58 protein-coding genes and 1 riboswitch (1 of these 59 running past the window's edge) are annotated in these 55,052 nt (G+C 68.7%); of the genes, 16 read left to right on the top strand and 42 right to left on the bottom strand.

All coding sequences use genetic code 11. The features are described 5' to 3' along the window. Positions 1 to 123: 123 nt before the first annotated feature. The 14 genes from ACRDPN_RS15435 to ACRDPN_RS15500 form a co-directional block, all read right to left on the bottom strand. Positions 124 to 849: a cell division protein FtsQ/DivIB gene (locus ACRDPN_RS15435; RefSeq protein ID WP_431449567.1), complete on the bottom strand. Its 726-nt coding sequence runs from the start codon at positions 847 to 849 to the stop codon at positions 124 to 126. Further along, positions 846 to 2,246, bottom strand: a complete 1,401-nt coding sequence (gene murC / locus ACRDPN_RS15440) for a UDP-N-acetylmuramate--L-alanine ligase (RefSeq protein ID WP_431449568.1) — start codon at positions 2,244 to 2,246, stop codon at positions 846 to 848. Before murC ends, ACRDPN_RS15435 begins: the two co-directional genes overlap by 4 nt. After that, a complete protein-coding gene (murG, locus tag ACRDPN_RS15445; protein ID WP_431449569.1) occupies positions 2,243 to 3,337 on the bottom strand; it encodes an undecaprenyldiphospho-muramoylpentapeptide beta-N-acetylglucosaminyltransferase in 1,095 nt (364 codons plus the stop codon). The genes murC and murG overlap by 4 nt, the downstream gene beginning before the upstream one ends. A 201-nt stretch (positions 3,338 to 3,538) precedes the next feature. Beyond that, the gene (ftsW, locus tag ACRDPN_RS15450) at positions 3,539 to 4,768 is read right to left on the bottom strand and encodes a putative lipid II flippase FtsW (RefSeq protein ID WP_431449570.1); all 1,230 of its coding nucleotides are present in this window, start codon (positions 4,766 to 4,768) and stop codon (positions 3,539 to 3,541) included. 13 nt (positions 4,769 to 4,781) lie between these two features. After that, positions 4,782 to 6,218 (bottom strand): UDP-N-acetylmuramoyl-L-alanine--D-glutamate ligase, encoded by a 1,437-nt coding sequence (gene murD, locus ACRDPN_RS15455; protein ID WP_431449571.1) that lies wholly within the window; start codon positions 6,216 to 6,218, stop codon positions 4,782 to 4,784. Between the two features lie 8 nt (positions 6,219 to 6,226). Then, positions 6,227 to 7,312: a phospho-N-acetylmuramoyl-pentapeptide-transferase gene (gene mraY / locus ACRDPN_RS15460; RefSeq protein WP_431449572.1), complete on the bottom strand. Its 1,086-nt coding sequence runs from the start codon at positions 7,310 to 7,312 to the stop codon at positions 6,227 to 6,229. Between the two features lie 60 nt (positions 7,313 to 7,372). Beyond that, positions 7,373 to 8,719, bottom strand: a complete 1,347-nt coding sequence (locus ACRDPN_RS15465; protein WP_431449573.1) for a UDP-N-acetylmuramoyl-tripeptide--D-alanyl-D-alanine ligase — start codon at positions 8,717 to 8,719, stop codon at positions 7,373 to 7,375. Continuing rightward, positions 8,716 to 10,227, bottom strand: coding sequence for a UDP-N-acetylmuramoyl-L-alanyl-D-glutamate--2,6-diaminopimelate ligase (locus ACRDPN_RS15470; RefSeq protein WP_431449574.1), 1,512 nt, complete (start codon positions 10,225 to 10,227; stop codon positions 8,716 to 8,718). Before ACRDPN_RS15470 ends, ACRDPN_RS15465 begins: the two co-directional genes overlap by 4 nt. 28 nt (positions 10,228 to 10,255) lie before the next feature. After that, the gene (locus ACRDPN_RS15475) at positions 10,256 to 12,004 is read right to left on the bottom strand and encodes a peptidoglycan D,D-transpeptidase FtsI family protein (protein WP_431449575.1); all 1,749 of its coding nucleotides are present in this window, start codon (positions 12,002 to 12,004) and stop codon (positions 10,256 to 10,258) included. After that, positions 12,001 to 12,426, bottom strand: a complete 426-nt coding sequence (locus ACRDPN_RS15480) for a hypothetical protein (protein WP_431449576.1) — start codon at positions 12,424 to 12,426, stop codon at positions 12,001 to 12,003. Before ACRDPN_RS15480 ends, ACRDPN_RS15475 begins: the two co-directional genes overlap by 4 nt. Then, a complete protein-coding gene (rsmH, locus tag ACRDPN_RS15485; RefSeq protein WP_431449577.1) occupies positions 12,423 to 13,394 on the bottom strand; it encodes a 16S rRNA (cytosine(1402)-N(4))-methyltransferase RsmH in 972 nt (323 codons plus the stop codon). Before rsmH ends, ACRDPN_RS15480 begins: the two co-directional genes overlap by 4 nt. A gap of 247 nt (positions 13,395 to 13,641) precedes the next feature. Continuing rightward, positions 13,642 to 14,091, bottom strand: a complete 450-nt coding sequence (mraZ, locus tag ACRDPN_RS15490) for a division/cell wall cluster transcriptional repressor MraZ (RefSeq protein ID WP_431449578.1) — start codon at positions 14,089 to 14,091, stop codon at positions 13,642 to 13,644. Positions 14,092 to 14,346: 255 nt separating this feature from the next. Then, the gene (locus ACRDPN_RS15495) at positions 14,347 to 14,727 is read right to left on the bottom strand and encodes a DUF3040 domain-containing protein (protein WP_431449579.1); all 381 of its coding nucleotides are present in this window, start codon (positions 14,725 to 14,727) and stop codon (positions 14,347 to 14,349) included. Beyond that, on the bottom strand, positions 14,714 to 15,502 hold the full coding sequence (locus ACRDPN_RS15500) for a class I SAM-dependent methyltransferase (RefSeq protein ID WP_431449580.1): 789 nt from the start codon (positions 15,500 to 15,502) through the stop codon (positions 14,714 to 14,716). The genes ACRDPN_RS15495 and ACRDPN_RS15500 overlap by 14 nt, the downstream gene beginning before the upstream one ends. 188 nt (positions 15,503 to 15,690) lie before the next feature. Between ACRDPN_RS15500 and ACRDPN_RS15505 the strand changes: the two genes are divergently transcribed. Continuing rightward, a complete protein-coding gene (locus tag ACRDPN_RS15505) occupies positions 15,691 to 16,962 on the top strand; it encodes a phytoene desaturase family protein (RefSeq protein WP_431449581.1) in 1,272 nt (423 codons plus the stop codon). Here the strand turns inward: ACRDPN_RS15505 and metF are convergent. Next, entirely contained in the window at positions 16,959 to 17,858 is a 900-nt protein-coding gene (gene metF, locus ACRDPN_RS15510; protein WP_431449582.1) for a methylenetetrahydrofolate reductase [NAD(P)H], read from the bottom strand. The two genes, ACRDPN_RS15505 and metF, sit on opposite strands and share 4 nt — an antisense overlap. Before the next feature lie 23 nt (positions 17,859 to 17,881). On the opposite strand from metF, the gene ACRDPN_RS15515 reads away from it, so the two are divergent. Continuing rightward, positions 17,882 to 18,922: a polyprenyl synthetase family protein gene (locus ACRDPN_RS15515; protein ID WP_431449583.1), complete on the top strand. Its 1,041-nt coding sequence runs from the start codon at positions 17,882 to 17,884 to the stop codon at positions 18,920 to 18,922. Here the strand turns inward: ACRDPN_RS15515 and ACRDPN_RS15520 are convergent. After that, a complete protein-coding gene (locus ACRDPN_RS15520; RefSeq protein ID WP_431449637.1) occupies positions 18,869 to 19,102 on the bottom strand; it encodes a hypothetical protein in 234 nt (77 codons plus the stop codon). The genes ACRDPN_RS15515 and ACRDPN_RS15520 overlap by 54 nt on opposite strands. A gap of 373 nt (positions 19,103 to 19,475) precedes the next feature. Here ACRDPN_RS15520 and pknB point away from each other — a divergent pair, with 373 nt between their 5' ends. Continuing rightward, positions 19,476 to 21,533 (top strand): Stk1 family PASTA domain-containing Ser/Thr kinase, encoded by a 2,058-nt coding sequence (gene pknB, locus ACRDPN_RS15525; RefSeq protein WP_431449638.1) that lies wholly within the window; start codon positions 19,476 to 19,478, stop codon positions 21,531 to 21,533. Positions 21,534 to 21,560: 27 nt separating this feature from the next. Next, positions 21,561 to 22,091, top strand: a complete 531-nt coding sequence (locus tag ACRDPN_RS15530; RefSeq protein ID WP_431449584.1) for a carboxymuconolactone decarboxylase family protein — start codon at positions 21,561 to 21,563, stop codon at positions 22,089 to 22,091. 9 nt (positions 22,092 to 22,100) lie between these two features. Here the strand turns inward: ACRDPN_RS15530 and ACRDPN_RS15535 are convergent, their stop codons facing one another. Genes ACRDPN_RS15535 through ACRDPN_RS15545 form a run of 3 tightly spaced genes read right to left on the bottom strand, consistent with a single transcriptional unit; the run spans position 22,101 to position 25,264 of the window. Beyond that, entirely contained in the window at positions 22,101 to 23,402 is a 1,302-nt protein-coding gene (locus ACRDPN_RS15535; protein WP_431449639.1) for a class II 3-deoxy-7-phosphoheptulonate synthase, read from the bottom strand. A gap of 55 nt (positions 23,403 to 23,457) precedes the next feature. Beyond that, a complete protein-coding gene (locus ACRDPN_RS15540) occupies positions 23,458 to 24,483 on the bottom strand; it encodes a 6-phosphofructokinase (protein WP_431449585.1) in 1,026 nt (341 codons plus the stop codon). A 28-nt stretch (positions 24,484 to 24,511) separates the two neighbouring features. Further along, the gene (locus ACRDPN_RS15545; RefSeq protein ID WP_431449586.1) at positions 24,512 to 25,264 is read right to left on the bottom strand and encodes a lysophospholipid acyltransferase family protein; all 753 of its coding nucleotides are present in this window, start codon (positions 25,262 to 25,264) and stop codon (positions 24,512 to 24,514) included. Between the two features lie 79 nt (positions 25,265 to 25,343). Between ACRDPN_RS15545 and ACRDPN_RS15550 the strand changes: the two genes are divergently transcribed. Further along, on the top strand, positions 25,344 to 26,114 hold the full coding sequence (locus tag ACRDPN_RS15550; protein WP_431449587.1) for an alpha/beta hydrolase: 771 nt from the start codon (positions 25,344 to 25,346) through the stop codon (positions 26,112 to 26,114). Beyond that, positions 26,107 to 26,538 (top strand): hypothetical protein, encoded by a 432-nt coding sequence (locus ACRDPN_RS15555; protein ID WP_431449588.1) that lies wholly within the window; start codon positions 26,107 to 26,109, stop codon positions 26,536 to 26,538. Before ACRDPN_RS15550 ends, ACRDPN_RS15555 begins: the two co-directional genes overlap by 8 nt. Positions 26,539 to 26,549: 11 nt before the next feature. Here ACRDPN_RS15555 and ACRDPN_RS15560 read toward each other — a convergent pair whose 3' ends face one another. The 4 genes from ACRDPN_RS15560 to ACRDPN_RS15575 are packed head-to-tail and all read right to left on the bottom strand — an operon-like array spanning position 26,550 to position 29,236. Further along, a complete protein-coding gene (locus ACRDPN_RS15560; protein ID WP_431449589.1) occupies positions 26,550 to 27,515 on the bottom strand; it encodes an ROK family glucokinase in 966 nt (321 codons plus the stop codon). 5 nt (positions 27,516 to 27,520) lie between these two features. Beyond that, positions 27,521 to 28,513 (bottom strand): ROK family glucokinase, encoded by a 993-nt coding sequence (locus ACRDPN_RS15565; RefSeq protein ID WP_431449590.1) that lies wholly within the window; start codon positions 28,511 to 28,513, stop codon positions 27,521 to 27,523. Next, positions 28,510 to 28,803 (bottom strand): hypothetical protein, encoded by a 294-nt coding sequence (locus ACRDPN_RS15570; protein ID WP_431449591.1) that lies wholly within the window; start codon positions 28,801 to 28,803, stop codon positions 28,510 to 28,512. Before ACRDPN_RS15570 ends, ACRDPN_RS15565 begins: the two co-directional genes overlap by 4 nt. Next, on the bottom strand, positions 28,796 to 29,236 hold the full coding sequence (locus ACRDPN_RS15575; protein ID WP_431449592.1) for an SRPBCC family protein: 441 nt from the start codon (positions 29,234 to 29,236) through the stop codon (positions 28,796 to 28,798). Before ACRDPN_RS15575 ends, ACRDPN_RS15570 begins: the two co-directional genes overlap by 8 nt. 121 nt (positions 29,237 to 29,357) lie before the next feature. On the opposite strand from ACRDPN_RS15575, the gene ACRDPN_RS15580 reads away from it, so the two are divergent. Then, entirely contained in the window at positions 29,358 to 31,100 is a 1,743-nt protein-coding gene (locus ACRDPN_RS15580) for an AMP-dependent synthetase/ligase (protein ID WP_431449593.1), read from the top strand. Here the strand turns inward: ACRDPN_RS15580 and ACRDPN_RS15585 are convergent. The 3 genes from ACRDPN_RS15585 to ACRDPN_RS15595 all read right to left on the bottom strand — a co-directional run bounded on the left by ACRDPN_RS15585 (position 31,067) and on the right by ACRDPN_RS15595 (position 33,751). Next, positions 31,067 to 32,332 carry a hypothetical protein gene (locus ACRDPN_RS15585; protein WP_431449594.1) on the bottom strand — a complete coding sequence of 422 codons (1,266 nt, stop codon included), beginning with the start codon at positions 32,330 to 32,332 and terminating at the stop codon, positions 31,067 to 31,069. The two genes, ACRDPN_RS15580 and ACRDPN_RS15585, sit on opposite strands and share 34 nt — an antisense overlap. Next, a complete protein-coding gene (locus ACRDPN_RS15590) occupies positions 32,325 to 33,236 on the bottom strand; it encodes an NlpC/P60 family protein (protein WP_431449595.1) in 912 nt (303 codons plus the stop codon). Before ACRDPN_RS15590 ends, ACRDPN_RS15585 begins: the two co-directional genes overlap by 8 nt. 61 nt (positions 33,237 to 33,297) lie before the next feature. Continuing rightward, positions 33,298 to 33,448: riboswitch (cyclic di-AMP (ydaO/yuaA leader) on the bottom strand. A gap of 75 nt (positions 33,449 to 33,523) precedes the next feature. Next, complete coding sequence (locus ACRDPN_RS15595; protein WP_431449596.1) at positions 33,524 to 33,751, bottom strand: hypothetical protein; 228 nt, start codon at positions 33,749 to 33,751, stop codon at positions 33,524 to 33,526. A 120-nt stretch (positions 33,752 to 33,871) separates the two neighbouring features. Between ACRDPN_RS15595 and ACRDPN_RS15600 the strand changes: the two genes are divergently transcribed. Continuing rightward, on the top strand, positions 33,872 to 35,575 hold the full coding sequence (locus tag ACRDPN_RS15600) for a DEDD exonuclease domain-containing protein (protein ID WP_431449597.1): 1,704 nt from the start codon (positions 33,872 to 33,874) through the stop codon (positions 35,573 to 35,575). Beyond that, positions 35,572 to 35,847, top strand: coding sequence for an Lrp/AsnC family transcriptional regulator (locus ACRDPN_RS15605; protein ID WP_431449598.1), 276 nt, complete (start codon positions 35,572 to 35,574; stop codon positions 35,845 to 35,847). The genes ACRDPN_RS15600 and ACRDPN_RS15605 overlap by 4 nt, the downstream gene beginning before the upstream one ends. A 26-nt stretch (positions 35,848 to 35,873) precedes the next feature. On the opposite strand, the gene trpD is transcribed toward ACRDPN_RS15605, so the two are convergent. Together trpD and ACRDPN_RS15615 are read right to left on the bottom strand one after the other, a co-directional pair. After that, complete coding sequence (gene trpD / locus ACRDPN_RS15610; protein WP_431449599.1) at positions 35,874 to 36,911, bottom strand: anthranilate phosphoribosyltransferase; 1,038 nt, start codon at positions 36,909 to 36,911, stop codon at positions 35,874 to 35,876. Between the two features lie 8 nt (positions 36,912 to 36,919). After that, positions 36,920 to 37,324 carry a hypothetical protein gene (locus tag ACRDPN_RS15615; protein ID WP_431449600.1) on the bottom strand — a complete coding sequence of 135 codons (405 nt, stop codon included), beginning with the start codon at positions 37,322 to 37,324 and terminating at the stop codon, positions 36,920 to 36,922. A gap of 24 nt (positions 37,325 to 37,348) precedes the next feature. Here ACRDPN_RS15615 and ctaE point away from each other — a divergent pair, with 24 nt between their 5' ends. The 4 genes from ctaE to qcrB all read left to right on the top strand — a co-directional run bounded on the left by ctaE (position 37,349) and on the right by qcrB (position 41,635). Further along, positions 37,349 to 37,987 (top strand): aa3-type cytochrome oxidase subunit III, encoded by a 639-nt coding sequence (gene ctaE / locus ACRDPN_RS15620; protein ID WP_431449601.1) that lies wholly within the window; start codon positions 37,349 to 37,351, stop codon positions 37,985 to 37,987. Between the two features lie 72 nt (positions 37,988 to 38,059). Continuing rightward, positions 38,060 to 38,887 carry a cytochrome bc1 complex diheme cytochrome c subunit gene (gene qcrC / locus ACRDPN_RS15625; RefSeq protein WP_431449602.1) on the top strand — a complete coding sequence of 276 codons (828 nt, stop codon included), beginning with the start codon at positions 38,060 to 38,062 and terminating at the stop codon, positions 38,885 to 38,887. Then, the gene (gene qcrA / locus ACRDPN_RS15630; RefSeq protein WP_431449603.1) at positions 38,884 to 39,933 is read left to right on the top strand and encodes a cytochrome bc1 complex Rieske iron-sulfur subunit; all 1,050 of its coding nucleotides are present in this window, start codon (positions 38,884 to 38,886) and stop codon (positions 39,931 to 39,933) included. Before qcrC ends, qcrA begins: the two co-directional genes overlap by 4 nt. After that, positions 39,926 to 41,635 (top strand): cytochrome bc1 complex cytochrome b subunit, encoded by a 1,710-nt coding sequence (qcrB, locus tag ACRDPN_RS15635; RefSeq protein WP_431449604.1) that lies wholly within the window; start codon positions 39,926 to 39,928, stop codon positions 41,633 to 41,635. Before qcrA ends, qcrB begins: the two co-directional genes overlap by 8 nt. Before the next feature lie 9 nt (positions 41,636 to 41,644). Here qcrB and ACRDPN_RS15640 read toward each other — a convergent pair whose 3' ends face one another. The 11 genes from ACRDPN_RS15640 to ACRDPN_RS15690 all read right to left on the bottom strand — a co-directional run bounded on the left by ACRDPN_RS15640 (position 41,645) and on the right by ACRDPN_RS15690 (position 51,992). Then, complete coding sequence (locus tag ACRDPN_RS15640) at positions 41,645 to 42,802, bottom strand: Ig-like domain-containing protein (RefSeq protein WP_431449605.1); 1,158 nt, start codon at positions 42,800 to 42,802, stop codon at positions 41,645 to 41,647. A gap of 62 nt (positions 42,803 to 42,864) precedes the next feature. Next, positions 42,865 to 43,260, bottom strand: a complete 396-nt coding sequence (locus ACRDPN_RS15645) for a cytochrome c oxidase subunit 4 (RefSeq protein ID WP_431449606.1) — start codon at positions 43,258 to 43,260, stop codon at positions 42,865 to 42,867. A gap of 3 nt (positions 43,261 to 43,263) precedes the next feature. After that, a complete protein-coding gene (gene ctaD / locus ACRDPN_RS15650) occupies positions 43,264 to 45,006 on the bottom strand; it encodes an aa3-type cytochrome oxidase subunit I (protein ID WP_431449607.1) in 1,743 nt (580 codons plus the stop codon). Further along, entirely contained in the window at positions 45,006 to 45,821 is an 816-nt protein-coding gene (gene ctaC / locus ACRDPN_RS15655; protein WP_431449608.1) for an aa3-type cytochrome oxidase subunit II, read from the bottom strand. The genes ctaD and ctaC overlap by 1 nt, the downstream gene beginning before the upstream one ends. Before the next feature lie 80 nt (positions 45,822 to 45,901). After that, entirely contained in the window at positions 45,902 to 46,873 is a 972-nt protein-coding gene (locus ACRDPN_RS15660) for a carbohydrate kinase family protein (protein ID WP_431449609.1), read from the bottom strand. Between the two features lie 128 nt (positions 46,874 to 47,001). Continuing rightward, the gene (locus ACRDPN_RS15665) at positions 47,002 to 47,370 is read right to left on the bottom strand and encodes a HesB/IscA family protein (RefSeq protein WP_431449610.1); all 369 of its coding nucleotides are present in this window, start codon (positions 47,368 to 47,370) and stop codon (positions 47,002 to 47,004) included. A 100-nt stretch (positions 47,371 to 47,470) separates the two neighbouring features. Beyond that, complete coding sequence (locus ACRDPN_RS15670; protein WP_431449611.1) at positions 47,471 to 48,580, bottom strand: glycerate kinase family protein; 1,110 nt, start codon at positions 48,578 to 48,580, stop codon at positions 47,471 to 47,473. Beyond that, a complete protein-coding gene (locus ACRDPN_RS15675) occupies positions 48,577 to 49,851 on the bottom strand; it encodes an aminotransferase class I/II-fold pyridoxal phosphate-dependent enzyme (protein WP_431449612.1) in 1,275 nt (424 codons plus the stop codon). The genes ACRDPN_RS15670 and ACRDPN_RS15675 overlap by 4 nt, the downstream gene beginning before the upstream one ends. A 10-nt stretch (positions 49,852 to 49,861) precedes the next feature. Continuing rightward, a complete protein-coding gene (gene pspAB / locus ACRDPN_RS15680; protein WP_431449613.1) occupies positions 49,862 to 50,440 on the bottom strand; it encodes a PspA-associated protein PspAB in 579 nt (192 codons plus the stop codon). Between the two features lie 3 nt (positions 50,441 to 50,443). Beyond that, complete coding sequence (gene htpX / locus ACRDPN_RS15685) at positions 50,444 to 51,292, bottom strand: zinc metalloprotease HtpX (RefSeq protein WP_431449614.1); 849 nt, start codon at positions 51,290 to 51,292, stop codon at positions 50,444 to 50,446. 19 nt (positions 51,293 to 51,311) lie between these two features. Continuing rightward, positions 51,312 to 51,992 carry a PspA/IM30 family protein gene (locus tag ACRDPN_RS15690; RefSeq protein ID WP_431449615.1) on the bottom strand — a complete coding sequence of 227 codons (681 nt, stop codon included), beginning with the start codon at positions 51,990 to 51,992 and terminating at the stop codon, positions 51,312 to 51,314. Between the two features lie 52 nt (positions 51,993 to 52,044). Here ACRDPN_RS15690 and ACRDPN_RS15695 point away from each other — a divergent pair, with 52 nt between their 5' ends. From ACRDPN_RS15695 to ACRDPN_RS15705, 3 genes are all read left to right on the top strand, one after another. Further along, the gene (locus ACRDPN_RS15695; RefSeq protein ID WP_431449616.1) at positions 52,045 to 52,344 is read left to right on the top strand and encodes a hypothetical protein; all 300 of its coding nucleotides are present in this window, start codon (positions 52,045 to 52,047) and stop codon (positions 52,342 to 52,344) included. Between the two features lie 123 nt (positions 52,345 to 52,467). Beyond that, the gene (locus ACRDPN_RS15700; RefSeq protein WP_431449617.1) at positions 52,468 to 52,650 is read left to right on the top strand and encodes a hypothetical protein; all 183 of its coding nucleotides are present in this window, start codon (positions 52,468 to 52,470) and stop codon (positions 52,648 to 52,650) included. Between the two features lie 28 nt (positions 52,651 to 52,678). Further along, on the top strand, positions 52,679 to 53,227 hold the full coding sequence (locus ACRDPN_RS15705; RefSeq protein WP_431449618.1) for a DUF3043 domain-containing protein: 549 nt from the start codon (positions 52,679 to 52,681) through the stop codon (positions 53,225 to 53,227). An 11-nt stretch (positions 53,228 to 53,238) separates the two neighbouring features. On the opposite strand, the gene ACRDPN_RS15710 is transcribed toward ACRDPN_RS15705, so the two are convergent. The 3 genes in view from ACRDPN_RS15710 to ACRDPN_RS15720 are tightly spaced (each overlapping or abutting the next) and all read right to left on the bottom strand, a layout consistent with a single transcriptional unit that may run on beyond the window. Further along, a complete protein-coding gene (locus tag ACRDPN_RS15710) occupies positions 53,239 to 53,436 on the bottom strand; it encodes a hypothetical protein (protein WP_431449619.1) in 198 nt (65 codons plus the stop codon). Then, positions 53,433 to 54,515 (bottom strand): amidohydrolase family protein, encoded by a 1,083-nt coding sequence (locus ACRDPN_RS15715; RefSeq protein ID WP_431449620.1) that lies wholly within the window; start codon positions 54,513 to 54,515, stop codon positions 53,433 to 53,435. Before ACRDPN_RS15715 ends, ACRDPN_RS15710 begins: the two co-directional genes overlap by 4 nt. Continuing rightward, positions 54,515 to 55,052, bottom strand: the final stretch of a protein-coding gene (locus ACRDPN_RS15720; protein ID WP_431449621.1) for an alpha/beta fold hydrolase. The gene runs 794 nt beyond the window's last position; the window shows 538 of its 1,332 coding nt (coding positions 795-1,332); its start codon lies beyond the right edge, outside the window — the gene reads right to left on this strand; its stop codon occupies positions 54,515 to 54,517. Before ACRDPN_RS15720 ends, ACRDPN_RS15715 begins: the two co-directional genes overlap by 1 nt.

The raw sequence follows: 55,052 nt of genomic DNA on the forward strand, positions 1-55,052 counted from the left end.
ACCACGACCGAGGACACCGGAGAACCGGCGAACACAGCGCCGGGAGACACCCACGTCCAGCACACCCAGTCACACAACGGCCGACCGAGGTCACCGCTCAGCACGGCTCACGAAACATCGAGGCTAGCGCCGTGTGGTCGGCTGCTCGGGGGCGCTGACGTCGTAGTCGGTCGCCTTGATCTTCAGCAACGAACGCACGACCTGAAGCTTCTGCTCGCCCTTGGCCGCACTCCCCCACGTGACCGTGCGGTTCTTGCCGAGAACCAGCTGCACCGAGTCCTTGGAGCTCACCCGCACGTACTGCACCTGCTTCAGCAGTCCGGGATCGCCGGTGCGCAGCACGTCGATGACTGCCGTGCTGCTCTCGAGGGACTGCTGTCGCTTGCGCGCGCTGATCGTCTCGACCCGCACCTCGACGAGGTTCTTGGGCTCCGAGCGCACCGTGCGGAAGTCGACGCCGTAACGGTCGAGCATGCGGATGGATATCCCCGACATCACCCAGGCGACCGGCTTGCGCTCCACGACCTCGATCCGGATCGTGCTCGGCCAACGCCGGGAGACGTCGACCCGGTCGATGCGCGCCATGGCCGCCACCTTCGACTCGATCGCGACCGTGTCGACGCGAGCCAGTGGACGACCGAGCCTGACGGCGGCCTGCGAACGGATGTCCGTCGGCTTGAGCGTCGTGGTGCCCTCGACCTGGACCCGGTCGACGGCGAGCGCGCTGGAGAACCAGATCACCCAGACCAGTCCCCCGACGACACCGACACCGAGGAGCACCAGGAAGACGCGGCGCACCCGACGCCATTTCTCGGACCGGCGGCGCTCGGCGAACCGCTGCTCGCTCATCGCCCCACCAACGCGGCGAGGACTCGCGGGCCCACGGTGGTGATGTCGCCGGCGCCGAGGGTCAGCAGCAGGTCGCCCGGACGCAGCTCGGTAACCAACACCTCGGCCAGATCCTTGACCGGTCCTCCGGTGGTGGCCTTCGGGCCGTCGACCGCGTCGACCACGAGTCGCGACGTGACTGCCGGGTCGGGATCCTCGCGGGCGAGGTAGAGATCGGCCACGACCACCCGGTCCGCGGCCGAGAGCTCTCGGCCCATCGCGGCACCGAACAGCCGGGTGCGGCTGACGAGATGCGGCTGGTAGGCGACGACCAGCCGGCCGTCGCCGGCGAGCGCGCGGGCGGCTGCAAGGTCGGCCCGGATCTCGGTCGGGTGGTGCGCGTAGGAGTCGTAGACACGCACCCCCGCGGCATCGCCGAGGTGCTCCATGCGGCGTTGCGCACCGGCGTAGGTCGAGAGGCCGTCGGCCAGCGCCTCGGGGTCATGGCCGAGCACGAGCCCGGTGGCGAGCGCGAGAAGGGCGTCCTGGGCGTAGTGGGCGCCCGGCACGGCGAGGGTGACGTCGACCAGGGGCCGACCGTCGCGCAGGACCGAGAACGTCGTGCCGTCCTGCTCCACGCGCACGTCGGTGGCCCGGATCGCGGCGTCCTCGGCGAGACCCGTGGTGACGACCTGCAGTCCGAGCTCCTCGGCCACGTCGATCAGCCCGCGGGCGCCTGTGTCGTCGACGCCCAGTACGACGAATCTCCCGATGGTGCGCATGAAGTCGGCGAAGGCCCGGGCGTAGGCCTCCTCGGTGCCCCAGACGTCGAGATGGTCGGCGTCGACGTTGGTGACGAGCGCTCCCTCGGGTTCGTAGACGAGGAAGGCGCCATCGCTCTCGTCGGCCTCGGCGACGAGCACGTCACCGGCGCCGATGCGCGCGTTGGTGCCCAGCCCGGCGACCTCAGCGCCGATCGCGAACGACGGCTCGGCCCCGGCCGCGACCAAGGCGCACGTGAGCATCGCCGTGGTGGTGGTCTTGCCGTGGGTGCCGGCGACGGCGACCGTGCGCCGCCCCTCCATCACGGAGCGGAGCCCGGCCGAGCGCGGCCACACCCGTAGGCCGCGACGCAGCGCCTCGACGATCTCGGGATTGTCCTCCCGTACGGCCGTGGACGCGATGACCGTGTCGACGTTCGCGAGCTGCTCTGCCGCGTGGCCGACGAAGCACGTGATACCTTCGCCCCGCAGCGCCTCCAGCACCGGGGAGTCGATGGCGTCGCTGCCACTGACCTCGACGCCCTGCTGCGACATGAGCCGGGCGATCGCGGACAGGCCGGCACCACCGATGCCGATGAGATGGACGCGTCCGAGCCGGTCGACCGGGGGGATCTGGTCCGGGATCGGGATCTTCATCTGCCCCGCGGCGGAGAGCCGCCATTGACCGCGTCCACGACCATGTCGGCGAGGCGGACGTCGGCGTCACGAGGCACGAGATCGGAGGCGGCCGCCGACATCGTGGCCAGTCTCGCCGGATCAGTGACCAGCGGCGCGAGGACCCGGTCGATCCACGTGGGTGTCAGGGCATCGTCGTCGATGAGCAGCGCTCCCCCGGCCCGGACGACCGGATGTGCGTTGTGGGCCTGCTCGCCGTTGCCGATCGGGAGCGGCACGAAGGCGGCCGGCAGACCCACCGCAGCGACCTCGGTGACCGTGTTCGCCCCGGCACGACACACGATCAGGTCGGCGGCGGCGTACGCGAGGTCGATGCGGTCGATGAACCGCTCCACGACATACGGAGGATCACCGGGGCGACTGTCGATCACGACCTCCTCGGGGCGTCCGGCCGCATGCAGGACCTGGACGCCGGCATCGGCGAGGTCGTGAGCCGAGGCGGCCATCGCCAGGTTGATGCGTCGGGCCCCCTGTGACCCACCGGTGACGAGGAGGGTCGGCCGGTCCGGCTCGAGACCGAAGTACTGCCGCGCCTCGTCGCGAACGGCAGCGCGGTCGAGACTGGAGATCTGCCGGCGGATGGGCAGGCCGAGGTAGGTGGCGTGCGGGAGGTCGGTGCCGGGAAAGCTGGTGGCGACGTGCTCGGTGAACCGCGCCCCCAGCTTGTTGGCGATGCCGGGGATCGCGTTTCCCTCGTGCACCACGATGGGCACGTGCCGGCGCCTGGCCACGAGGTAGGCGGGTACCGAGACGTAGCCTCCGAAGCCGACCACGACGTCAGGCTGGACCCGGTCGAAGACGTCGCCGGCGGCACGAGCGGCCTTGGCCAGCTTGACCGGCAACTGGGCCAGTGCCTTGCCGGGTCGGCGTGGAAGCGGCACGGGCGGCACCAGCTCGAGGGGGAACCCGGCCTCCGGCACCAAGGTGACCTCGAGACCCCGTGGCGTGCCGAGACAGGTGATCTCGACGTCCCGCTCACGCAGGACCGTGGCGGTGGCGAGCATCGGCGACGTGTGACCCGCGGTGCCTCCGCCGGCAAGGAGGGCGCGCATCAGGGTGTGTCTCCCCATCCGCGCGGGAAGCGAGCGCGGCATCCGCGCCCGATCCGGCGGTAAGGCTTGGGGGTCCCCCCACGAGCGAAGCGAGTAGGGGGCGGAGGGAAGCGCACCGGGTAGTGCGGAGACCGACGAGAACGCCGCCGGTCGGGATGCGGGGTCGCGATTCGCGTCGCGCGGATGGGGAGACGCACCCTGCTAGCGCTTCCTGGCCGCGGCGCGCCGCTGGCGGCGGGTCTTGCCGGCCTCGAGGGCTCGACGGGCTCCGGGCTCGGTGGTGGCGCAGTTGAGCAGGATGCCGCACGACACGAGCGTGACGAGCAGGCTCGACCCGCCGTACGACAGCAACGGCAGCGGGATGCCGATCACGGGAAGCAGACCCAGAACCATGCCGATGTTGATGATCGCCTGGGACATGATCCAGATGACGATGCCCGCGGCGGTGTGGCGCACGAAGGCATCGCCCGAACGGGTGGCGGTGCGGATACCGGCGACGGCGAACAGGGCGAACAGCACGAGCACGACGATGCTGCCGACGAGTCCGAGCTCCTCACCGATGACGGCCAGGATGAAGTCGGTGTGCGCCTCGGGCAGGGCCCCCCACTTCTGCCGGCTGCCGCCCAGACCCACGCCCCAGAACCCGCCGCGGGCGAACCCCATCATGCCGTGGATGGACTGGTAGCCGGCCCTGTCGGGATCGGCCAACGGGTTGAGGAAGCTCAGCATGCGAGTGACGCGTTCCTGCTCGATGGCCACGAAGAACACGCACACCACCGCGAACGCCGCCACTACCGCTCCCATGGGCTTTCCGGGCAGACCGACGACCCAGAGCATGCCGACGATGACGGCGAACAGGACCAGCGCGGTGCCGAGGTCGCGCTGGCCGACCACGAGTGCCGCGACCCCGCACGAGACCGGCACCATCGGGATGATGATCGACTTCACCGAGCCCAACCGCCGCTGGCGACGCGCGTAGAGGTCGGCGATCCACAGCACGATCGCCAGCTTCGCGAACTCGGAGGGCTGCAGCTGGAGCGAGCCGGGAAGCGGGAGCCAGTTGCGGTTGCCGTTGATCTCCATGCCGACGCCGGGAATGAAGGTGGCGGCGATCAGCAGCACCGAGACGATGAGGAACGGCCGGATCAGCTTGCGCAACAACGACAGCGGCATCCGGGCGGCGATGACCGCTCCGATCACGCCGGCCACGGCGAACAACCCCTGCCGTTCGATGACGGCGAAGGAGTTGTCGAAGCGGTGATAGGCGTACACGGAACTGGCGCTCAGGACCATGATCAGGCCGAGACCGAGCAGCAGCCCGGACGTGCCGAGCACGAGCTGGTAGGACGCGAGCGGACGATCGAGGGTGCGGCGGGTGGCCTCGACGATCGCCGGGCGGCCGGGTGGCCGACGGGAGGCTGTGGTGCTCATTCCGCGCCGCCCTTCAGGATCGTTCGTCGAGGCGTCGGACCGCCTCGGCGAAGGCGTCACCGCGAGCTTCGTAGTCGCGGAACTGGTCCATGGACGCGCATCCCGGGGCCAGCAGCACAGTGTCCCCCGGCCGTGCCATCTGCGTCGCGGAACCCACGACACGATCCATGAGGTCATCTTCGCCGGTCAGGACCTCGACGATCGGCACATCCGGCGCGTGTCGCCTCAACGCCTCGGCCACGACTGCGCGGTCGGTGCCGATGAGCACGGCACCATGCAACCGGTCGCGGGCCGACTCCACGAGCTCGTCGAACCTCGCGCCCTTGGCCAGTCCGCCGGCGATCCAGACGGCCGAGTCGACCCCATGAAGGGAGGCGAGGGCGGCATGCGGGTTGGTGGCCTTGGAGTCGTCGACGTAGCGCACCCCGCCGATCTCGGCGACCACGGTGATGCGGTGCGGGCCGGCTCGGAACGACCGCAGCCCGTCGCGGACGGCGCGCGGGCTCACCCCGTGCGCCCGGGCAAGTGCGGCCGCAGCGAGGGCGTTCGCCACGACGTGGGGCGCCGGGCGGTGCAGGTCCGCAACCGAACCGAGCTCGGCGGCACTCTTCTGCTGGTCGTCCACGAACGCGCGGTCGGCGAGCACGTCGTCGACGAGCCCGAGCATGCCGGGAGCCGGGAGCTCGAGAGTGAAACCGACCGCGCGAGCACCCTCGGCGACGTCGGCCTCGCGCACCAGCTGCTCCGTCCGGGGGTCCTGTACGTTGTAGACGCAGGCTCGCCGGACGTTCTGGTAGATGCGGCCCTTGGCGGCGGCGTAGGCCTCGGTCGAGCCGTGCCAGTCGAGGTGGTCCGGGGCGACGTTGAGCACGGCAGCCGACTCCGCCGCCAGCGACGAGCTCCAGTGGAGCTGGTAGCTCGACAGCTCGACCGCGAGGATGTCGGCACCGTCGGGATCCATCACCGCCTCGATCACCGGCGTGCCGACGTTGCCGACCGCGAGGGACCGCAGGCCCTCGGCCGACAGCATCGCGTCGAGCATCTGCACGGTCGTGGTCTTGCCGTTCGTACCGGTGACGCACAGCCACGGCGCCGGGTCGTCACCGCGCAGGCGCCACGCCAGCTCGACCTCGCCCCATACCGGCACGCCGCGCCGGGCGGCCTCGACGAGCAGCGGTGCGGTCGGTGGCCAACCGGGCGATGTGACGACGAGATCGACCGGCTCGGGCAGCACCTCCGTCGAGCCGGGACCGAGCCGGAGGTCCGCCCCGAGGAACTCGAGCAGCTGCGCCTTGTCGGTGTCGTCGGGGACTCTCTCGTCCACGACCGTGACATCCGCACCGAGGTGGACCAGCGCGTCGGCGGCCGCGAAACCGCTCACGCCGAACCCGCAGACAACGGCCCGCACGCCCTCCCAGGACGACTCCCGTCCGAGCGCAGCCAAGTTCATCGGGGTGGTCATACGCCGCCGGTGACCCACTCCCAGTAGAAGATGCCGAGCGCGGTGATGACGCACAGCCCTCCGATGATCCAGAACCGGACCACGATGGTGATCTCGTCCCAGCCGACCAGCTCGAAGTGGTGTTGTAACGGCGCCATCCGGAAGATGCGCTTGCCGTTGGAGAACTTGAAGTAAGCCACCTGGAGGATGACCGAGGCCGTGATGGCGACGAACAGGCCGCCGACGACGATGAGCAGCAGCTCGGTGCGGGTCATCAGGGCGAACCCGGCCATGGCGCCGCCCAGGCTGAGCGACCCGGTGTCGCCCATGAAGATCTTGGCCGGCGACGCGTTCCACCACAGGAAGCCGAAGCACGCTCCGGTGAGCGCGGACGCCACCACGGCAAGGTCGAGTGGGTCGCGGACCTCGTAGCACTTCGGACCGGGGTTGTATAGGCAGTTCTGATTGTTCTGCCAGATGTTGATGAACACATAGGCGCCGAAGACCATCGTGGCGGCTCCGGTGGCGAGGCCGTCAAGCCCGTCGGTGAGGTTGACCCCGTTCGACGTGCCTGCGATGAGGACCAGCACCCACACCATGAGAAGGACGGTAGGCAGCTCCCAGCCCTCGAAGTCGCGGGTGAAGGAGATGGCGTGGGTGATGACGGTGCGGCCGGAGTCGTCCCCCCACATGATCGCCGTGATCGCGAACGCCAGACCGACGACGACCTGCCCGATGAACTTCGTCTTGCTGCGCAGGCCGAGGCTGCGTTGCTTGGAGATCTTGATGTAGTCGTCGAGGAAGCCGATCGCGCCGAGTCCGCAGAACAGGAACAGCAGCAGGATCGCGGACGCGCTGGGGGGATCGCTCCCGTAAGACGTGAACCCGGTGGCCAGCTTGGCCAGCGCGTAGGCCACCAGGACCGAGACGATGATCACGAGGCCACCCATCGTCGGTGTGCCGCGCTTGGTGTGATGGGCCGTGGGACCGTCGTCCCGAATGAGCTGGCCGTACCCCCGCCGCACCAGCACCCTGATCGCGAAGCGTGTGCCGATCAGCGTGCCGAGAAGCGCGAATGCGCCCGCGATCAGGATGGCCAACATCGAGCTGCGGATCCTTTCCTCGGTCCGGACGGGGCTGGGAAGCCTTGGTCGAGTATGCCGTCAGCGGTCGAGCAACGCCTCAGTGACCCGTTCGAGCCGGACGCTTCTCGATGCTTTCACAAGGACGACGTCGGTCGGAGTCAGCCACGCAGAGAGGACGCGCACCGCCTCGTCGACGTCCGCGACCGCCGTGCCTCGCTCCCCTGCGCCCTCGGCGATGCCTGCCGCACCTGCACCGACTGCGACGACGCGGTCGACCCCCAGCTCGGCCGCGAGCCGCCCCACGTCGACGTGCGCGTCGAGACTGCCGCCGCCGAGCTCGAGCATCTCGCCGAGGACGGCGACGCGTCGTCCCTCGCCGAGCCCGGCCAGTGCGTGCAGGGCTGCGGCCATCGAGTCCGGGTTGGCGTTGTAGCTGTCGTCGACCACCACCAGCCCGTCCGGACGCACGTGCCGCTCCATCCGCATGGGACTCGCGGAGTCGAGGTCGGCCAGGGGCAAGGTGGAGTCGACGAGCCCGAGCGCGTGCACGGTGCACAGTGCGGCAGCGAGATTGGCCGCCTGGTGCTCGCCGAGCAGCGGCACGTGGAACGTGTCCACCTCGTCGTTCCAGGCCAGCGTGACGTCCGGCTCCCCGCTCGGCGTCATGGCGACGTCGACGATCTCGACGTCCTCCATGCGCCTCGCCTGTCGACCGAACCAGACCACCCGACCTGGAGTCCGCTCGGCCATCGGCACGACCATGGCGTCGTCAGCGTTCAGGACGGCGGTGCCTCCCGGCCGGAGCGCCTCGACCAGCTCGCCCTTGGCCGTCGCGATGTTCTCGACCGAGCCGAACTCGCCGAGGTGGGCGCGGCCGACGTTGAGCACGATCGCGATGTCGGGTGGAGCGATCTCGCACAGCCGGGCGATGTGGCCGATGCCGCGAGCGCCCATCTCGACGACGAGGAAGCGGGTCGACTCGTCCATCCGCAGGAGGGTGAGCGGCACACCGAGCTCGTTGTTGAGGTTGCCGGCGGTCGCGACGGTCGGAGCCGCGTTCATCAGCAGCTGCGCCAGCATGTCCTTGACGCCCGTCTTGCCCTGCGAGCCGGTGATCGCGATGACGGTCGGACCGACCTGGTCGAGGACGTGGCGCGCAAGCAGTCCGAGCGCGACGGTGACGTCGTCGACCACGACGGCCGGCGCGTCGTCCACCTGGCGTGAGGTGAGAGCAGCGGCGGCCCCGGCCGCGATCGCCGGCCCGACGTAGTCGTGACCGTCGACCTGCTCTCCTGCCAGCGCGACGAACAGGCCGCCGGGCTCGACGGCACGCGAGTCGAGCGACGCCGGCGCCGTGACGTGCGCATCACCATGAGCCTGCCCGCCCACGACGGCCGCGATCTCGGCGAGCGACATCGCGATCATGTGCGCGCCTCGATGAGCTCGCGGAGCACGGTGCGGTCGTCAAAGGGGTGCACCACGCCGTCGACCTCCTGGCCCTGCTCGTGTCCCTTGCCCGCAACGACCACGGTGTCGCCCCGGTGGGCGACCGCCACCGCGTGGGCGATGGCGTCGTGGCGGCCGGCCACCTCGATGACGACGCCCGGCCCGGCGGACGCACCCGAGATCAGGTCGGCGCGGATGGCGGCCGGGTTCTCGCTGCGCGGGTTGTCGTCGGTGACGACCACGAGGTCGGCGTGCAGCGCCGCAGCCTCACCCATGATCGGACGCTTGCCGTGGTCGCGGTCGCCCCCGGCGCCGATCACGATGATCAACCGTCCCGGCGTCACCGGTCGCAGTGCGGTGAGCACGGCGATGACGGCGTCGGGCTTGTGCGCGTAGTCGACGATCGCAGTGAACTCCTGACCCGACTCGATGCGCTCCATCCGGCCCGGGACCCCCGTGCTCGCGGCGATGCCGGCGGCGAGCTCGGCCGGGTCGAGGCCCGCGGTCGTGAGCGCCGCGATGACCGCGAGCGCGTTCGAGACGTTGAAGACACCGGGCAGCGGCACCGACAGCTCAAGCTCCTCCCCCGTCGGGCCCAGCACGTGGAGGTCGGTGCCGAGCCGGTGCGGACGGATGTTCGCGGCACGCCAGTCGGCGACCCGGCCCTCCGTCGAGAACGTCGTGACCGGCAGGCGGGTCAGATCCAGCAGGCGCCGGCCATGAGCGTCGTCCACGTTGATGACGGCGTGGCGCGCGTGGTCGGACGTGAAAAGGGCCGCCTTGGCGAGGAAGTACTCGTCGAGATTGCGGTGGAAGTCGAGGTGGTCGCGGCCGAGGTTGAGGAACACGGCCACATCGAACGCAAAGCCGTCGACCCTTCCCTGCACCATCGCGTGGCTTGAGACCTCCATGACGCAGACCTCGACGGCTTCCTCTCGCATCACGGCGAACAGAGCCTGCAGTGCAGGAGCCTCGGGGGTGGTCAGTGACGACGACGCCGGTACACCAGCGATGCGGGTGCCGATCGTGCCGACCACCGCCGAGCGTCGAGCCCCGAGCGCCGCCTCGGCGAGGTACGTGGAGGTGGTCTTGCCCTGCGTGCCCGTGATCCCGATGGTCGAGAATGCGCCCGCCGGGTGACCGTGGAACCACGCGCTGAGGTCGGCCACCAGGGCGCGGGGTTCCTCGACGACCAGGGTCGGCACATCGAGCGGTTCCACCCGCGAAGCTCCATCGGCGTCCGTGAGCACGGCCACCGCGCCTGCGTCCAGGGCTGCGGCCGCGTGGTCGGCCCCGTGGGATCGCGACCCTGGCAGCGCCGCGTAAAGGTCTCCCGGCACGGTGTGGGCGGTGTTGAGACTGATGCCGGTGAGCACAGTCCCCGATAGCTCTGGGCCGTCTCCCCCGACCACTCCGAGATGGGCGGCCACTTCGGCGAGAGTGTGACGAGGAGCGTCCTTCGGCCTCACCCGCATCACGTCGACCACGATCTCGACCTTATCCAGACCGCCAGGGTCACCAGCTATGGCGCACCTTCGGTGACTTCGAACCGGTGGGCGCGACGCCGAATCGCTCGAGCGCCATCGACATGATGTCGTGGAACACCGGTCCGGCCGTCGAGCCACCGCCCGCGTTCGAGTATGGCCGGTCGAGGACGATGTAGGTGACGAAGCGCGGCTTGTCGGCCGGCGCGAAACCGACGAACGACACGGTGTTCTGCCCCCGGACGTACCGGCCGGTGAGCGGGTTGACCCGCCATGCCGTGCCGGTCTTGCCGGCGACACGGTAGCCGGGGATCTTCGCGGCGGGAGCGGTGCCGTTCTTCGCGGTGACGGCCTCCATCATGCGCGTCACCATCGATGCCGCCTTCTTCGAGACGACCCGTCGCGACTTGGTCGGCTCGGCGTCGGTGCGCTCGCCGTCCGGGGACACGAACCCGTCGACGACCGTGGGGTCGACCATCACCCCGCCGTTCGCGATCGCGCCCACGGCCCGCACCATCTGCATCGCCGTGATGGAGACGCCCTGGCCGAACGCGATCGTCGCGTGGTTGGCCTTGCTCCACTCCCGGCCCGGTTTGAGGATGCCTTGCGACTCGCCGGGCAGCTCGATCCCGGACTTGGTGCCGAAGCCGAACTTGCGGAAGTACTGGTACATCCGCTCGTCGCTCATCTGCTGCGAGGCCACGATCGTGCCGAGGTTCGACGACTTCGCGATGACGCCGGCGGCGGTGAGGTGGAGCACGCCGTGCTTCCAGTAGTCGCCGATCTTGAACTTGTCGATGGTCATGCCGGACGGCACCACGATGGGCGTCTGTGGCGTGACCTTGCCCTGGTCCGCCAGCGCCGCCATCGTGATCGACTTCATGACCGAGCCGGGCTCGTACACGTTCTCCACGGCACGCGAGATGACGTTGGCCCTCTGCATGCCGGCCTTGCGATCCGCGTCGTACGTGGGCGCCTGGGACATCTGGACGACCTGACCGGTGCGAACGTCCATCGTGACGGCCAGTCCCCATTCCGAGCGCGACGTCCGCACGGCGTCGGCGAGCCGCTGGTCGGAATACCACTGCAGGTCGCGGTCGATGGTCGAGTGAACGTCGCCGCCGGGCGTCATCTCCTTGACGGTGCTGTCGGCCATCGGGATGCGCTGCCCGCTGGGTGACACCTCGTACGTGCTCGAGCCGTCTTGACCGGTCAGCGTCTCGTCGTATTGCTGCTCCATTCCCTGGACGCCCTTGCCGCTGCCGTCGACGAAGCCGATCAGGTTGGCCGCGAGCTGGCCGCCCGGATACGTGCGCAGGGACTCCTTCTCGGTGAACACCCCGGTGAACCCGGCCTCCTGCACTGCGGCGACCGCCTTCTTCGCCGGCCACGCGGGCACGCCCTTCTCGAGATAGACGAACCTCGAGCCCGGCTTGCGCAGCTTGTCGATCGTCTCGAAGTAGTCAACCCGCTCCGGGCCGAGCTTCTGGACGAGGATCCGGGCGATCCGGGGGGCGTTCTTCGTCGTCATGCTCGGGTCTGCGGTGACCGTCATGCCGTCGACGCTGGTGGCGAGCCCCTTGCCATTGCGGTCGAGGATCTCGCCCCGCGGGGCCGGAACGCTGGTGCGCGCCGTTCCGGCTTCGACTGCCATCGCCGCGTACGCCTTGGTGTCGAGCCCCTGGATCTGGAACAGGCGCAGGCCGAAGACGCTGAAGCAGATGACGACGAACGCGAGGCAGGCTCGCGTCCGGCGGCGCGACAGGCGCTGGCGCGTCATCGTGTGACCTGCTTGATGTTCGTGCGCGCCGGGGCCGGCTTGGCCTTGCCGACGACCTCGCCGTCGGACAGTCGCAGGAACACCGGGTTGGCGTTCGGCACCATGCCGAGCCACAGGGCCCGCGAGGCGATGTTCGACGGGCTCTGCATGCGATCAACCTCACGCGAGAGGGCCTGCTCCCGGACCTCGAGAGCCTCGACCTCGGCGGAGAGTCTGGCGATCTCGAACGACTGCCCCTGAAGCACGGTGCTCATCAGGATGAGACCCACGAGCCCCAGGCCGACCAGTGTCAGCACCACGCCGACGAACGGTGCCCTTCGAGCCCGGCTGCTGACCGGCGCGACCAACCGGAGGGCGCGGTTGCGTGGCAGGGCCTTCTGCGGGCGCAGCCTCGGCGCGGCGATGTGCGGCAGCGCATTCATGCTGCGATCCGCTCGACGGCGCGGAGGCGGACCGACCGCGCCCGGGGGTTGGCGGCGACCTCGTCGTCGGACGCCCGCTCTGCTCCGCGAGTCAGCAGGCGGAACGCGGGTTCGCGGCCCTCGGGAACGAACGGCACGTCGCGCGGGACGTCGGACGTCGTGACCTTCGCGAACGCCCGCTTTGTCAGCCGGTCCTCCAGCGAGTGGTAGGCCAGCACGACGACCCGCCCGCCCGGCTCGACGACGCGGAGCGCGGCGGGCAGGGCTCGCTTGTACCCGCCCAGCTCGTCGTTGACCTCGATGCGCAGGGCCTGGAACGTGCGCTTGGCTGGGTTGCCGCCCGTGCGTCGTGCGGCAGCGGGGATCGACGACCGCACGAGATCGACCAGACGGGCGCTGGACGTGAAGGGTTCGTCGGCCCGCGCCGCGACGACGGCTGCGGCGATGCGACGCGCAAAGCGCTCGTCTCCGTACTCGAACAGCAAGCGGGCCAGGTCGGCGGCCGCGTAGGTGTTGAGGACGTCGGCCGCCGTCGGACCCTCGCCGGGGTTCATCCGCATGTCGAGTGGCGCGTCGTGGGCGTAGGAGAAGCCCCGTTCGGTGCGGTCGAGCTGCATCGATGAGACGCCGAGGTCGAAGAGCACGCCTGACACGGCTTCGAACCCGGCTCGAGTACCGACGCCGCGCACGACGTCGGCCATCTCGTCGTAGACCGCGTGCACGAGCGTGATGCGCTCACCGAACGGCTCGAGCCGTCGGCCGGCCTGGGCCAGCGCCTCGGAGTCCCGGTCGATGCCGATGACGTGGAGGTCGTCGAATCGGGTGAGCATCGCCTCGGAGTGCCCGCCCAGCCCCAGCGTGGCGTCGACGACGACGGGACGCTCGTGGGTGAGCGACGGTGCGAGGAGGTCGAGGACCCGCTCGAGGAGGACCGGAACGTGGCTCGCCCCACCCGATGACCCAGTCATCCGAGCCTCGCCATGAGCACGGCGGCGTCGGCGACGTCGTGCCGAACGCGCCTCGTGTCCGTCATGCTCGCTCCTGGTTCGTGCGGTGCTCTCGGCGTGGGTCACCGTGGGGCCGGAATCCCGTCCGTACGGGTCTGACACCGGGGAAGTGATGTCAGGTCCAGACGGACGGGTATCGAGCCACACGGAGCTCGTTGGTGGGTTGGTTGGTTTCGGCTGGTCAGGGAGGGAAGGTCAGGAAGAAGAGTCAGTGCAGGCCGGGCATCACCTCGTCGGACATGTCGGCGAAGGACTCCTCCTGGCTCTCGATGAACTCCGCCCAGGCGACGGAGTCCCAGATCTCGATGCGATCCATCGCACCGATGACCGTGACCTCGCGCTCGAGTGATGCCCACGCGCGAAGGACCGGCGGGATGGAGATGCGCCCTTGCTTGTCCGGCACGACCTCCTCGGTGCCTGCGGAGACCATGCGGACGAAGTTGCGGGCCTCGCGGTTCGTGAACGGCATGTCGCGCATCCGATCGGCGAAGGCCGAGTACGCCTCAGGCGTCCAACCAAAGACGCAGTGCTCCTGGCCCCGCATGAGGACGACGCCGCGTTCGAGTCGCGGCCGGAACTTCGCCGGGAGGAACAGCCTGAACTTGTCGTCCAGGCGCGGCGTGTAGGTGCCGAAGAAGTTGTTGACATCCAGGCTCACCCCGCTCCTCCTCACTCACGTGGCCGACCCCCATCAGCCACCAGTCACTCCATTTCGCCCCACCGTACTCCACAACTCTCCACCACCACACCAAATTGGCTCGAATTTCGCGCAAGTGTCTCCCCTGGCTCGACGACGGCAAGACAGCCCCAACCTGGGGCGAGCACACAAGAAGACCGCCCCTGCGGAGCGGTCATGGGTGTGGGTGGAGCGGAGTGGGGTGTCAGGCCCCGTCGGTGCACGGAGGGAGGCGCCTCAGGCCTCGCCGCCGTCCTGGCGACGCTGCCAGCGCTCCTCGAGCCGGTCGACGAAGGAACCGGAGGGCTTTTGCGGGGGTGCCTCTTCGTCGCGTTCTTCCGCCTGTCCGATGCCACGGCGCCACGCAGTGACGAAGATGTAGGCCGAGCCGAGCATCACGACGAAGCCGAGCACACCGACCCATGTCATGGCCAGCACGACGCCGCCGAACAGAAGTGCGATCCCGCCGAGGAATCCGAGCACGGCGAGGATCGCGACCCGGCGGTTGTGCGCCATGAACTTGGAGCCACGCAGCGTGGAGGCGAAGTCGGGGTCCTCAGCTGCCAGCGACTGCTCGAGCTGGTGAAGCAGTCGAGCCTCTTCCTCAGACAGTGGCACGACGGCCTCCTCGGTCGGACGGTGCTGCGCCCAAGTCTAGGCGGGCGATCGACTGTAGACCACCCGAAACCGCAGTCAGGTCTGGAGCAGTTCTCACCAGCCGCTCGAGGGCGAACAGGCGGTCGCGCGCCCCGGGCTCGACATCGACCAGGGCGCTCGGGACCAGATCGGCGAAGACTCGCAGCGCGTTCGTCTGCTCGGGGGTGAAGCCGTGTGCCGTGAGCAGCGCGGTGACCTCGTCGACCACGAAACGACGCGGTCCGGCCGCGCGAAGGTCCCAGGTGCCGGCGTTCGACTCGAACAACGACGTCGCCTCGGCGAAGTCGCCGGCCAGGGCCCGCGAGACCACCGCACCGAGTCGACCTGCGACGACCACGCTGACGTATCCACCCGGGCGGAGTGCTTGAGCAGCTGCGGCCAGCGCTTGGTCCGGGTCGTCGACATGCTCGAGGACGCCGTGACACACGACGAGGTCGAACGAGGCCGGGGCGACGTGCTCCATGAGGTCGGCGGTGTCGCCGAGGATGCCCGTCACCGATCCGTGGCCCGCCGACGTGTCCAGGTCGGACTCGGCGGCCCGTCGGTCCAGAGACGCGAGCGCGTCCGGGCTCGGGTCGACGACAGTGACCCGGTGGCCCAGCCGAGCGAGTCGCACCGCGTCTCCGCCGGTGCCGCCGCCGAGATCGAGGACGTCAAGACCGCTGGTCGCGGACGACACCGCCTCGACGGCGTCGAGCACCGACTGCCACATCACCTCGGTGCGGACCGGTCCCATGGCGCCACTCTGCCACTCCTCACCGACGAGGCCACCGGCGCGGGTTCCGTCTGGACCTGGTCACGGACCTGCTCCTGCTGGTCTTCACCAGCGGCTGGGCAGCGGCCCCCGAGTCGCGTCAACGGCGCACCCCGGCCGCGGACTCTGCCCCACCTTCGGTCCGATGATGTCCGCAGTAGTCTGCGCCCATGGCGCGGGTCGTGGTGGTCGGAGGCGGCTTCGCCGGGATGTCAGCGGCCGCGCGGCTGGCCAAGCTCCGCCACGACGTGATCTTGCTCGAGGCCGGTGACCAGCTCGGCGGACGGCTTCGCGGCCACACGGTCGACGGCGTCACCTGGCAGCTGAGTCCGGACACGGTCACGCTCCCCGGTGTGCTGCGGGACCTCTTTCGCAAGTCCGGGCGCCCCATCGAGCGGGTCGTCGACCTGGTCCTGACCCCTGGCCGCCGACACGTCTTCGACGACCGCTCGGTGCTCGATCTACCGCTCGGCAACCGCGGCGACCAGCACGACGCCGTTGTCGAGGCGTTCGGCGAGGACAGCTGGTCACCGTGGGTCGACAGCCTCGCCGACGAGTGGGACACCCTGCGCCGCTCGGTGCTCGACCGTCTCCTCGACGAGCGTGGCGACCTCGACCGGTCGACGCGACGCGCTCTCGCCGTACGTCGCTCGCTGGCCCGCCTCGCGCGAAGGGACCTACCCCACGACCAGCTGCGGTCGCTCGTCCTCGACAACGTGCGACTCGACGGACACGACCCCTCCACGACACCGGCGTTCGTCGCCGTGCAGCATTACGTCGAGCGCAGCTTCGGACGTTGGCGGGTCGAGGGCGGACTCCCGGCGCTGGCCGACGCCCTCGTCACCCGTCTCGAGGAGCGGAAGGTCGACGTCCGCACCGGCGCCCTGGCTCACGAGCTGGAGGTGACCGCGGGTCGCGTCCGCGGGGTGATCACCCAGGACGACCATCTGGACGCCGACGTCGTCGTGTGGTGCGCGCCGACGTTGCCCGCGCCGATTCCCGAACCACGGGGCCTGCCGGCCATCCCGGCGAGCCGCACGCTGATCACGCTCGCCGACGACGCCCCCGAGCTTCCCCTCGACCTGATCGCCCACAGCAACCCGCCCGTGCACGTCTGGAGTGACGGTTCGCCGCAGTGGACGCTGGCGCACCACAACGCCGAGGATCCGGTGATCGCCCTCGCCCGTGTCGGGATACGGATCAAGGATCACGTGGTGGAACAGCACGACCTCGGCCCCGCCGAGCTCGTGCGCCTCGGACACTGGGGATGGACGTGGCAGGCCTGGACGACGCTGTTCGACCGTCCGGGTGTCGGCGCCGGCCAGCGGTTGGGAGGCACGTTGTTCATGGCGGGAGCCCACGCCCATCCGGGTGGCACGATCGAGGAGATCGGCTCCGCCACCGCCGTGATCGCCGACGCGATCGGACCTGCACCGCGCTAGTCCCGAACGCGGCCTTCGGCCTGCAGGGTCTCGAAGATCTCGCGAGTCGCCTTCGACCGGTTCAGCGTGATGAAGTGCAGACCCGGGGCGCCGTCGGCCAACAGGTCGCGGCAGAGCTGAGTCGCGAGCTCGATGCCCTTGGCACGCACGGCGGCCTTGTCGTCCGCGATCGGCTCGATCTGGTCGAGCACCTCACGCGGGAGATCTGCGCCGGAGAGCTCGGCCATGCGTGCCACCTGGGCGAAGTTCAGGATCGGCATGATTCCCGGGATGATCGGGATGTCGCAGCCCAGCGCCTGTACCCGGTCGACCAACGAGAAGTAGTCGGACGGCCGGAAGAACAGCTGGGTGATCGCGTACTCCGCCCCTGCGTTCGCCTTGGCGACGAGCACGTCGGCGTCGGCCTGGATGCTCTCGGCGTCCGGGTGTCCTTCGGGGAACGCGGCCACGCCGACGCAGAACCCGCCCAGGTCGCCGGCGAGCTCGACGAGGTCGATCGCATGGTCCATGCCATCGAGGGTCGGCTCCCACACTGCTCGGGGTCCGCCCTTGGGGTCGCCGCGCAGGGCGAGCACATGGTCGATGCCGGCGGCCGCGTAGTGCTTGAGCACGGACTCGATCTCGCCCTTGCTCTGGGCGACCAGCGTGAGGTGGCCGACGGCCCGCATCTGAGTCTGCTCGGCAATGCGCGCGGTGATGCGCACGGTGCGCTCCTGGCTGGTGCCGCCTGCGCCGTACGTGACCGACACGAACGTCGGGTCCAACGGTTCGAGCTCGGAGATGGTGCGCCACAGGACCTCTTCGCCTTCGTCGTCCTTCGGCGGGAAGAACTCGAACGAGAAGCTGGGATGCTCGGCCCGCAGGTGCGCGGCGAGGGAAGGGTCGGGGTCCACCATCCGTCAACGGTATCGTCCGGATCGTGACGGCCCCAACCGATGACGCATTCCGGACACGCGTCGACGCGGCACTCACCGAGTTCGTCGACAGGCAGCGTCGGGTGCTCGTCGATCTGGGCCCTGACCTCGACGAATTCGTCTCCGCGGCCGTCGATTTCGTTCGCGGCGGCAAGCGTCTACGTCCCCTGTTCTGCCGCGCCGGCTGGCTCGTCGCCGGCGGCGACCCCAACGACGCGCGGCTCGTTCACGCTGCTGCGGCCCTCGAGTGGCTGCAGGGCAGCGCCCTCGTGCACGACGACCTGATGGACGACTCCGACACGCGGCGCGGTCGCCCGAGCGTCCATCGCGACTTCGAGGCCAAGCACCGCGACGCGGCGCTGGTCGGTGATCCAGAGCGGCACGGCGCGGCCGTCGCCGTTCTCCTCGGCGACCTGATGCTCTCGTGGGCCGAAGAGCAGTTCCGCTCCAGCGGCCTCCCCCGCACCAGCGAGGCCCTGCGCTTCCTCGACCTCTGCAAGACCGAGGTCGTGGCCGGCCAGTACCTCGACGTGCTCGCCCAGACCCGGCCGTCGGTCGGAGTCGAGGAGGCGATGCGCGTGGTGCGCTACAAGTCGGCGAAGTACACCGTCGAACGGCCGCTGCATCTCGGCGCCGCACTGGCGGGGGCGGACGACGCGCTGATCGCGGCTCTCACCGACGTCGCCATTCCCCTCGGCGAGGCGTTCCAGCTGCGCGACGACGTCCTGGGGGTCTTCGGCGACCCCGGCGTCACCGGCAAGCCTGCCGGCGACGACCTCCGCGAAGGCAAGCGCACCGTGCTGATCGCCCGCGCGGCGGAGCTCGGCACCGACATCGACCGGGAGCTGCTGGCCCGGGCCCTCGGCACCACCGGGGGTGTCGACGAGCTGCGCGACCTGGTGGAGCGGACCGGATCCCTGGCCACCGTGGAGGCCGACATCGAGCGGCTCGAACGTCAGGCCGACGCAGCGCTCAACGCCCTGCCGCCGGGGTCACGCGACGTGCTGGAGCCGCTGCTGCTCACAGCAACCCGTCGGTCGCGTTGACGATCTGGTCGTCGTGCAGCACCACAGACAACGCGTCGGCCCGACCCACCGCATCGCGCAGCACCGCCAAGACGGAGGAGGCGAGCTCGGGCCCGACCCGCCCGAGGTGTCCTGACTCGTCCAGACGAGCAGGCACGGGTCGATAGCCATCTCTCCTAACACGTCGAACAACGCGTCGATGCTGTCGCCGAACCAGGGCGGAAGACCCCAGGCTGATCTGAGCTCGTCGTAATCCCTCGGGCGTCGAGACGCCGGACGTGTCGAGCGGCCACGCCGACCAACCGGCGTCGATCGCGTCTGCCACGAGGTCGCGGTCGGGCGCTCCGCGCCAGTCGAAGAGCCCGGAAGAAGTCGTGCCCGCGAGCAGTGAGTCGAAGGTGGCTGTCACGTAAACCACGGTAAAGGCAGGGCTCAGTCAACGGCTCCTGTGTGGCCGACATCATGCGCCACTTGTGACACGCATGGCTGGGAGACGCGCCGGACTGCGTCAGGGTCTTTACAATCGGCAGAAGGCCACCCCCCAATTTCCGGCCGAGGAGGACCCGTGGCAGTGATGGGCGACGACGCCCTCGTGGGCCGCGTTCTCGACGGCCGGTACCTCGTCGGCGAGCGCATTGCGCGCGGCGGCATGGCCAGCGTGTTCATGGCCACCGATCAGCGGCTCGGTCGCACGGTGGCCGTCAAGGTCATGCACCACGGGCTCGGCGACGATCGCACCTTCACCCAGCGGTTCGAGCGCGAGGCCCAGGCCGCGGCCCAGCTGAACCATCGCAATGTCGTGTCGGTCTTCGACCAGGGAACCGACGGCGAGATCACCTACCTCGTCATGGAGTACGTGCCCGGCCGCACACTCCGCGACGTCATGCGCGACGAGGCACCGATGAAGCCCACGCGGGCGCTCGAGCTCCTGTCGCAGGTCTTGGTGGCGTTGTCCGCCGCCCACGCAGCGCATCTCATCCATCGCGACATCAAGCCCGAGAACGTGCTGATCACGCCCGACGGCGATGTGAAGGTCGCCGACTTCGGCCTCGCCCGCGCCGTCAGCTCCGCAACGACCGCCACGGGTGGCACGCTCATCGGCACCATCTCCTACCTTGCGCCGGAGATCGTCGTCAACGAGGGTGCGGATGCCCGGTCCGACGTCTACGCCTGCGGCGCGGTGCTCTACGAGATGCTGACCGGCGAGAAGCCGCACTCCGGCGAGTCACCCATCCAGGTCGCGTACAAGCACGTGCACGAGGACATCGGCGCCCCGTCGAAGGAACGGCCGGAGCTCCCGCCCTACCTCGACGCGCTCGTGGCCCGGGCCACCTGCCGCGACCGTGACCAACGCTCAACCGATGCGCGCGTGCTGCTCCAGCAGGTCCGGCTCGTGCAACGTGCCCTCGAGGAGGGGCTGGAGGACGATCCCGATCTCACCGCCGACCTGATGCCCACTCCCGTGCATCACCATCCCGCCGGCGTCGAGGAGGACACCGAGCAGGTTCGGGTTCCTGCCGGCGCGTTGGCCGCGGGATCGATGCTCGCCGGTACATCCGCCGCCACCGCAGCGGTCGTCGGAGCCGGCGCCAACGGGGCGGAAGCGCCCACGGAGGTGGTCGACCGCGCGGGCACGGGTGGACCGCCCGAGCACACCGTCCAATGGGGCGATGACGCGGACCAGGAGCCGCCGAAACGTGGGCTCCACCCGCCCATGAGCGTCGAGCAGTACCGCGAGAGCCGCCAGGACGAGGAGAGAAGCCGCCGCGGCCGGTTCATGCTCATCGGCGTCATCGTCGCCACCGTGCTCGCGGTCGCCCTCGGGTGGTACGTCGGGATCGGTCGCTACGTCGATGCCCCGATGCTCGTGAACCGCACCGAGACCCAGGCGAAGCAAGAGGCCGCGGATGCCGGCTTCACGTTCAGCGTCGTCGGCCGCAAGTACTCCGAGACCGCACCGCTGGGCACCGTGATCAGCACCGACCCCGCCGGTGGTGACCGCATCCTGCCGGGCAGCACGATCGATGGCATCGTCTCCAAGGGCAAGGAGCGCTACGCGATCCCGGACCTCAAGAACCGGACGCTCGACGAGGCCGAACGAGCGCTTGAGAAGCTGAACCTGAAGGTCGGCGACGTCAGCACGGCCTACAACGAGACGATCGACAAGGGCGATGTCATCAGGGCTGCGGACTTCGACGTCGGGGCGGAGGTGAAGCGGGGCACCGCCGTCGATCTCCTGGTCAGCAAGGGCCGCAAGCCCATCGACATCGTCGACTACACCGGCGAGCCAGAGTCCGAGGCGACGTCAGGCCTGGAGAATGCGGGGTTCGAGGTAGAGGTCGATCGCGAATACTCCGACGACGTCGACAAGGGCCTCGTCATCAGCCAGTCGCCAGACGACGGCAAGGGCTTCAAGGACGACACGATCACCCTCGAGGTCTCGCGCGGCCCAGAGACGGTCGACGTCCCGAACGTCGTCGGTCAGAGCAGGAACGATGCAGAGGAGACCCTCGAGGATGCCGGGTTCGACACCCGCGCCTTCGGCAACGGCAACTTCACCGTCGTCGCGCAGCGGCCCGGCTCCGACGACAAGGCCAAGCCCGGCAGCACGGTCACCATCCTCGGGTTCTGACCAAGCGGGCCTCGCTAGCCTGAGCGCATGACCACCACCCCCCGGATCACTCCCGGCGGCCGGCGCGAGCTCGGCGTCGTCAACCACGTCATCAGCACCCTGGCCGGGCGCGTGGTCGGCGGTCCGAAGCCGAACGTGTTCACCACGCTCGGGCGTCAGCGCGGGCTCTTCCGCGCCTGGCTCTGGTACAGCGCGAGGATGATGCCGGGCGGACGGCTCCCCCGTCGCGAGACCGAGATGGTCATCCTGCACATCGCGACCCTGCGTGGTTGCGAGTACGAGCGCAATCACCACCTGCGGATCGGCCGCCGCGTCGGCCTCACCGCCGAACAGGTCGAGCACACGGGAGATTCCGGTTGGGACGGCTGGAGCATCCGCGAGAAGGCGCTACTCGCAGCGGTCACGCAGCTCGTGCAGGACCGTGACATCGACGATCACGTGTGGGCGGGTGTCCGTGCACACCTCGACGAGGCCGAGACCATCGAGCTCCTGATGCTCTGCGGTCAGTACGACTCGCTGGCCACCACGCTGATGACCCTGCGCGTGCAGCCCGAATGACGAGGTGACTCAGCGGCCGCTGAGCATCTCGGCGACGAGGAACGCCAGCTCGAGCGACTGCTCACGGTTGAGCCGCGGGTCGCACAGCGTCTCGTAACGGTGGGAGAGGTCGGCGGCCGCGAGCTTCGCTCCCCCGCCGACGCACTCGGTGACGTCGTCGCCCGTGAGCTCGACGTGCAGGCCACCGGGCCAGGTGCCGAGCGAGCGGTGCACCTCGAAGAAGCCGCGCACCTCGTCGATGACGTCGTCGAACTCGCGCGTCTTGTAGCCGTTGCTGGCTTCGAAGGTGTTGCCGTGCATGGGGTCGCACACCCACGCGACCTCGATTCCGGCGGCGGTGACCTTCTCGACCAAGTGCTGCAACAGATCGCGGATCCGGCTCGAGCCGAAGCGCGTGATGAACGTGACGCGTCCGGGTGTGCGGTCGGGGTTGAGCTTCTCGTAGAGGGCGATGGCGTCGTCGGGCGTGGACGTGGGGCCCAGCTTGACGCCGATCGGGTTGGAGATGTGGCTCAGCAGCTCGACGTGGGCGCCGTCGAGCTGACGCGTGCGCTCGCCGACCCACACGAAGTGCCCCGACACGTCGTACGGACGGTCGGTTCGAGAGTCGATCCGGGTGAGCGAGTGCTCGTACTCGAGGATCAGCGCCTCGTGCGAGGAGTAGAAGTCGACCGAGTGGAACTCGTCAGGATCGACGCCGATGGCGTCCATGAAGGCGAGCGCGCGGTCGATCTCGGTGCCGATGCGCTCGTAGCTCACCCCGACCGGGCTGCGCTTGACGAAGTCGGTGTTCCACTCGTGCATCTGCCTGAGGTCGGCATAGCCGCCAGTGGTGAAGGCGCGCGCGAGGTTCAGCGTGGCCGACGATGCGTGGTAGACGTCCACCAGCCGCTGCGGGTCGTGGGTCCGCGCCTCGGCAGTGAAGTCGAAGCCGTTGACGGCGTCGCCCCGGTAGGCCGGCAACGTGACACCGTCGCGCGTCTCGGTGTCGCTCGAGCGCGGCTTGGCGTACTGGCCGGCGAGTCGGCCGACCTTCACGACGGGGACGCTGGCCGCGTAGGTGAGCACGACCGCCATGGAGAGCAGCACCCGCAGCTTGTTGCGCACGTTCTCGGCGGTGACGCCCTCGAACGTCTCGGCGCAGTCGCCGCCCTGGAGCAGGAACGCCTCGCCTCGCGCCACCGATGCGAGGCGCTCGCGCAGGTCGTCGCACTCCCCGGCGAAGACGAGCGGCGGCATCCGGCGCAGCTTCTCGACCGCATGGTCGCGGGCAGCGACGTCTGCATACGTGGGCTGCTGGGCAGGACCCATCGTATGGAGGTCGTCGAGACTGGGGATGCTCACCGCACAAGGGTACCGGCCGATGTCAGCCGAACAGGACCTCGACCTCTTCGTAGAGCTCGGGCCGGACGACCTTCAGCTTCGAGGTTCCCTCGGCGAGCGGGACCCGGACGATGTCGGTGCCGCGCAACGCGACCATCACGCCGAACTCGCCGTCGGTGACCGCCTGGATCGCGTGCAGGCCGAACCGGGTGGCCAGCCAGCGGTCGAACGCCGTGGGTGTGCCGCCGCGCTGGATGTGGCCGAGGGTGACGGCGCGGGCCTCACGGCCGGTGCGGGCCTCGATCTCGTGGGCCAGCCGGTCGCCGATGCCGCCGAGGCGGACGTGACCGAACGCGTCCTTCTCGCCGCTGACCAGCTCCATCGTGCCTTCCCTCGGCTTGGCCCCCTCGGCGACGACGATGATCGGCGAGTAGTGCGTGGCGAACCGGCTCTCGACCTGCGCGCAGACCTTGTCGATGTCGAAAGGCCGCTCCGGGATCAGGATGATGTTCGCTCCGCCGGCCATGCCGCTGTGCAGCGCGATCCATCCCGCGTGGCGGCCCATCACCTCCACGACGAGTGCACGATGGTGCGACTCGGCGGTGGTGTGCAGACGGTCGATCGCCTCCATGGCGATGTTCACCGCGGTGTCGAAGCCGAACGTGAAGTCGGTGCCGGACAGGTCGTTGTCGATCGTCTTGGGAACTCCGACGACGTTGACGCCGAGGTCGGCCAGCTTCGTGGCGACCCCGAGCGTGTCCTCACCGCCGATGGCGATCAAGGCGTCACAGCCGTGCGCGGCGAGGTTCTCCTCGATGCGCTCGACGCCGTTGTCGATCGCGAACGGATTGGTGCGCGACGAGCCGAGGATCGTGCCACCGCGCGGCAGGATCCCGCGCACCTGGGTCACGTCGAGCTCCATCGTGTCGTTCTCGAGCGGGCCACGCCAACCGTCGCGGAAACCCACGAACTCGTGACCGTGGGCCTTGACGCCCTTGCGCACCGCTCCACGGATGACCGCGTTCAGCCCGGGGCAGTCGCCGCCGCCGGTCAGCATGCCGACTCGCATCGTGTCGTCCTCCTGGTTGTTCGGTTGGCTAGTCGGGCTTGATCTCGTCCCAGACCTCGTCGGCCTCGGCGCGCGCGGCGACCCTGGCCGACTCGCGCTCGGCGTCGCGGTCCCGCTTCTTGGCGTCCTGGGCGTAGAGGTCGACGTACTCCTGGCCGGAGAGACGCATGATCTCGTACATGATCTCGTCGGTGATGGCGCGCAGGATGTAGCGGTCGTCCTGCAGTCCTTCGTAGCGGCTGAAGTCGAGTGGCTTGCCGAACCGGACACCCGGGCGGGCCAACGTGCCGAACACCTTGCCGGGTGGGGCGATGACGTCGGAGTTGATGACGGCGACGGGGATCACCGGCACGCCCGCCTCCAACGCGATCCGCGCCACCCCGGTGCGGCCGCGGTACAGCTTGCCGTCGTGCGACCGCGTGCCCTCGGGGTAGATGCCGCAGATCTCACCCTGGTTCAGCAGCTTCAGCTGTGCAGCGATGGCTCCGGCCGCGGCGCTGCCGCTGCTGCGGTCGATCGGCACCTGGCCCGCACCGGAGAAGAACGTCTTCTGGAACCATCCCTTGACGCCCGGCGTCTCGAAGTACTCGGCCTTGGCCACGAACGTGACCCGCCGAGGGATAACCACCGGCATGAACAGCCAGTCGCTGTACGACAGGTGGTTGCTGGCCAGGATGGCTGCACCCTCCTTGGGAACGTTCTCGGTTCCTTCGGCCCACGGCCGGAAGATCAGCTTGATCAGCGGACCTAGCGCCAAGAACCTGAGGAACCAATAGAACACGTCGCCTCCTTTAGCGTGATCGCGACTCTACTCTGAACGCCGCCTGCACGAAGACGGCGGCATGCGTGAGAATGGAGCCATGACCGAGACCCTTTCCGTCGTGCCCGGGGCCGAACCATTCAGCCATGATGGTGGCCCGGACGGCGTGCTGCTGAGCCATGGATTCACCGGCTCACCAGCATCGATGACTCCGTGGGCTCGGTTCCTCGCCGAACGTGGTCACACCGTGCGAGTGCCCCGGCTGCCCGGGCACGGCACCACCTGGCAGGAGATGAACAGCACCCGCTGGGACGACTGGTACGCCACCGTCGACGCCGCTCTCTCCGAGCTGAAAGAACGGTGCGAACGGGTCGCCGTCGGCGGTCTGTCGATGGGCGGAGCGATCGCGCTGCGTCTCGCCGAGGTCCGTCCCCGCGACGTCGACGCCCTGGTGCTCGTCAACCCCGCGATCGGCGTCAAGAACTGGCAGCTGAAGCTCGTGCCGGCTCTGAAATGGCTCGTCCCGGCGATGCCCGGCATCGGCAACGACATCAAGAAGCCCGGCGAGGACGAGATCGGCTACGACAAGACGCCGCTCAAGGCCCTCGCCTCGCAGGTGCACGGATGGCGCGACGTCTGCGGCGACCTCGGCAAGGTCACCGCTCCCCTGCTGGTGTTCCGTTCTACCGACGACCACGTGGTCGACCCCACCGGCCTCGCTCTGATCCGGGCCGGGGTGTCGTCGACCGTCACCGAGTACGTCACACTGGAGAACAGCTACCACGTGGCGACGCTCGACCACGATGCACCACTCATCTTCGAGCGTTCCGCCGCCTTCATCGCCGAGCACGCCAGGACTGCACATGGGTGAGAAGAAGGACGACTTCGACGAGATCGTGAAGCGCCTCGATCTCGACCTGCCGTTCCCCGAGGAGCGTCCCCGTCGTGACCCCGAGCATCCCAGCGTGCGCAACATGAAGATCCCGCGCGTCCCTCCGGAGGAGGACAAGGACGAGGAGCCGGATTTCGACGACCTGCCGGACGAACCCTTCTACCGCAAGGTCCAGCCGGCGCCGATCCGGCCGCGCCACCGAGGACGCACACTCGCCTGGATCGCGGTGCTCGGTTCACCGGTGCTGATCATGGTGTTCACCTTGCTGCAGGTGTGGCTGGCCAAGCCGGTACTGCTCGGCATCGGGTTCACCTTTGTCGCGGGCTCGATCTACCTGATCTCCCAGCTCCCCGAGCACGGTCCGGGTCGTCCGGACTGGCCGGACGACGGTGCGGCCCTGTGATCTGGGCCGCCCTATGACCTGAGCCGCGCTGAACGCCTGGCCAGGTCCGCGGCACCGATGAGGCCTGCCTCGGGTCCCAGATGGGCGGTCACGATCCGAGCCTCGGTCCGATAGCCGCGTCCGGTCAGCGTGCGCGAGAACGCCGAACGCGCGGGACCCAGCAGCAGCTCCCCGGCGTCGCTGACGCCACCACCCACCACCAGGACACCCGGGTCGAGGGCCGCTGCGAGGTTGGCCAGCCCCACGCCCAGCCAGTCGCCGATCTCGGTCATCCAGGTGATGGCCTCCGCGTCGCCGGACCGCGCCGCCGCGACAACGTGCGACCCGTGAATGTCCTCGGCGGCACCACCGGCGGCCTCGAGCAGCCGTCCGCCGAGCTCGGTGCGAGCCTCGGCCGCGCGCCGTCCCAACCGGGTCAGCACGCGGCCGCTGGCGTACTGCTCCCAGCACCCCTGGTTGCCGCACTCGCACGGCAGACCATCCGGCACGACCTGCATGTGACCGAACTCCCCCGCCACGCCGTATCGACCGCGGTAAGGCTGACCGTCGATGAGGATGCCTCCGCCGATGCCGGTGCCGAGCGTCACCATGACGACGTCGGGATCGTTCCGGGCCGCACCGAAACGCCACTCCGCCCATCCGCTGGCATTGGCGTCGTTCTCGACGTGGACGGGCAGGCCGGTGCGCCGGGAAGCGGTTTCCTGGAGCATTTCGTTGCGCCAGGCCAGGTGCGGGGCGAACAGGACGGTGGATCCGGAGGCATCGATGAAGCCGGCGGCGCCGATCCCCAAAGCCACGATCCGGTGCTCTTGTTGGAGCCGATCGACCATGCCGCCGATCGTCTCCAGGACGGCCGCAGGGTCGGTGCCCGGTGTGTCTGCGCGCTCACGCGCAAGAACCCGCCCGTCCTCGTCGACGACTCCCGCCGCGATCTTGGTGCCGCCGATGTCGATGCCGATCGCGAGCTCCTTGGACACGTCGGTCAGCTGCCCGCCGGGGTGCCGGGCTCGGTACGGGCGAGATCGGCGGCCCCGATGAGGCCCGCCTCGTTGCCCAGCGCCGCGAGCCGCAGCTCGGCCACTATCCGGTGGCCGGCGGCCGGCAGGTGCGTCTCGAACGCCTCGCGCACCGGGCCGAGCAGGAGCTCACCCGCCTCGGCGACACCGCCGCCGATCGCGATCACGGTGGGGTCGAGCACGGCGGCGAGGCTGGCGATGCCCTCGCCGAGCCACTGGCCGACGTCGTGGAGCAGATCGACGCACATCGGGTCGCTCTTCTGAGCGAGACCGGTGACCATCGGGCCGGTGATGGCCTCGGCGTCGCCGGCAACGCTCAGCAACGGCTCGGCCTGCGGGTCGGCCGCCTCGACCCGCGCTCGTGCGTCGCGCACGAGCGAACGACCGCTGGCGTACTGCTCGAAGCATCCGCGTTGGCCACAGCCGCACAGTCGGCCGCCGGGAACGAGGCGGAGGTGGCCGATCTCGGCGGCCGCACCGAAGCCACCCCGGAACAGCATTCCTCGGTGCACGATGCCGCCGCCGATGCCGGTGCCCACGGTCACGAACAACAGGTCGTCGGTGTCCTCACCGGCCCCGAAGCGGTACTCGCCCCAGGCAGCTGCATTGGCGTCGTTCTCGACCACGACTGGGAGATCGACGTGCTTGGCGACCGCCTCGGCCAGCGGCTCGTCGCGCCAGTCGATGTTGGGGGCGAAACGCACGGTGGCGCGGTCGACGTCGATGAACCCGGCTGCGCCGATGCCGATGCCACCCACGTCGAGGTCGCCGGTCTCGTCGGCCAGGAGCCGCTCAACGAGAGTGCCGACCACGGCCGCGATGCCGGCGGAGTCGTCGGGAGTGGGCTCACTGACCGCCCGGACGATGCGGCCGTCGGCCGACACCAGCCCCGCGGCGATCTTCGTCGCCCCGATGTCGACACCGATGCCGTGTCTCTCGCTCGCGGTCGCCGGGCTCATGCATCGTCCGAGGACGGGGGCACCGAGCACTCGAGCATGTCCCGTACGGTGCGACCAAGTTCCACCGCCGCATCGGTGACCTGCTCGACGACATCGGGGTTGTCGTGGACGAACCCGACGACCTGACAGATCGGGCACCATCCGGTGGTGCACACATGCCCCGCGCTGTCGGCGGCGCCGTCTTCAAGCGGGCTGCGCCGCGCCTCCGCGGCCAGAGCGTGGAGCAGCCGGGCAGTCTCCTGGGCGAGCGAGCCGACCGGCTCCTGCTCACCCACCTCGGGCTCACCCACGAGTGCCCTCGACGTGCCGCTTCAGCCCCTTGAGGGCGGTGTCGATGATGACCTTCTCCGCCTTGCGCTTCAGCATCCCGAGCATGGGGATGGAGACGTCGACCGAGAGCGTGTACGTGACGCGCGTGCTGTCGTCGTCGAGTGGCTCGAGCTCGTAGCTGCCGTCCATCGACTTGAGCATCGAGCCGCGCTCGACGAGGTGCCACGAGACCGAATGGTCGCCCTTCCAGACGTAGCCGAGGTCGTACTGGTCCTTGATGGGCGACGCCTCCAGCACGAAGTGCACGCGCTCGGGACGACCGTCTGTGGTGGCCACGACGTCGGCGACCCGCACACCGGTGGCCCAGCTGGGGTAGGCGTCGAAGTCGGCGATGACATCCATGATGCGGCTCGGGGACGCGCCGATGACGATGTCGCTGGTCGTGCGGGCCATCAGGTCTCCTCGTCGTCGGTGCGATCCATCGTAGTGGCCGTGAGCGGTACGACTCCTGCGGGGCGAACCGGGTCGGCCGGCACGAACAGGCCGGCACGAGCGTGAGGGTAACCTGCCGTACGTGGCTCAGACGTATCCGACCGCAGACGGAAACCTCACCGACGACGTCCTCGAACGGCTCGCTCTCGACGCCGAGGCTGTGGCGCTCTCCCGGCGGGTGGACGACGAGTGGCACGACGTCACGATCGGCGAGTTCCACGACGAGGTCACCGCGCTCGCCAAGGGCTTGATGGCCGCCGGCGTGCAGCCGGGAGACCGGGTCGTGCTTCTGTCCAAGACCCGCTACGAGTGGACGCTCGTCGACTACGCGATCTGGTGGGCCGGCGCCGTCACCGTGCCCGTCTACGAGACTTCGTCGGCCGCGCAGATCGCCTGGATCCTGGCCGACTCAGGAGCCGTGGCCGCCATCGTCGAGACCGACGACCACGCCTCGCGCGTCGCCGAGGCCCGGAAGGAGGCTCCGGACCTCGCCCACGTCTGGACGTTCGACCCCTCTGTCACCAGTGGGGGGATCGCGAGCATCGCGGACTCCGGTCGCGAGGTCGCCGACGAGGCTCTCGACGGTCGTCGCAAGGCGCTCGGTCCGGACTCGATCGCGACCCTCATCTACACGTCCGGCACCACCGGCCGGCCCAAGGGTTGCCAGCTGACGCACGGCAACTTCCGTGCGGAGCTCGCCGGTGCGATGGAGCGCCTCCCAGAGGTTTTCGGCCGCGACGAGGCTTCGACCCTGCTGTTCCTCCCCCTCGCGCACGTGTTCGCCCGGATCATCCAGGTGGGCGCGATCCGTGCCGGGGCCAAGCTCGGCCACACCGCCGACATCAGGGACCTCGTGAACCACCTCGGCGAGTTCGAGCCCACCTTCCTGCTTGCGGTGCCCCGAGTGTTCGAGAAGGTCTTCAACACCGCCAGCAACAACGCGTACGCCGACGGTCGCGGCAAGATCTTCGACCGCGCCGTCCAGACCGCGATCTCGTACAGCCGCGCCCAAGACTCGGGCAAGCCCCGCGTCGCGCTGCGCGCCCGCCACGCCCTCTTCGACCGCCTTGTCTACGGCAAGCTGCGCGAGGCCCTCGGTGGTCACACCGAGTGGGCCATCTCCGGTGGCGCGCCCTTGGGCGAGCGGCTCGCGCACTTCTACCGCGGTATCGGCGTCTCGGTACTCGAGGGCTACGGCCTCACCGAGACCACGGCGGCCCTGTGCGTCAACACGCCGGAGCACCAGCGCATCGGCACCGTCGGTCGACCGTTCCCCGACACCGAGGTCGAGGTCGCCTCTGACGGCGAGCTGCGTTTTCGCGGGCCGCAGGTGTTCACCGGCTACTGGAACAACCCCGACGCGACGGCTGAGGCGCTCGACGACGGCTGGTTCGCCACCGGTGACCTCGGCGACGTCGACGACGACGGGTTCGTCCGCATCACCGGACGCAAGAAGGAGATCCTCGTGACGGCCGGAGGCAAGAACGTTGCTCCGGCCGGGCTCGAGGACCGGGTGCGTGCCCATGCCTACGTCAGCCAGTGCCTCGTCGTCGGCGACGGAAAACCGTTCGTCGCGGCGCTCGTCACGATCGACCGGGAGGCGTGGAAGGGCTCACTCGACGACCCGGGGCTGGAGTCCGCCGTGCAGGAGGCGATCGACGACGCGAACTCGCAGGTGTCGCAGGCCGAGTCGATCCGCAGGTTCGTGATCCTTCCGGATGACTGGACCGAGGAGAACAGCTACTTGACGCCGTCGTTCAAGGTGAAGCGCAACGCTGTGCTGCGCGACTTTCACGACACCGTCGAGGCGCTCTTCGTCAGGTAGTCGCGCCACTGGGTGGTGAGCTCCGCGATCGACAGGTCGAAGGCGCGGCGCACAGCCGTGCCCACGTCCGTGCCCGACAGCACGTCGCGGTAGAACTCCACGATGGTGGCGTCGTCGTGACTCTCACCAAGCATCCGGAACACCATCCACGCCGACTCGTAGACTGCGCCGAGGCCGTGCTGGGTCCGGCCGAAGTCGTCGGCCGACGGGAGGTTCTCGGGCGGTCCGTCATCCGCCACCTGACGCAGCACCTGGCCGGCGCTCAGCGAGAGTGGCGCGGAGTCGTCGCGCAGGGCCACGAAGTCGGCGAACCCCTCCGCCACCCAGGGCTCGATCTCCGTCCCGACCGCTCCGGTGAGCTGGTGGGTGGCCTCGTGGCTGACGACGACCTGCGCGGCCCTCTCGTCCATGGTCGCGAACTGAGCCGGGTTGAGGACGATGACGCGGGCCGTCTTGACGCCACCGTCGACCGTCGTGGTGATGGCCGCGATCGGGGCGATCTCGCGCTGCGGGCGACCAACCAATCCAGCAGCGACGCCACGAGTATGCGGCGAGATGATCGTGAGGTCGTCGTCGACGGGCACGACATCCTCGACCTGCTTGCGAGCGAGCCGCCCCATCGCCGGCACGTCCAGGTTCGGCACTCCCCCGTCGACGGAGATGATCCTGACGCCCGGTGCTCGCTCGACCTCCACGCGTCCGGCCAGCCACAACGGCAGCGGCGCATCTCGGGCGGCAGCCGACCGCACCGCGAACGTGCCGTCGCGTTGCGGGTCGAGCCGGAAGCTCACGGTGGCATCCCGGACCGACGTGCCGGTGACGGCGGAGTCGGGACCGACGCGCCACGAGACCGCGACGTCGGCGACGGTGGAGCCGTCGGCCCGGTCGGGCACCTCGCCGCCGCGCAGGTAGCGCAGCTCGATGTCGCTGACATCGAGGGCCGACCTGGCCCCCCAGACGTTCACCGCGAAGGTTCGGGCGTCTGCGCCGGATCCGGCCGCCGCCACGAAGCCACTCTCGGTCTCGGCCTCGCTCATCGCGCGGAACTGCTCGGTGAGCGCGGCCGCGGCGTCGTCGGGCACGGGCACGACGTCATCAGACGTCGATGACTTCCACGGGCGTTGCCAGAGAAGCAGGCCGACCGCCAGCACCAAAAGCAGCGCACCGGCGATCAGGTTCGGCGACAGTCGCCTCCTGGGTGAGCCGCTCTCGACCAACCGTGGGTCAGCCAACCCGCCCGGCTCTGCTGTATCCGCTCATGCTGGTGATCTCGACACTCTTGCCCGGGCGTGGTGCGTGGATGACCTTGCCGTCGCCGACATACATGCCATTGTGCGACATGTCGCCGTAGAAGACGAGGTCGCCCGGCTGGAGCGCGCCCATCGAGATGGGTTGGGACGCCTGGTACTGATCGCCGACCACTCGCGGCAGGGAGACACCGCCGGCGCGCCACGACGCCTGCATGAGGCCCGAGCAGTCCCATCCGTCCGGACCGGTGCCGCCGTACACGTAGGGGTCGCCGAGCTGGGCCTTCGCGAAGGCGAGTGCATCCCCGGCGCGGCCATTCGCCGAGATGTCGAAGCCGGAGGTGTTGCTGGAGTTGAGCCTGGACTGCTGCGCGGCAGTCAGCTGGGCGAGCTTCCGCTTGGCCTCGGCGTGCTTGGCCTTGATCTTGTCGCGCTCCTTGGCCAGGTCCTTCTTGTCGCTGGCCAGGGCCGTCTGGCGGTCCTGGAGCTGCTCGCGACGATTCTGGAGCTGCTCGGCGGTCTTGCCGAACTCCTCGAGCTGGTCGGTGCGGGTGCTGTTGAGCGCCTGCACGGCGCCGAGCCCGTCTAGGAACTCCTCGGGGTTCTCGCTACCGAGCAGGTTGACCGTGGGACCGAGTGGGGCGTCCATGTGCTGCTGCACGATGGCCGAGCTCAGCGCGTCCTTCTGCTCCCGGTAGCCGACCATCTCACGGTCGATGTCGCCGGAGAGGTCCGAGATCTCCTGCTTGGTCTGGTCGATCTGCGTCGAGAGCTGGTTGACCTTCTCGGATGCAGCCTCGGCCTGGTGGAAGGCCCGCTCGACGTCCTTCTCGGTCACCTTCGGTTCGGCTTCGGCGCCGCCGATGAGGCTGATCGTCAGGACGGACACGCTGGCAACTGCGAGCGCAGCACGATGGACAGTACGGATACGCGAAAGGCGCACGCACGACTCCTACATTCCTCGACGCCTGCCGGGTGAGCTGACGGATTCGGGCCAAGGCCGCCCTACGGCTCTTGCGAGCCGATTCACCCCACACACCTGGGTCCCCGGCACGACGCGGTCGTCTTGCGACGCCCCCGACGCTTCGGCGGTGCGCCCGACGCCGGCCAGGTCGGCCGGACATTCTCCGGGCGCACAAGCGCCCACTGTAGGGGTGGACGGAGGTCAGTTCAACTTCAACCCGCGTGCGTGTCGGGCGTCGTGAGCGGGATCACGAGCCTGAGCGGGGGCACCAGGCCACCGTCGGCAAGCGCCCCGAGTGCCGCGACCTCGTCGGTGTCGAGCTCGATGCCGTCGGGTGGAGCGCCCAGCAGGACGGTGACGACACAGTCGCCGCACGCACCCGGGCTGCGGACGAGGCAGCGGTCGCAATCGACGACCACTGGATCGTTGGTATCGGACATCTGGAACACCTCCTGAAGCTGACATTCGTGACGCTAGACGCGCCCTGGGACAGAAAACCTCCAGTCACAACAGTCACACCAGTCACAGCAGTGTCGGACGGTCGAACTAACGTTCGATGCGTGGAAGCAGTCCAGACCTCGTTCGACGACCTCGGCCGTCCGCTGTCCGACGTCACGTTCTGCGTGGTCGACCTCGAGACCACCGGCGGATCGGCCAAGGCGGGCTCCAAGATCACCGAGGTCGGCGCGGTCAAGGTCCGCGGCGGCGAGGTGCTGGGCGAGTTCCAGACCCTCGTCAACCCCGACGAGAACATCCCGGCGTTCATCACCGTGCTCACCGGCATCACCGACGCCATGCTCATCGACAAGCCCCGCATCGCCGAGGTGCTGCCCAGCTTCCTGGAGTTCGCCCGGGGCACCGTCCTGGTGGCACACAACGCCCCGTTCGACACCGGCTTCCTCAAGCACAACAGCCGCGAGCTCGGCATCCCGTGGCCGCGCTTCGAGGTGCTCGACACGGCAGTGCTGGCCCGGCGCACGCTCCTGCGCGACGAGGTGCCCAACGTCAAGCTCGCCACCTTGGCCAGGGTCTTCCACGCCACCACCACGCCCAACCACCGGGCCCTGTCGGACGCCCGCGCCACGGTCGACGTCTTGCACGCCCTGTTCGAGCGGCTCGGTCCGCTCGGTGTCACCACCCTCGAGGAGGTCTCCACCTTCACGGCTCGGGTCACCCCGGCCCAGCGCAAGAAGCGCCACCTGGCCGAACACCTGCCGCAGGCGCCGGGCGTCTACCTGTTCCGCGACGCCCGCGACGACGTGCTGTACGTGGGAATGTCACGCAACCTTCGATCAAGGGTGCATACGTATTTCACCGAGTCCGAGACGCGCTCACGCATGGGCGAGATGGTCATGCTGGCCCGGCGCGTCGAGGGCATCGTGTGTGCCACCACGCTGGAGGCTCAGGTGCGTGAGCTTCGGTTGATCGCGCGGCACCGGCCGCCGTACAACCGACGCTCCAAGTTCCCCGACCGGTTGTCCTGGCTCAAGCTCACCCGAGAGCCGTGGCCACGGCTCTCGGTCGTCAAACGCATCCTCGACGACGACGCCGACTACATCGGCCCGTTCGGCAGCCGCACCTCCGCCGACGACGCCCTCGCCGCACTCCACGACACCTTTCGCATCCGTCAGTGCACGCCTCGTCTGGCCAAACGGTCCCGCCGCCATGCCTGTGCGCTCGCGGAGCTCGGCCACTGCCTGTCTCCATGCGACGGCTCAGTCGAACCGGAGACCTACGCCGACGAGGTGCTGCGTGTGCAACGTGCCATGACCGCCGACCCGGTCGAGCTGGTCGACGCGATCAGTCGACGCATGCGTGACCTCGCCGACCACGAGCGGTTCGAGGATGCCGCGCGCTGGCGCGACCGACTCACGGCACTGTTGCGTGCGGTCGTGCGCACGCAACGTCTCGCCGAGCTCACCGCGGTCGCCGAGCTCGTCGCCGCAGCGCCGCACGCCGACGGCTGGGAGATCCACGTCCTGCGGCACGGACGGCTGGCCGCAGCGGGCGTCATGCCGCACGGGACACATCCGGCCGGCTGGGTTGATGCTCTGCTCGCCACGGCCGAGTCCATCGACGCCGGCTACGGGCCGATCCCGGCGGCCACGGCCGAGGAGACGGAGTGCCTGCTGCGCTGGCTCGACACACCGGGTGTCCGGGTGGTGCGCGGATCCTGGGTCGCGCCCCTGGCGAGCGGCGCCCGCCACCTCGAACGCCTCACTGCTCTGGCCACACGCGCCAAGGCGACTACGCTGACGTCGTGATCACCGCGATCGTCTTCATCCAGGCCGACGTCTCCCGTCTCTCCGACATCGCCGAGAGCATCGCCGACATCTCCGGCGTCAGCGAGGTCTACTCCGTCACCGGCGAGCTCGATCTGCTCGCGATGGTGCGCGTTCGCACCCACGAGGAGATCTCCGACGTCGTCGCCGACCAGCTGAACAAGGTCGACGGCGTGCTGTCGACACAGACCCAGATCGCCTTCCAGACGTTCAGCCACCACGACCTCGAGGAAGCCTTCAGCATCGGTCTTTGAGCTCTTTGCACTCGAAGCAGGAGGGCTCAGACGAGCGACTGCGTGGTGCTCACCCACAGGTCGAGCACCCGGCGGGCCGAGCCGGAGTCGATCGACTCGCGCGCTCGCTCGACGCCCGCAGCCACGCGGTCCTCGAGGGTGCCATCGGTAGCCTCGTGTGCGGCGATGCCAGCGCCGGCGTTGAGCAGCACGGCGTCGCGCACGGCGGACTTCTCACCGTCCACCACACGCTCGAAGACAGCGGCGTTGAACGCCGCGTCACCACCGGTCAACGCGGACGGCTCGGACAGCTCGAACCCGAGCCTCTGGGGGTCGAGCTCGTGGTCGGTGACTTGACCGGTGGCCGGGTCGCCCACCCAGATCCGCGACGTCGTGGTGGTGGTGATCTCGTCGAGTCCGTCGTCGCCGCGGAAGACCAGCGCATCGGCGCCTCGGGAGGCGAGCACACCGGCCATGATGGGCGCCATCCGGGCGTCGGCCACGCCGACGGCCATCGCGCCCGGACGGGCCGGGTTGACCAGCGGCCCGAGGAAGTTGAACGGGGTGGGGACGCCGAGCTCGCGGCGTGGCACGGCCGCGAACCGGAACGAGGCGTGGAACACCGGGGCGAAGCAGAACGTGATGCCGACCTCCGTCAGGACGTCGACCAGCTTGAGCGGCGGGACGTCCAGCCGGATGCCGAGCTCCTCGAGCACGTCGGCGGAGCCGCTCGCGCTGGAGGCAGCCCGGTTGCCGTGCTTGACGACGGGCACACCTGCGCCGGCGATCGCGACCGCCGACATGGTCGAGATGTTGACGGTGCGCGCGCGATCGCCACCGGTGCCGACGATGTCGACGACGCGACCCTCGACCGGCATGGGTGCCGCGTGGCGATACATGGCGTCGACGAGCCCCTGCATCTCCGCCTGCGTCTCCCCTTTGCTGCGAAGCGCGACGGCGAAACCGGCGATCTGCGCAGGAGTGGCGTTGCCGGACAGGATCTCGTCCATCGCCCACGAGGTGGACGAGGCGTCGAGGTCGTGCCCGGCGATGAGCTCTGCCAGGACGTCTGGCCACGTGTTCATGGCTGGCTCTAGGCCGACTGCAGCACGCGGCGGGCGAGATCGATGACGGTCTCGGCCAGGCGGAAGGGGTCGATGGGGTGCGGCAACGCGGCCTCGGCGCGCGACCAGGTGGCAAGCCAGGCGTCCTGCGGACGTCCGGTGAGCACGAGCACCGGCGGCGCCTGGTAGATCTCGTCCTTCATCTGCCGGGCGATGCCCAGGCCGCCGGCCGGGACCGCCTCTCCGTCGAGGATCACGAGATCGAAACCTCCCCCATCGAGGTGTTGGAACACCACCGGTTCGGTGGCGCACTCGACGTACTCGAACGCGGGGAGATCGGGGTGCGGACACGTTCCGAGCGCGGAGATGACGGTCGCACGGACGTCTCGATCGTCGCTGTAGACCAGGACACGCAGGGGCTTGTGCTCGCTCACGATCGAATCGTACATAATGATCGCGTGGCGACTACTTCCATGATCCCGGCGTCCCGGCTCCACGGCACCGAGGGGCGCCCCTCGATGGTCGCCGTGGGCACCATCACGTGGCTCTCCAGCGATCTGCTGTTCTTCGCCGGGCTGTTCGCGGCGTACTTCACCATCCGCAACGTCTCACCCGACCTGTGGATCCAGGAGACGGCCAAGCTCGACATCACATTCGCGACGATCAACACCACTGTGCTGGTGCTGTCGTCGATCACCTGTCAGTACGGGGTCTTCGCCGCCGAACGAGGCCGGGCCGGCCGCACGGGCAGCCTCTGGCAGTTTACCCAGTGGGGCATGCGCGAGTGGTTCGTGCTCACCTACTTCATGGGCGCCTTCTTCATCGCCGGCCAGGCCACCGAATACGCCTCCCTGGTCACCGAGCACACCACCATCTCGTCGTCGCCTTACGGTTCGGTGTTCTACCTCGCCACCGGCTTCCACGGCCTGCACGTCATCGGTGGCCTGATCGCCTTCCTGCTCGTCATCGGCCGCACGTTCATGGCGCGGCGGTTCACACACGAACAGGCCATCTCCGCGATCGTGGTCTCGTACTACTGGCACTTCGTCGACATCGTGTGGGTTGGCCTGTTCTTCACCATCTACGTCCTCCAATAACAAGGTCCGCCTAACATCCCGACGCGGAATCGCCATCAGTACTCTGGTCACCCGAATGGAAAGAGGTTCTCGGTGCGGAAACTCTCGACCCGCCGCCGGCATCCCCTCGCCGGTCTCGTCGTCCTCCTCGTGGGGCTCGTCGTGGCCGGCGGCCTCTACTCGGCGTTCGCGCCGAAGGCCGCCACAGCCGATGAAGCCTCATCTCGCGACGTCGAGGCCGGACGTCAGCTTTTCCTGATCGGCTGCGCCAGCTGCCACGGCAAGAACGCCGAGGGCGTCACCACCAAGTCGGGCGGCAACTACGGGCCGTCGCTCATCGGCGTGGGCGCCGCGGCGGTCGACTTCCAGGTCGGCACCGGCCGAATGCCGATGGCCCAGACGGGCCCGCAGGCCCCAGCCAAGGACCCTGAGTACACCGCCGAGGAGACCCGCCAGCTCGCCGCGTACGTCGCCTCGCTGGCGCCCGGTCCAGCCGTCCCCGAGCAGGAGTACCTCGACTGGCGCGAGGCGACCCCCGACGAGATCCGTGAGGGCGGCGAGTTCTTCCGCACCAACTGCACGGCCTGCCACAACTCCGTCGGCGCCGGCGGCGCGCTGCCCAACGGCCGCACCGCACCCGACATCCGGGGAGTCGAGGCCAAGTACATCTACGAGGCCATGCTCACCGGGCCGCAGCAGATGCCGCACTTCTCCGACGACGTCATCACGCCCGAGGACAAGCGCAACGTCATCGCCTACATCAAGACCCTCGAGGAGCAGCCCAACTACGGCGGTCTCGCCGGTGGCGGACTCGGACCGGTGGTCGACGGCATGTTCACCTTCATCATCGGCATCGCCGGGCTGGTCGGCTTCGCCGTCTGGATCGGTGCGCACGGAACGAGAGTGAAGAAGCAGAAATGAGCGACGAACTCGAAACCACCACTCACGAGCCGGTCGACGACCCGGGCCTGCCCGCGCACCAGTGGCGTCCCACCGACGTCGACAAGGACCAGGAACGTCGGGCCGAGCTGCAGGTCTCGGCGATGTTCGGCATTGCCACGATCCTGCTGGTGCTGTTCATTCCGGCCTATCTCTTCATCGACGCCGACCAGACGTTCCTCGGCTGGTCAGCCCAGAACTTCGCCTTCGGTACCACAATCGGCGGCGCGATGCTGCTGATGGGTTCAGGCATCATCCAGTGGGCCAAGAGACTGATGGGCGACCACGCGATCGTCGAGATGCGGCACCCCGTCCGCTCGTCCGACGAAGATCGAGTCGGCGTGATGGAGGACATCAACGCCGGGCTGGACGAGTCCGGCATAGGCCGTCGGCCGATGATCCGCAACACGCTGCTCGCATCGGTCGCGGCCCTCGGCATCCCGACGGTGTTCATGCTCGGCGACCTCGGGCCGCTCCCCAGTGGCCAGAGCAACACGGTCTGGAAGAAGGGCATGCGGGTCGTCAACGACGTCTCCGGTGCGCCCATCAAGCCGTCCGAGCTCGAGGTGGGCCAGCTCGTCAACGCCGAGCCGGCCATCCTCTTCGAGGAGACCGAGGACGGCGAGCACGTCATCCACGGCGCAGAGGTGCTCCAGGTCAAGTCCAAGGCCGCCGTCATCCTGGTCCGGATGCGTCCGGAGGACATCACACCGGCCGAAGGTCGCGAGAACTGGGGCATCAACGGCATCTTGTGCTACTCGAAGATCTGCACGCACGTGGGGTGCCCGATCAGCCTCTGGGAGCAGCAGACGCACAACGTCCTGTGTCCGTGCCACCAGTCGACGTTCGACCTCGCCGACGCGGGCAAGGTCATCTTCGGGCCGGCCGCTCGACCTCTCCCGCAGATGCCGCTCGGCGTAGACTCAGAGGGCTACCTCATCGCGATGAGTGACTTCCAGGAGATCGTCGCACCGAGCTATCCGGAACTGGCACGCGACCAGAAGAAGTTGGATGAGCGTTATGAGTGACCACACACCCGTCCAAGACACCTCCTTCGGCAAGAAGGCCGGCGGGCCCGTCGAGTGGCTCGACGATCGTCTCGGTCTGGCCGGTGCCGGCAAGAAGCTCCTGCCGGTGCGCAAGGTCTTCCCGGAGCACTGGTCATTCATGCTCGGCGAGATCGCGCTGTGGTCGTTCATCGTCCTTCTGCTCACCGGCGTGTTCCTGACCTTCTGGTTCGACCCGAGCATGGCCGAGACCGTCTACGCGGGTTCGTACGAGCCGCTGCGCGGCCTCGAGATGTCGAGGGCCTTCGCCTCGACCCTCGAGATCTCCTTCGAAGTCCGCGGTGGCCTGCTGATGCGTCAGGTCCACCACTGGGCGGCCGCCATCTTCGTCGCCGCCATGATCGTGCACATGCTGCGCATCTTCTTCACCGGTGCGTACCGCAAGCCCCGCGAGGTCAACTGGCTCGTCGGGCTCGGTCTTCTCACTCTGGGCCTCGTCGAAGGCTTCGCCGGCTACTCACTTCCCGACGACCTGCTCTCCGGAACCGGCCTCCGCTTCGTCGACGGCCTGATCCGATCGATTCCACTCGTCGGTTCCTACCTGGAGTTCTGGATCTTCGGTGGTGAGTTCCCGGGCGACATCATCATCCCCCGCCTCTACATGGCGCACATCCTGCTGATACCGGCCATTCTGCTGGCCCTCATCGGCCTCCACATGGTGCTGCTCGTCTACCAGAAGCACACCCAGTGGCCCGGGCCCGGCCATACCGAGAACAACGTCGTGGGCTACCCGCTGCTCCCGCAGTACGCGGCCAAGGCCGGAGGCTTCTTCCTGGTCGTGTTCGGCTTCACCGCACTGATGGGCGCGACGCTGCAGATCAACCCCATCTGGCTCTACGGTCCGTACAACCCTTCCGAGGTGACCGCCGGGTCGCAGCCCGACTGGTACATGGGCTTCGTCGAGGGCGCCGTCCGCGTCATGCCGGCCTGGGAGTTCACCGATCCGCTCATCGGCTACACGTGGTCCATGAACGTCTTCATCCCCGCCGTCCTGCTGATGGGCGTCATGTTCACGTTGCTCGGCGTATGGCCGTTCGTCGAGCAGTGGATCACCGGTGACAAGCGCGAGCACCACCTGCTGGAGCGCCCGCGCAACGCCCCGGTGCGCACCGCGTTCGGCGTCGCCGGCATGACTGCCTACGGCGTGTTCTGGATCGGCGGCGGAAACGACATCATCGCCACCAAGTTCGATCTCGACATCTACGACATCACCCGGTTCGTGCAGGTGGGGGTGTTCGTCCTCCCGGTCCTGGCCTTCATCATCACCAAGCGCATCTGTATCGGCCTGCAGCGCGCCGACGCCAACCGCATCCTGCACGGCTATGAGACCGGCATCATCGAGCGCGGGCCCGACGGCAGCTATTCCGAGCGCCACGCTCCGTTGGCGGTTCCCCAGCAGTACGTGCTCACCACGCATGACAGGCTGCCTGAGCTGGAGGAGCCGCAGGAGACGGACGAGAACGGCGTCCCCGCTCCGAACGGTCGGAAGGAGAAGCTGCGCGCGCGGTTGAGGCGTTTCTACTACCACGGTGCGGTCGACAAGCCCACCGAGCACGACGTGGATCACGCGGCGGAGCACTTCGCGGAGCATGACGGACACCCCGTCGGCCTCGGCGAGGACTTCCAGGGAGTCTCCGAGACGGGCATCCCCCGCTCGCACTAACCAGGGCGGTCAGCTGCTGAGCGCGGAGCCGGACTTCCAGTCGGCCCAGCTCACGTTCCAGTCGGTCCAGCCGTTCTGGTCCTCGATACCGCGGGGGCTGTTCTTGAACTCCACGACGTCACCGCGCTTGGACCGCTGGTAGAGCCAGCTGGCGTTCTTGGTGCTCATGCCCGTGCAGCCGTGGCTGACGTTGGCTCGGCCGTGTGAGCGGGACGACCACGGCGCAGCATGCAGGAACTCACCGGAGTTGGTGACCCGCATCGCCCACTTCACGTCTTCGATGTCGTAGTAGTCGGGGTCCTCGGAGTCGACGCCCGTGGTGGCGGCGTCCATGTCCACCTTGGGCAGCTTCTCCATGATGATCTTCGTGCCCTGCCGGGTCCGATGCTTGGCGTCGCCGGTGCTGACCGGGATCCTGCGGACCTGCTTGCCGTTGATGTCGACCGTGAGCGAGTGTCCTCTGACGTCGACGGTGCTCACGACACTGCTACCGATCTTGAACGATAGCTTCTGGTCCTGCTGTCCGTAGATGCCGTTCCCGGCGGGAAGCCCGTTGAGGTTCAGGTCGACCTTGACCTTGGTGCCGGCCGGCCAGTAGTCCTTCGGACGGTAGTGGACGACACTGTCGCTGATCCACGACCAGGATCCGTCGATGTCGTCGTCGGTGTTGATCGACATGTTGCGCTCGAACAGCGCCTTCTTCTTGACCGGCAGGTCGAAGGTGACGATGACTGGCATACCGATGCCGACGGTCTCGCCCTTGAGCGGAGCGACCGCGGGGTACGTCTGCTGCTGCAGGGTGAGCGCTTGGGTCGTGAACGTCCGCTTGATCGCACCTTCTTCGCCGTCGTCGCCGGTGCCCTTGACGGTGAGTGTGTACGCGGTGCCCGGCTCGAGGCGCTCAGAGGCGACCCACTGGGCGCCACTCAGCCGGCCGCCGATCTTGGTCTTGCCGTCGGAGGTGGCGAGCGACGCCTTGGAGATGGTGCCGTGCTCGGCGTCGGCGGTGACGATGGTGTCGACCGTGACACCCTTGGCGTCTTCCTTGACGCTTGCCGACAGGGTGATCGGGTCCTCAGGCGTCACCGCCTGCTTGACCTTGCTGGTCGAGCAGCTCGACAGGAGCAGCGCCGCGGCGGCGACGGCGACGATGTGGGGGGAGGTCACGACCACATCGTATGTGGACGAACCCAGCCGTCAGTCATCAACAGGCCGTGCTCTTCGCCACGTCAGTGAGCGTGGACACCCCGGTAGTACTCGAAGATCCAGCCGCTCAACGTCAGTGCGCCGATGCCCACGCCGATGATGAACAGCCACCAGCCGAACACGACACCCAGCACGACGACGGAGAGCGCCAGAGCGCAGAACAGCGGCCACCAGCTGTACGGCGGGAAGAAGCCCTGCTCCCCTGCGCCCTCAGCGATATCACCTTCGGCGCGGTCCTCCGGACGATCGGGGATCTGCTTGGCGACGACCCCAAGGTAAAAACCCAGCAGGGTGCACAGCAGGAGCGTCATGACAAGCGCCGTTGTGCCGGTGGGGTCGTACGTGAGGAACCAGTAGATCGGTGCGGTGGCCGCGAAGAAGATTGCGCAGCCGGCAATGGTCCAGTATTCGGCCTTCATGGCTCAGGCGTCACCTTTCGAGTCCGAGGTGGCCTCGTTGCGGCCGTTCACGTCAGGGGCGTCGGCGCGCGGTTGATTCTCGCCGGGGTTCTGAATGAGCTCGAGCTCGGCGATCTCGGGGTGGTGCAGGTCGAACGCCGGGCTCTCGGAGCGGATGCGCGGCAGCGAGGTGAAGTTGTGTCGCGGCGGCGGTGAGCTGGTGGCCCATTCCAGCGACCGGCCCCATCCCCACGGGTCGTCGAGCTTGACGAGCGGACCCTTGCGCGACTTCCAGACGTTGTAGAGGAAGGGAAGTGTGGAGGCGCCGAGCAGGAACGCCCCGATGGAGGAGATCTCGTTCAGCGTCGTGAAGCCGTCGTTGACGCCGTAGTCGGCGTAGCGGCGGGGCATGCCCTCGACGCCGAGCCAGTGCTGCACCAGGAACGTCATGTGGAAGCCGATGAACAGGAGCCAGAAGTGGATCTTGCCCAGCTTCTCGTCGAGCATGCGGCCGGTGAGCTTGGGCCACCAGAAGTAGAAGCCGGCGAACATCGCGAACACGACGGTGCCGAAGACCACGTAGTGGAAGTGCGCCACGACGAAGTAGCTGTCGGAGAGGTGGAAGTCGAGCGTGGGCGAGGCCAGGATGATGCCGGTCAGGCCACCGAAGAGGAACGTCGTGAGGAAGCCGAGGGAGAAGATCATCGGGGTGTCGAAGGACACACTTCCCCCCCATAACGTGCCGATCCAGTTGAAGAACTTGACCCCGGTCGGCACCGCGATGAGGAACGTCATGAACGAGAAGAACGCCAGGTCGACGGCGCCGGTGACGAACATGTGGTGCGCCCAGACGGCTGCGGACAGCACCGCGATGGTGAGGGTCGCGGCGACCAGGCCGATGTAGCCGAAGATCGGCTTGCGGCTGAACACCGGCAGAACCTCGGTGATGATGCCGAAGAACGGCAACGCGATGATGTAGACCTCGGGGTGGCCGAAGAACCAGAACAGGTGCTGCCACAGGATCGGACCGCCGTTGGCGGCGTCGAACACATGGGCACCGAGGCGCCGGTCCGCCTCAAGCGCGAGCAGGGCGGCAGCGAAGATCGGGAACGCGATCAGCACGAGCATGCTCGTGACCAACGTGTTCCAGCAGAAGATGGGCATCCGGAACATGGTCATGCCGGGGGCGCGCATGGTGAAGATCGTGGTGACGAAGTTGACGGCGCCGAGGATGGTGCCGAGGCCCACCATCCACAGCCCCATGACCCACAGATCACCGCCGAGACCCGGTGTGTTGACCGAATCGCTGAGCGGCGCATAAGCAAACCAGCCGAAGCTCGCTGCTCCACCCGGGACCATGAACCCGCTGATGACGATGAGCCCGCCGAAAAGGAACAACCAGTAGCCGAACATGTTCAGACGCGGAAACGCGACGTCGGGTGCGCCGATTTGAAGCGGCATGACGGCGTTGGCGAATCCGACGAACAGCGGCGTCGCGAACAGCAGCAGCATGATCGTGCCGTGCATCGTGAACAGCTGGTTGAAGGTGTCGTCACTGACGACCCTGGAGCCCGGCTGGGCGAGGTTGGCGCGCATGAGCAGCGCCAGGATGCCGCCGAAGATGAAGAACAGGAACGACGTGACCAAGTACAGGTTGCCGATGACCTTGTGATCGGTGGTCGTGATGACCATGACGATCCTCTGGCCGAGGGTGCGTTCGCGGGCCGGGGCCCCCGCGCGGGCTTCGAAGGCAGCGGTGGTCGCCATCAGTTCTCTTCTCCGTTCTCGAGACCGGAGATCGTGTCGGCCTCGGAAGCGCCCTCGGGCTCGCCGACATTGCCGGCGGCCTTGAGCTCGGACAGGTGTCGATCGTACTCGTCACGCGAGACGACATGGACCTCGAAGAGCATCCGCGAGTGGTAGAGCCCGCACAGCTCCGCGCACCGACCGGTGAAGGTGCCCTCCCGCGTGGGCGTGAGGTCGAAGGAGTTCGCACGTCCCGGAATGACGTCGAGCTTGAAGTAGAACTCCGGGATCCAGAAGGAGTGGATGACGTCGGGCGACTTGAGGTCGAACCGCACCGACTCATCGACCGGCAACCACAGCTCGGCCGGATCGGCCGGGGTGCCCGTCTCGAAGACGTCGTCGCCCTGGGTCGCGTTCTCGTCCAGATAGTTGAACGCCCACTGCCACTTGCTGCCCACGACCGTGAGCGTGTGGTCGGGGTTCTCGACCTTCTCCAGCATCTCGTTCTGAGAGCTGACTGTGTGGAAGAAGAAGACGGCGACCACGATGATGGGGGCGATCGTGTAGAGCGCCTCGATCGGCAGGTTGTAGCGCACCTGGGCCGGCACCTGGTCGTCGCTGCGGCGGCGGTAGCGGATCATCGCGTAGAGCATCCCGGCGAAGACCAGGAGGAAGACGACGAGCACGGCGATCCAGGCGCCGAGCCACACCTCCCACATCGGGTCGGTGCGATCGCTTCCGGCAACCGGGAGGGCGAGCCGCTTCAGCTCGCTGTTGTCGACAGGAGAACAACCACTCAGCACGAGCACCGCGGCGGTCAGACCCGCCAGCTTCATCCGACCCACGGGATGCCTTTCTGATCCATGCCCACCACTCGATGACACATCGTTCGAACACCAGCACCCTACTGCAGTGATCAGCCCAGTTTGAGCCCGGCATCGACGTCGGCGGCGGCTGTGTCGCCGTAGGCCGCGCCGAGGCGTTTGAGGAACCCGTCACGCGTGAGCTCGTACTCCTGAGTGCCCTTCGTCTCGACGACGCTGGCGGCGATCGTGCACCCGATCTGAGCGGAACGCTCGAGGTCGAGATCGGCGGCGACGCCGGCCAGGAATCCGGCCCGAAAGCTGTCGCCGACACCGGTGGGGTCGACGGCCACGACACCTTCGATGGCCCCGACCTCGACAGCCGGACCGTCGGCCGGGTACACCGAGACGCCGTCCTTGCCGCGCGTGACGACGCGGGTGCCGACGTGGGCCTGGACGTCGGCCGGCGTCCATCCGGTCTTCTGCTCGATGAGCGCGGCCTCGTAGTCGTTGCTGAACAGGTAGGCGGCTCCGTCGACGAGGTCGCGGATGAGCTCGCCGTCGGCCCAGGCGAGCTGCTGCGACGGGTCGGCGGCGAAGGCTACGCCCCGGTCGCGGCAGCTTCGGGTGTGGCGTTGCATTCCCTCGGGGTCGTCGGGGCCGACGAGCACGAGGTCGAAGTCGCCCAAGGTGCTCAGGTCGATCTCCCGGGCCTCGGCCATGGCACCGGTGTAGAACGTGGCGATCTGGGCGAACGCGGCGTCGGTGGTGCACACGAATCTGGCCGTGTGACGGGTCTCGGAGACACGCACGCCAGACGTGTCGACGCCGGCGTCGTCGAGCCAGCCGCGGTACTCCACATCGAAGTCGTGGCCGACCGCTCCAACCAGTAGGGCCCGGTGCCCGAGCTTCGCGAGCGCGTACGCGATATTGGCCGCGCACCCGCCGCGGCGGACGTCGAGATCCTCCACCAGGAACGACAACGCGATCTTGTCGAGCTCCTCAGGTACGAGGGAGTCGGCGAACTTTCCCGGAAAGGTCATCAGGTGGTCGGTCGCGATGGAACCGCAGATGGCGAGGTGCACCCGCACAGGATAGACAACGACCCCCTGCGATCGCAGGGGGTCGTCGGAGGCGGTGCGCCTCTAGTGGATCTCGATACGGTCGCTCGTTCCTCGCGACCTACTCGATCTCGTGACGGGCGCTTTGCGCATCAGTGAAACGAGTCGCCGCAGGCGCAGGATCCGGTGGCCGTCGGGTTGTCGATGGTGAAGCCCTGCTTCTCGATGGTGTCGACGAAGTCGATGGAGGCACCGTGCAGGTAGGGAAGGCTCATGCGGTCGACGACCACGTTGACGCCGTCGAACTCGCGGATCTCGTCGCCGTCGAGAGTGCGCTCGTCGAAGAAGAGCTGGTAGCGCAGACCGGAACAGCCGCCGGGCTGGACGGCGATGCGGAGCGCGAGGTCGTCGCGGCCCTCCTGCTCGAGCAGGCTCTTGACCTTGGCGGCAGCACCTTCACTGAGGAGGATTCCCTCAGTGGCCGGGGCCGTGGTCTCGGTGCTCGTGCTGTCGACAGTCATCTCATCTCCCTGATGGGTTGCGTCACACGGTGCAACGCTCGGGGTGCGTTGCTCATTCCATGGTACGCGCCCTCACCCACCGTGCCGCCCATTGACCTGCCTACCGCCGGGGCGACCACGTGCGCGCGACACGTTCGGCGAGCGTGGCGAGCGAGCCGTACGGGTCCGCCAGCGCGCGGTCGACCCCGACGCGGTCGGCCGCCGCGTAGGCCGACTCGACGCCCATCGCCCGCATCTCACGCGAGCCGACGGTGACCTGGCCGGCCAGGACGATGCACGGTCGGGCTTCGGCGGCCGCGGCGGTGGCGACGCCGTGCACGACTTTGCCGCTTCGGGACGAGTGGTCGTAGGTGCCCTCACCGGTGACGACGAGGTCGTGGTCGCGGCAGGCGGCCGCCAGACCGACTGCATCGGCGACGAGCTCGACGCCCGGACGGGTGCTCGCCCCGAGCAGCAACAGCGCGAAGGCGAGCCCTCCGGCCGCGCCGGCCCCGGGCTGCTCGGCCACCCGGCGATCGGCCGGGGCCGAACCGCAGGCCGCCACGACCAGCTCGTCGAGGATGCGGTCGACGACGAGGATGTCGTCCTCGGGCAGACCCTTCTGCGGGCCGAACGTCTTGGTGGCTCCGAACATGCCGAGCAGCGGGACGTCGACGTCGGTGGCGGCGACGAGTGTGACTCCGTCAAGGCGCTCACGTGCACCGCTGAGGTCGAGACGGGTGATGTCGCGGAGCCCGTCGGGGCCACGATCGAGCGGCACGTCGGCTGTGGCTCCGAGCGCCCCGAGCAGCCCCGCTCCCCCGTCGTTGGTGGCGCTTCCGCCCAGGCCCAGCACCACGGTCGTGGCGGCGGCGCCGACGGCGGCAGCCACGGCCTCGCCGACACCGGCCGTGGTCGCGTGCCACGGGTCGGGGGCGTCGAGGAGTGGATGACCGCAGGCCTGCGCCGACTCGACGTAGGCCACGTCGTCGCTGATCAGCAGGGTGACCGGCGTGGGTCGGCCGAGGGGGCCGGACACGGTGACGACCTCGAGGTCGCCACCCAGGGAATCGTGCAGGACGTCGACGAAACCGGGACCGCCGTCGGCCATCGGCAGGGCGGTGAGCTCGTCGTCAGGAGCGTGCCGGGCCCAGCCGTCGATGACGGCACGGGCAGCCTCGGGCGCGGTGAGCGTACCGGCGAACGCGTCCGGCGCCACGAGCACCCTCATTCAGGGGCGAGGTGCTGCTCGGCGGCGGCCAGCAGCACACAGGTGGCGAGACCGTCCATGGCCGTGGTCAGCTCGTCGAGCGACGGAAAGCTCGGGGCGATCCGGATGTTGCGATTGCGCGGGTCCTGGCCATACGGGAAAGACGCACCGGCGGGGGTCATCGCGATGCCGGCTTCGCCGCACAGCTCCACGACGCGGCTCGCGGTGCCGTCGACGACGTCGAGGCTCACGAAGTAGCCACCCTTGGGCTCCGACCAGGTCGCGACGTCGTGCGGTCCGAGCCGCTCGCGCAGGATCGTGAGCACGGCCTCGAACTTGGGCGCGAGGATCTCGCGGTGCTTATTCATGAGGCGATGAACGCCCTCGACGTCGCCCAGGTAGCGCGCGTGACTCAGCTGGTTGACCTTATCGGGGCCGATGGTGCGTTTGCCGAGGTTGCCCAGGTACCACTCGATGTTCTCCGCCGAGCTGCCCAGGAAGCACACGCCGGACCCGGCGAAGGTGATTTTGGACGTCGAGGCGAACACGATCGCGCGGTTCGGGTTCCCGGACGCGGCGCAGAGACCGACGATGTCGGCCGTCTTGGTGCGCTCCTCGGTGAGGTGGTGCACGGCGTAGGCGTTGTCCCACAGGATCCGGAAGTCCGGGGCGGCGGTCTCGAGCGCAGCGAGCTCGGCGGCGACGGCCTCGCTGACCACCGCGCCGGACGGGTTGCCGTACGTGGGCACGAGCCAGATGCCCCTGACCGACGGGTCGGCGGCCAGCTCACGGACGGCCGCCATGTCGGGGCCGTCATCGTGCATCTCGACCGGGACCATCCTGATGCCGTATCGCTCGGTGAGTGCGAAGTGACGGTCGTAGCCGGGCACCGGGCAGATGAAGGTGACCTCGTCCTCGTCGACCCATGGGCGGGGCGAGTCGGGCGTGCCCCTGAGCAGGGAGAACACGACCGTGTCGTGCATCATCGCGAGGCTCGCGTTGTCGCCCGCGACGACCTGATCGACCGGAACCTGCATGATCTCGGCGAAGATCTCGCGCAGCTCGGGCAGGCCGTTCAGCCCGCCGTAGTTGCGCGTGTCGGTGCCCTTGGAGTCCTTGTAGTCGTCGCCGGGCAGCGAGAGCAGCTCGGTGGAGAGGTCGAGCTGTTCCGGGGAGGGCTTGCCCCGGGTGAGATCGAGCTTCAGCCCGGCCTTCTGCAGAGTGCGGTACGCATCGAGCTGCTCGTCGTGGAAAGCCTGGACCTGGTCGCGGGTGAGGGAATCGAACGTCACGATCACCAACCTATCCCGCCGGATCGAGGCCGGGGGCGCCCCACAGCGCGAGCCAGCGGTCGAGCTTGGGCTCGACCGGGACGTCGCTGTCGACGAGGCCGCGCATCTGCAGCTCGAGGGCGTTGTCACGCTTCTGCCCGGCCAGCGGGACGAACGGGTAGAACGAGCCCTGCTTGAAGAGGTAGACGAGCGCGCAGGGTCCGCCGGCGGGCGTCGTGAACAGCACCGTCGAGCAGAGCAGCCCGGCACCGAAGCGCGCATCGACCAGCGACGAGTTGGCTGCATGCAGGTCCGTGACGAGCCCGGAGACGTCCCCGGCCGCGCGCGTGACCGTGAGCCAGCGGAACCCGTGCGCGTCGTCGCTGATCTCGACCTTCGAGGCAGCATCGGTGGTGATGAGAGCATTCGCGTCGTCGATGACGGCGTCGTCGGCCTGGCCCTCGGCGTCACGGAAGCACACGGCCCCGAGCCCGGTGGCAGCGAACCCCGCGACCTGCAGCGAGAGCGCCGCCTGCGGGACCGCGAACAGCACGTCGAGGTCTGCGGGTGGCGGAGCCGAGCGCCCGAGGATGGAGTCGAGGAATCCCATCGGTCAGACCGGCTCGCCGAGTTCGGAGCCGACCTTGGCCAGCTGGTCCAGACGCTGCTGCAGCGGCGGATGGGTCGACATCATCGCGCCGATCGACTCACGGTTGATGGCCGGCGCGATGAAGAACGCGCTGAGCGCCTGCGCGTCGCGGAGATCCTTGTTCGGGATGCGGCTCATCTCACCGGAGATCTTGACCAGCGCCGACGCCAGCTTGGACGGCCGGCCGGTGAGGTAGGCCCCGCTGCGGTCGGCGCTGAGCTCGCGGTAGCGCGACAGCGCCCGTGTGAGCAGGAAGCTGACGAAGTAGACGGCCATGCTGACCAGGAACACCGCGAAGAACGGCAATCCACCGCCATCGCGGTTGCGACCGCCGCCGAAGTAGAACCCCCACCGGGTGATGAACCCGGCCAGCAGTCCGAGCGACGAGGCGACCGTCATCACCGAGACGTCGCGGTTGGCGACGTGCGCGAGCTCGTGCGACAGGACCCCTTCGAGCTCCTCGGCGTCGAGCCGCTGCATGATGCCGGTGGTGACACAGACGACCGAGTGGCTCGGCGTGCGTCCGGTGGCGAAGGCGTTGGGCATGTCCGTGACGGCGACCGCCACGCGTGGCTTGGGCATGTCGGCGAGGACGCACAGCCGGTCGATCATGGCGTGCAGCTCGGGTGCCTGTTCGGGAGTGACCTCGCGTCCACCGATGGACTTCAGCGCGAGCCGGTCGGAGAAGTACCACTGGCCCCAGGCCATCGCGACGGTGATGACGAGGCCGAACAGGGCGCTGCCGGAGTAATAGATGAGCACGACGCCGAAGGCGACGTAGAGAGCGCCGAGTCCCAGGCCGACACCGCCCATGCGAAGGCTCAGGCCTTTGTCACTGCGAAATCTGCTGCGGGCCATCGCCCTTTCCTTCCAGCTCCGCATCGAAGCGACGCTGTTCGGCGTCGTCGGCGCTCTCCCCCGGTGCACTGATGATGCCGCCCTCGACGAGCTCGTCGACGGCGTCGGCCTTGGCCTCCAGCTCACGGGTGTGACGCTCGGCCGCCTCCATGGCCTGGTTGACGTCACTCATCGATGACGCGATGCCGCTGCCGGCCCCGGTGATCTCGGCGCGGGCCGCGGCGGCGGAGTGCCGAGCCGAGAGGGTGTCCTTGCGTCGCCGGAAGTCCTCGATGCGTTGCTCGAGGTCGTCGGCGGTGCCGATGAGCTTCCGCTCCTCGGACTGCAGCGCGCCGTGTCGCTTGCCCAGATCGGAGGCGGCCTTCTCGAGCGTGACCTTTCGCGTGAGCGCCGCCCGTGCGGCGTCGTCGTCGCCGCGGCCGACCGCGGCCTGCGCCTCGGCGTCGAGGGTCGCGGCCTCCTGGGCCAGCCGGGCCAGCTGGACCTCGACCCGCTTGCGGCTGGTGGCGACGTCGGCCACCCCACGGCGCACCTTTTGCAGGTGGCTCAGCTGGGAACGGTAGGTCTCGTCGAGCCGGTCAGCCAGAGCCTCGACGTCCTCGCCATCGTGACGGCGGGAGCGGAAGATGTTCGCGATGCGCTGACCGATCCCCATGCCGCAAGAGTACGGGTACAGTCGTCGAGCCGGTTGGCTCGACCGTCGCCTGGTGATCGGGGGAAATGGCGTGGTCGAGGTCCGCCGGCGTCGCACCGTCGACGTCGTTGTGCTGGTCTTGCTAATGGTCGTCGCCGGTATCGCGTGCTTCGTCACCAGCGTCGTCTGGCTGGCCGACTTCGACGTCTCCGATCCGAACACCGGCATCGCAGGCTTCTCGTCGACGGTGCTCGCCATCACGATCGTCGCCGCGCTCGCGGCCACGGCTGGGCGGCGCTCGGCCAGAGCCGGCAGCATCACCCTCCTCATCGGTCTCGTGCTGGCCGCGGTCGTCTGGGTCGGGGCGCTGTGACCCCTTCCTGTCGTCCTGCTCGGCTCGAGCGAGGACAGGGTTCGATCGACTTCGTCGGCATCGTCATCGTCGCGGCGATCCTGCGTCGAGAACGGCGCGACGGTCACACCCGTCGCCGTCGACGTGGGCGACGAATCGGTCGTTTGGGACTTCGAACAGGACGGCGCACCGCCCTTCCGCACGCTGGTCTTCCGCCGCGACGACGTCGTCGTGGTCCTCGTCGCCGTCGGCCAGCCAACCGTGCCGCAGGACGAACAGATGGCGATCGCCGAGTCGATCGATGGACGGCTGTCCGGCGACAGCTGACCCGTGGCGGCCCGGGTAGGGTGACCGCGTGGATGAGAACACCGAGGGCGCCAGGGCCGGAGACAAGGGCAAGGCGACGCCCAGCCGCAGGGAGGCCGAGGCAGCCCGCAAGAAGGCCATGAAGACGCCCGTCACGCGCAAGGAGCAGATGAAGCGCGAGCGCCAGGCCCGCGCGCAGATCCGCGAACGTCAGCAGGCGGCTCTGAAGTCCGGCGACGAGAAGTACCTACCCCTCCGCGATCGCGGACCGGTGCGCAGGTTCACCCGCGACTACATCGACCGGCGGTACATCGTCGCCGAGTTCCTGCTGCCCATCCTCCTCATCTCGTTCATCATCACCAGCATCCCGCGGGTGGCGGGCTTCGGTCTGTTCTTGTGGGTCGTCGTCACCCTGCTCACCGTTGTCGACGAGTTCATCCTCGTGCGCCGGTTGAAGAAGGAAGTGGCCCGGCGCTTCCCCGGGGAGAGCGCCAAGGGCATCACGCTGTACGTGCTCCTCCGCAGCACCCAGCTGCGCCGGTTCCGCCTCCCGAAGGCGCAGATCGCCCGCGGCGCCCCCCTGCCTGAGCGGTACTAGGGAGACGTGCCCTAGCTGTCGGCACGCAGCGACATCGGCCCGTAGACCTCGGTGTCGCCGTCGAAGAGACGCACCTGGTCGATGCCTTGCTCGACCAGATCGGCGAACGACTCCCCCACCCACGACTCGGCGTCGCTGCGGCTGTCGAAGGTTTCTGACGTACCCACCGACTCGCCGGCAGCGTTCTCCAGGCTCCAGGTCCAGCTCATGTCAGGTCTCCTTCGTCACGGATGCGGTACACGCGCCGGGCGACGTCGCGCACGAGGTTGGTCAGGTCTGCGTCCGAACCCAGGACGTCGGTGACGAGCCGCAGGGTCGCGGGAAGCGACAGCTCCGCCTTGTCGATCGGAAAGTTCGACGCCCACATCGTGCGGTCGGCCCCGAAGGTGTCGTGGACGTGACGGATCAGAGGCGCGACGTGTTCGGTCAGCTCCGCCACTGAATCGGCGTCCAGCGGTCGTGACCGGTTGCTCCCCAGCAGCGGCATGCCCAGACCGGAGTGCTTCGCCACCACGTTCGGCAAGGCCGCGAGGGCAGAGATGTCCTCGCGCCAGCGGGCAAGCAGCGCGGACCGCTCCTGGGCGGTGCGTCCGGTGCTCTTCCCGCGCGGACCCAGCAGTCCCACCGGTGTGGCGTAGTGATCGAGCACGAACGTGGTCTCGGGATACTCCTGAGCCAGCGTGAGCGCGTCGGGCAGCTGGTGGGAGAAGCACCAGACGTCGAAGCTCAGGCCGCGTTCCGCGATGGCGGCGAAGCCCTTCACGAACGAGGGGTCGCTCAGCAGGTGCGGCTGGTCGGCGAAGTCACGCACGCCCGGGTCCGGATGGTGCGCCGCAACGCACCGCACGCCGCGCACGAGTGGATTGACGTCGAGATGCTCGTCCAGGATCGCGCCGGCGTCGTCGAAGCGCGGGTCGACATGCACCACGAGGGCCCCCAGTGTGGGTGCGCCGTCCTGGCCGAACGGGAGCGCGCTCAGCCACCGGGTCTCGTCCACCACTTCACGACGCTCGTCGCACTGCCATTCGCTCTCGATGTGCACGATCGTGGCAACCGGGACCTCGGAAGCGTCAGCGCGGTGGTCGGCCGGCAGGTAGGGCTTGAGGACGTGGTGGGGGTGCCCGATGAACTCCCGGTCCGCTCGGGGCGCCACCCACCGCATGGCGCGCGGAATGCGAGGCAGTGGCCGAAACACACGCGCCATCGCGGCGGTGGCACGGGGGGTCGTCAACGGATCCCAGAGGTGGATGTGAGGGTCGATGACCCCCGAAGGCCATGGTGTCGTCATCAGCGATCGACCGCGAAGAGTCGCCACGTGTCGGGGACACCTTTGAGAACGTGCTCGCCGCGTTCGGAGAAGGCGATCCCTGATCCCGCGACGAGGTCCTTGACCGTGCCCGAGACCAGGACGTCGCCGGTCTCGGCCAGCGCTCCGACCCGCGCGGCGATATGCACGGCGATGCCGGCCACGTCGTCGCCGACGAGCTCGACCTCGCCGGTGTGCAGCCCGACCCGCACCTCGATCCCGAGCGGCTTGACGGCATCGGTCACGGCGAGCGCACACCGGATGGCGCGCGCCGGGCCGTCGAACGTGGCGAGCATCCCGTCGCCCAGGGTCTTGATCTCGCGGCCGCTGAATCGGGTGAGCTCGCGACGGATCGCCTCATTGCACGCTTCGAGCAGATCACGCCACGGACGATCGCCCATCGCGGCAGCGCGCTTGGTCGAGTCGACGATGTCGGTGAACATCACCGTCGCCAGGACGCGGTCGATCTCGGTGGCGCGGCGAGCCCCGGTGAGGAACTCCTCGATCTCGTCGATGACA

It is taken from the genome of Aeromicrobium sp., assembly GCF_050700635.1.
Taxonomy (GTDB): domain Bacteria; phylum Actinomycetota; class Actinomycetes; order Propionibacteriales; family Nocardioidaceae; genus Aeromicrobium.

What these genes read in the sequence shown, in the direction of transcription:
- ACRDPN_RS15435 (WP_431449567.1), bottom strand. Translation starts at nt 849, where the DNA reads ATGAGCGAGCAGCGGTTCGCCGAGCGCCGCCGGTCCGAGAAATGGCGT.
- murC (WP_431449568.1), bottom strand. Translation starts at nt 2,246, where the DNA reads ATGAAGATCCCGATCCCGGACCAGATCCCCCCGGTCGACCGGCTCGGA.
- murG (WP_431449569.1), bottom strand. Translation starts at nt 3,337, where the DNA reads ATGCGCGCCCTCCTTGCCGGCGGAGGCACCGCGGGTCACACGTCGCCG.
- ftsW (WP_431449570.1), bottom strand. Translation starts at nt 4,768, where the DNA reads ATGAGCACCACAGCCTCCCGTCGGCCACCCGGCCGCCCGGCGATCGTC.
- murD (WP_431449571.1), bottom strand. Translation starts at nt 6,218, where the DNA reads ATGAACTTGGCTGCGCTCGGACGGGAGTCGTCCTGGGAGGGCGTGCGG.
- mraY (WP_431449572.1), bottom strand. Translation starts at nt 7,312, where the DNA reads ATGTTGGCCATCCTGATCGCGGGCGCATTCGCGCTTCTCGGCACGCTG.
- ACRDPN_RS15465 (WP_431449573.1), bottom strand. Translation starts at nt 8,719, where the DNA reads ATGATCGCGATGTCGCTCGCCGAGATCGCGGCCGTCGTGGGCGGGCAG.
- ACRDPN_RS15475 (WP_431449575.1), bottom strand. Translation starts at nt 12,004, where the DNA reads ATGACGCGCCAGCGCCTGTCGCGCCGCCGGACGCGAGCCTGCCTCGCG.
- ACRDPN_RS15480 (WP_431449576.1), bottom strand. Translation starts at nt 12,426, where the DNA reads ATGAATGCGCTGCCGCACATCGCCGCGCCGAGGCTGCGCCCGCAGAAG.
- rsmH (WP_431449577.1), bottom strand. Translation starts at nt 13,394, where the DNA reads ATGACTGGGTCATCGGGTGGGGCGAGCCACGTTCCGGTCCTCCTCGAG.
- ACRDPN_RS15500 (WP_431449580.1), bottom strand. Translation starts at nt 15,502, where the DNA reads ATGGGACCGGTCCGCACCGAGGTGATGTGGCAGTCGGTGCTCGACGCC.
- ACRDPN_RS15505 (WP_431449581.1), top strand. Translation starts at nt 15,691, where the DNA reads ATGGCGCGGGTCGTGGTGGTCGGAGGCGGCTTCGCCGGGATGTCAGCG.
- metF (WP_431449582.1), bottom strand. Translation starts at nt 17,858, where the DNA reads ATGGTGGACCCCGACCCTTCCCTCGCCGCGCACCTGCGGGCCGAGCAT.
- pknB (WP_431449638.1), top strand. Translation starts at nt 19,476, where the DNA reads ATGGGCGACGACGCCCTCGTGGGCCGCGTTCTCGACGGCCGGTACCTC.
- ACRDPN_RS15530 (WP_431449584.1), top strand. Translation starts at nt 21,561, where the DNA reads ATGACCACCACCCCCCGGATCACTCCCGGCGGCCGGCGCGAGCTCGGC.
- ACRDPN_RS15535 (WP_431449639.1), bottom strand. Translation starts at nt 23,402, where the DNA reads ATGGGTCCTGCCCAGCAGCCCACGTATGCAGACGTCGCTGCCCGCGAC.
- ACRDPN_RS15540 (WP_431449585.1), bottom strand. Translation starts at nt 24,483, where the DNA reads ATGCGAGTCGGCATGCTGACCGGCGGCGGCGACTGCCCCGGGCTGAAC.
- ACRDPN_RS15550 (WP_431449587.1), top strand. Translation starts at nt 25,344, where the DNA reads ATGACCGAGACCCTTTCCGTCGTGCCCGGGGCCGAACCATTCAGCCAT.
- ACRDPN_RS15555 (WP_431449588.1), top strand. Translation starts at nt 26,107, where the DNA reads ATGGGTGAGAAGAAGGACGACTTCGACGAGATCGTGAAGCGCCTCGAT.
- ACRDPN_RS15565 (WP_431449590.1), bottom strand. Translation starts at nt 28,513, where the DNA reads ATGAGCCCGGCGACCGCGAGCGAGAGACACGGCATCGGTGTCGACATC.
- ACRDPN_RS15575 (WP_431449592.1), bottom strand. Translation starts at nt 29,236, where the DNA reads ATGGCCCGCACGACCAGCGACATCGTCATCGGCGCGTCCCCGAGCCGC.
- ACRDPN_RS15595 (WP_431449596.1), bottom strand. Translation starts at nt 33,751, where the DNA reads ATGTCCGATACCAACGATCCAGTGGTCGTCGATTGCGACCGCTGCCTC.
- trpD (WP_431449599.1), bottom strand. Translation starts at nt 36,911, where the DNA reads ATGAACACGTGGCCAGACGTCCTGGCAGAGCTCATCGCCGGGCACGAC.
- qcrA (WP_431449603.1), top strand. Translation starts at nt 38,884, where the DNA reads ATGAGCGACGAACTCGAAACCACCACTCACGAGCCGGTCGACGACCCG.
- qcrB (WP_431449604.1), top strand. Translation starts at nt 39,926, where the DNA reads ATGAGTGACCACACACCCGTCCAAGACACCTCCTTCGGCAAGAAGGCC.
- ACRDPN_RS15645 (WP_431449606.1), bottom strand. Translation starts at nt 43,260, where the DNA reads ATGAAGGCCGAATACTGGACCATTGCCGGCTGCGCAATCTTCTTCGCG.
- ctaD (WP_431449607.1), bottom strand. Translation starts at nt 45,006, where the DNA reads ATGGCGACCACCGCTGCCTTCGAAGCCCGCGCGGGGGCCCCGGCCCGC.
- ctaC (WP_431449608.1), bottom strand. Translation starts at nt 45,821, where the DNA reads ATGAAGCTGGCGGGTCTGACCGCCGCGGTGCTCGTGCTGAGTGGTTGT.
- ACRDPN_RS15665 (WP_431449610.1), bottom strand. Translation starts at nt 47,370, where the DNA reads ATGACTGTCGACAGCACGAGCACCGAGACCACGGCCCCGGCCACTGAG.
- ACRDPN_RS15670 (WP_431449611.1), bottom strand. Translation starts at nt 48,580, where the DNA reads ATGAGGGTGCTCGTGGCGCCGGACGCGTTCGCCGGTACGCTCACCGCG.
- pspAB (WP_431449613.1), bottom strand. Translation starts at nt 50,440, where the DNA reads ATGGGATTCCTCGACTCCATCCTCGGGCGCTCGGCTCCGCCACCCGCA.
- htpX (WP_431449614.1), bottom strand. Translation starts at nt 51,292, where the DNA reads ATGGGCGGTGTCGGCCTGGGACTCGGCGCTCTCTACGTCGCCTTCGGC.
- ACRDPN_RS15690 (WP_431449615.1), bottom strand. Translation starts at nt 51,992, where the DNA reads ATGGGGATCGGTCAGCGCATCGCGAACATCTTCCGCTCCCGCCGTCAC.
- ACRDPN_RS15710 (WP_431449619.1), bottom strand. Translation starts at nt 53,436, where the DNA reads ATGAGCTGGACCTGGAGCCTGGAGAACGCTGCCGGCGAGTCGGTGGGT.
- ACRDPN_RS15715 (WP_431449620.1), bottom strand. Translation starts at nt 54,515, where the DNA reads ATGACGACACCATGGCCTTCGGGGGTCATCGACCCTCACATCCACCTC.